At 70.7% G+C, this 54,044-nt stretch carries 57 protein-coding genes, 1 tRNA gene and 1 other RNA gene (1 of these 59 running past the window's edge); 30 read left to right on the forward strand and 29 right to left on the reverse strand.

What is annotated here, in order from left to right:
* Positions 1-87: 87 nt before the first annotated feature.
* The 12 genes from GWK16_RS22735 to GWK16_RS22790 form a co-directional block, all read right to left on the reverse strand.
* Entirely contained in the window at positions 88-306 is a 219-nt protein-coding gene (locus GWK16_RS22735) for a ribbon-helix-helix domain-containing protein (RefSeq protein ID WP_170056275.1), read from the reverse strand.
* Positions 303-1,715, reverse strand: coding sequence for a class II fumarate hydratase (locus GWK16_RS22740; RefSeq protein WP_170056276.1), 1,413 nt, complete (start codon positions 1,713-1,715; stop codon positions 303-305). The genes GWK16_RS22735 and GWK16_RS22740 overlap by 4 nt, the downstream gene beginning before the upstream one ends.
* Positions 1,716-1,733: 18 nt before the next feature.
* Complete coding sequence (locus GWK16_RS22745; protein ID WP_170056277.1) at positions 1,734-2,141, reverse strand: VOC family protein; 408 nt, start codon at positions 2,139-2,141, stop codon at positions 1,734-1,736.
* 67 nt (positions 2,142-2,208) lie between these two features.
* Positions 2,209-2,523 carry a YXWGXW repeat-containing protein gene (locus GWK16_RS22750; protein WP_170056278.1) on the reverse strand — a complete coding sequence of 105 codons (315 nt, stop codon included), beginning with the start codon at positions 2,521-2,523 and terminating at the stop codon, positions 2,209-2,211.
* 154 nt (positions 2,524-2,677) lie between these two features.
* Positions 2,678-3,070 (reverse strand): RidA family protein, encoded by a 393-nt coding sequence (locus GWK16_RS22755; RefSeq protein ID WP_170056279.1) that lies wholly within the window; start codon positions 3,068-3,070, stop codon positions 2,678-2,680.
* Between the two features lie 11 nt (positions 3,071-3,081).
* Positions 3,082-3,339, reverse strand: a complete 258-nt coding sequence (locus tag GWK16_RS22760; protein ID WP_170056280.1) for a DUF1272 domain-containing protein — start codon at positions 3,337-3,339, stop codon at positions 3,082-3,084.
* A 16-nt stretch (positions 3,340-3,355) separates the two neighbouring features.
* Entirely contained in the window at positions 3,356-3,838 is a 483-nt protein-coding gene (locus GWK16_RS22765) for an anthrone oxygenase family protein (RefSeq protein ID WP_170056281.1), read from the reverse strand.
* Positions 3,839-3,859: 21 nt separating this feature from the next.
* Positions 3,860-4,108 (reverse strand): DUF2798 domain-containing protein, encoded by a 249-nt coding sequence (locus GWK16_RS22770; protein ID WP_338144545.1) that lies wholly within the window; start codon positions 4,106-4,108, stop codon positions 3,860-3,862.
* Positions 4,105-5,766 (reverse strand): fumarate hydratase, encoded by a 1,662-nt coding sequence (locus GWK16_RS22775; protein WP_170056282.1) that lies wholly within the window; start codon positions 5,764-5,766, stop codon positions 4,105-4,107. Before GWK16_RS22775 ends, GWK16_RS22770 begins: the two co-directional genes overlap by 4 nt.
* 216 nt (positions 5,767-5,982) lie before the next feature.
* Complete coding sequence (locus GWK16_RS22780) at positions 5,983-6,507, reverse strand: SspB family protein (RefSeq protein WP_408903929.1); 525 nt, start codon at positions 6,505-6,507, stop codon at positions 5,983-5,985.
* Positions 6,508-6,547: 40 nt separating this feature from the next.
* Positions 6,548-6,866: a transfer-messenger RNA gene (ssrA, locus tag GWK16_RS22785) on the reverse strand.
* Positions 6,867-6,872: 6 nt separating this feature from the next.
* A complete protein-coding gene (locus GWK16_RS22790) occupies positions 6,873-8,030 on the reverse strand; it encodes a M20 aminoacylase family protein (RefSeq protein ID WP_170056284.1) in 1,158 nt (385 codons plus the stop codon).
* 222 nt (positions 8,031-8,252) lie between these two features.
* Between GWK16_RS22790 and thyX the strand changes: the two genes are divergently transcribed.
* The 4 genes from thyX (at position 8,253) to GWK16_RS22810 (ending at position 10,542) form a co-directional block, all read left to right on the forward strand.
* Positions 8,253-9,194, forward strand: a complete 942-nt coding sequence (gene thyX, locus GWK16_RS22795) for an FAD-dependent thymidylate synthase (protein ID WP_170056285.1) — start codon at positions 8,253-8,255, stop codon at positions 9,192-9,194.
* Positions 9,184-9,789: an HD domain-containing protein gene (locus GWK16_RS22800; protein WP_170056286.1), complete on the forward strand. Its 606-nt coding sequence runs from the start codon at positions 9,184-9,186 to the stop codon at positions 9,787-9,789. Before thyX ends, GWK16_RS22800 begins: the two co-directional genes overlap by 11 nt.
* A complete protein-coding gene (locus GWK16_RS22805) occupies positions 9,786-10,013 on the forward strand; it encodes a hypothetical protein (RefSeq protein ID WP_170056287.1) in 228 nt (75 codons plus the stop codon). Before GWK16_RS22800 ends, GWK16_RS22805 begins: the two co-directional genes overlap by 4 nt.
* 70 nt (positions 10,014-10,083) lie before the next feature.
* The gene (locus tag GWK16_RS22810; RefSeq protein WP_170056288.1) at positions 10,084-10,542 is read left to right on the forward strand and encodes a hypothetical protein; all 459 of its coding nucleotides are present in this window, start codon (positions 10,084-10,086) and stop codon (positions 10,540-10,542) included.
* Positions 10,543-10,588: 46 nt separating this feature from the next.
* Here the strand turns inward: GWK16_RS22810 and ilvD are convergent, their stop codons facing one another.
* Complete coding sequence (ilvD, locus tag GWK16_RS22815) at positions 10,589-12,445, reverse strand: dihydroxy-acid dehydratase (RefSeq protein WP_170056289.1); 1,857 nt, start codon at positions 12,443-12,445, stop codon at positions 10,589-10,591.
* A gap of 75 nt (positions 12,446-12,520) precedes the next feature.
* On the reverse strand, positions 12,521-13,600 hold the full coding sequence (locus tag GWK16_RS22820; protein ID WP_456306764.1) for an Mrp/NBP35 family ATP-binding protein: 1,080 nt from the start codon (positions 13,598-13,600) through the stop codon (positions 12,521-12,523).
* 341 nt (positions 13,601-13,941) lie between these two features.
* Between GWK16_RS22820 and hflK the strand changes: the two genes are divergently transcribed.
* From hflK to GWK16_RS22845, 5 genes are all read left to right on the forward strand, one after another.
* Positions 13,942-15,027: an FtsH protease activity modulator HflK gene (gene hflK, locus GWK16_RS22825; RefSeq protein WP_456306765.1), complete on the forward strand. Its 1,086-nt coding sequence runs from the start codon at positions 13,942-13,944 to the stop codon at positions 15,025-15,027.
* Positions 15,024-15,944: a protease modulator HflC gene (gene hflC, locus GWK16_RS22830; protein WP_170056292.1), complete on the forward strand. Its 921-nt coding sequence runs from the start codon at positions 15,024-15,026 to the stop codon at positions 15,942-15,944. Before hflK ends, hflC begins: the two co-directional genes overlap by 4 nt.
* Positions 15,941-16,132 (forward strand): DUF2065 domain-containing protein, encoded by a 192-nt coding sequence (locus tag GWK16_RS22835; protein WP_408903930.1) that lies wholly within the window; start codon positions 15,941-15,943, stop codon positions 16,130-16,132. The genes hflC and GWK16_RS22835 overlap by 4 nt, the downstream gene beginning before the upstream one ends.
* Before the next feature lie 94 nt (positions 16,133-16,226).
* Positions 16,227-17,735, forward strand: a complete 1,509-nt coding sequence (locus tag GWK16_RS22840) for a DegQ family serine endoprotease (RefSeq protein ID WP_248291572.1) — start codon at positions 16,227-16,229, stop codon at positions 17,733-17,735.
* Between the two features lie 119 nt (positions 17,736-17,854).
* Positions 17,855-19,441, forward strand: coding sequence for a DUF6311 domain-containing protein (locus tag GWK16_RS22845; protein WP_170056293.1), 1,587 nt, complete (start codon positions 17,855-17,857; stop codon positions 19,439-19,441).
* Positions 19,442-19,474: 33 nt separating this feature from the next.
* Here the strand turns inward: GWK16_RS22845 and serB are convergent, their stop codons facing one another.
* Positions 19,475-20,368, reverse strand: coding sequence for a phosphoserine phosphatase SerB (gene serB, locus GWK16_RS22850; RefSeq protein ID WP_170056294.1), 894 nt, complete (start codon positions 20,366-20,368; stop codon positions 19,475-19,477).
* A 23-nt stretch (positions 20,369-20,391) separates the two neighbouring features.
* Here serB and miaA point away from each other — a divergent pair, with 23 nt between their 5' ends.
* The 6 genes from miaA (at position 20,392) to GWK16_RS22880 (ending at position 26,899) form a co-directional block, all read left to right on the forward strand.
* Positions 20,392-21,378, forward strand: coding sequence for a tRNA (adenosine(37)-N6)-dimethylallyltransferase MiaA (miaA, locus tag GWK16_RS22855; RefSeq protein WP_170056295.1), 987 nt, complete (start codon positions 20,392-20,394; stop codon positions 21,376-21,378).
* Between the two features lie 64 nt (positions 21,379-21,442).
* A complete protein-coding gene (locus tag GWK16_RS22860) occupies positions 21,443-23,242 on the forward strand; it encodes an acetolactate synthase 3 large subunit (protein ID WP_170056296.1) in 1,800 nt (599 codons plus the stop codon).
* 12 nt (positions 23,243-23,254) lie between these two features.
* Positions 23,255-23,773: an acetolactate synthase small subunit gene (gene ilvN / locus GWK16_RS22865; protein ID WP_168040029.1), complete on the forward strand. Its 519-nt coding sequence runs from the start codon at positions 23,255-23,257 to the stop codon at positions 23,771-23,773.
* A gap of 41 nt (positions 23,774-23,814) precedes the next feature.
* Positions 23,815-24,831, forward strand: a complete 1,017-nt coding sequence (gene ilvC / locus GWK16_RS22870) for a ketol-acid reductoisomerase (RefSeq protein ID WP_170056297.1) — start codon at positions 23,815-23,817, stop codon at positions 24,829-24,831.
* 94 nt (positions 24,832-24,925) lie between these two features.
* Positions 24,926-25,867, forward strand: a complete 942-nt coding sequence (gene puuE, locus GWK16_RS22875) for an allantoinase PuuE (RefSeq protein ID WP_170056298.1) — start codon at positions 24,926-24,928, stop codon at positions 25,865-25,867.
* Between the two features lie 45 nt (positions 25,868-25,912).
* Positions 25,913-26,899 carry a Bug family tripartite tricarboxylate transporter substrate binding protein gene (locus GWK16_RS22880; RefSeq protein ID WP_170056299.1) on the forward strand — a complete coding sequence of 329 codons (987 nt, stop codon included), beginning with the start codon at positions 25,913-25,915 and terminating at the stop codon, positions 26,897-26,899.
* Between the two features lie 35 nt (positions 26,900-26,934).
* On the opposite strand, the gene GWK16_RS22885 is transcribed toward GWK16_RS22880, so the two are convergent.
* Positions 26,935-27,903 (reverse strand): Bug family tripartite tricarboxylate transporter substrate binding protein, encoded by a 969-nt coding sequence (locus GWK16_RS22885; protein ID WP_170056300.1) that lies wholly within the window; start codon positions 27,901-27,903, stop codon positions 26,935-26,937.
* Between the two features lie 306 nt (positions 27,904-28,209).
* Between GWK16_RS22885 and GWK16_RS22890 the strand changes: the two genes are divergently transcribed.
* Positions 28,210-29,790, forward strand: coding sequence for a 2-isopropylmalate synthase (locus GWK16_RS22890; protein WP_170056301.1), 1,581 nt, complete (start codon positions 28,210-28,212; stop codon positions 29,788-29,790).
* A gap of 170 nt (positions 29,791-29,960) precedes the next feature.
* Here GWK16_RS22890 and GWK16_RS22895 read toward each other — a convergent pair whose 3' ends face one another.
* Entirely contained in the window at positions 29,961-30,188 is a 228-nt protein-coding gene (locus GWK16_RS22895) for a YMGG-like glycine zipper-containing protein (protein WP_168040011.1), read from the reverse strand.
* A 200-nt stretch (positions 30,189-30,388) separates the two neighbouring features.
* On the opposite strand from GWK16_RS22895, the gene GWK16_RS22900 reads away from it, so the two are divergent.
* The 7 genes from GWK16_RS22900 (at position 30,389) to nhaA (ending at position 37,892) form a co-directional block, all read left to right on the forward strand.
* Positions 30,389-31,432: a rod shape-determining protein gene (locus GWK16_RS22900; protein WP_170056302.1), complete on the forward strand. Its 1,044-nt coding sequence runs from the start codon at positions 30,389-30,391 to the stop codon at positions 31,430-31,432.
* A 63-nt stretch (positions 31,433-31,495) separates the two neighbouring features.
* Positions 31,496-32,362, forward strand: a complete 867-nt coding sequence (mreC, locus tag GWK16_RS22905) for a rod shape-determining protein MreC (RefSeq protein ID WP_170056303.1) — start codon at positions 31,496-31,498, stop codon at positions 32,360-32,362.
* A gap of 12 nt (positions 32,363-32,374) precedes the next feature.
* Positions 32,375-32,932, forward strand: a complete 558-nt coding sequence (locus tag GWK16_RS22910; protein WP_170056304.1) for a rod shape-determining protein MreD — start codon at positions 32,375-32,377, stop codon at positions 32,930-32,932.
* A complete protein-coding gene (gene mrdA, locus GWK16_RS22915) occupies positions 32,929-34,830 on the forward strand; it encodes a penicillin-binding protein 2 (RefSeq protein WP_170056305.1) in 1,902 nt (633 codons plus the stop codon). The genes GWK16_RS22910 and mrdA overlap by 4 nt, the downstream gene beginning before the upstream one ends.
* On the forward strand, positions 34,827-35,972 hold the full coding sequence (rodA, locus tag GWK16_RS22920; RefSeq protein WP_170056306.1) for a rod shape-determining protein RodA: 1,146 nt from the start codon (positions 34,827-34,829) through the stop codon (positions 35,970-35,972). The genes mrdA and rodA overlap by 4 nt, the downstream gene beginning before the upstream one ends.
* 90 nt (positions 35,973-36,062) lie before the next feature.
* A tRNA-Lys gene (locus tag GWK16_RS22925) sits at positions 36,063-36,138 on the forward strand.
* Positions 36,139-36,689: 551 nt separating this feature from the next.
* Positions 36,690-37,892, forward strand: coding sequence for a Na+/H+ antiporter NhaA (gene nhaA / locus GWK16_RS22930; protein ID WP_170056307.1), 1,203 nt, complete (start codon positions 36,690-36,692; stop codon positions 37,890-37,892).
* Positions 37,893-37,943: 51 nt separating this feature from the next.
* On the opposite strand, the gene GWK16_RS22935 is transcribed toward nhaA, so the two are convergent.
* A complete protein-coding gene (locus GWK16_RS22935) occupies positions 37,944-39,371 on the reverse strand; it encodes a DUF1254 domain-containing protein (RefSeq protein ID WP_170056308.1) in 1,428 nt (475 codons plus the stop codon).
* Positions 39,372-39,545: 174 nt separating this feature from the next.
* On the opposite strand from GWK16_RS22935, the gene GWK16_RS22940 reads away from it, so the two are divergent.
* Together GWK16_RS22940 and GWK16_RS22945 are read left to right on the forward strand one after the other, a co-directional pair.
* Complete coding sequence (locus GWK16_RS22940; protein ID WP_170056309.1) at positions 39,546-40,559, forward strand: NAD-dependent epimerase/dehydratase family protein; 1,014 nt, start codon at positions 39,546-39,548, stop codon at positions 40,557-40,559.
* Entirely contained in the window at positions 40,556-41,527 is a 972-nt protein-coding gene (locus GWK16_RS22945) for a tripartite tricarboxylate transporter substrate binding protein (protein WP_170056310.1), read from the forward strand. Before GWK16_RS22940 ends, GWK16_RS22945 begins: the two co-directional genes overlap by 4 nt.
* An 18-nt stretch (positions 41,528-41,545) precedes the next feature.
* Here GWK16_RS22945 and GWK16_RS22950 read toward each other — a convergent pair whose 3' ends face one another.
* The gene (locus GWK16_RS22950; protein ID WP_170056311.1) at positions 41,546-42,163 is read right to left on the reverse strand and encodes a hypothetical protein; all 618 of its coding nucleotides are present in this window, start codon (positions 42,161-42,163) and stop codon (positions 41,546-41,548) included.
* A 148-nt stretch (positions 42,164-42,311) separates the two neighbouring features.
* On the opposite strand from GWK16_RS22950, the gene GWK16_RS22955 reads away from it, so the two are divergent.
* The 3 genes from GWK16_RS22955 to GWK16_RS22965 are packed head-to-tail and all read left to right on the forward strand — an operon-like array spanning position 42,312 to position 44,892.
* Positions 42,312-43,748, forward strand: coding sequence for a class I adenylate-forming enzyme family protein (locus GWK16_RS22955; protein WP_170056312.1), 1,437 nt, complete (start codon positions 42,312-42,314; stop codon positions 43,746-43,748).
* A complete protein-coding gene (locus tag GWK16_RS22960; protein ID WP_170056313.1) occupies positions 43,745-44,011 on the forward strand; it encodes an acyl carrier protein in 267 nt (88 codons plus the stop codon). Before GWK16_RS22955 ends, GWK16_RS22960 begins: the two co-directional genes overlap by 4 nt.
* Entirely contained in the window at positions 44,011-44,892 is an 882-nt protein-coding gene (locus GWK16_RS22965; protein ID WP_170056314.1) for a hypothetical protein, read from the forward strand. The genes GWK16_RS22960 and GWK16_RS22965 overlap by 1 nt, the downstream gene beginning before the upstream one ends.
* A gap of 4 nt (positions 44,893-44,896) precedes the next feature.
* Here the strand turns inward: GWK16_RS22965 and GWK16_RS22970 are convergent, their stop codons facing one another.
* From GWK16_RS22970 to GWK16_RS22990, 5 genes are all read right to left on the reverse strand, one after another.
* Positions 44,897-45,754, reverse strand: coding sequence for a LysR family transcriptional regulator (locus tag GWK16_RS22970; RefSeq protein WP_170056315.1), 858 nt, complete (start codon positions 45,752-45,754; stop codon positions 44,897-44,899).
* Positions 45,755-45,877: 123 nt separating this feature from the next.
* Positions 45,878-46,645, reverse strand: coding sequence for a DUF2076 domain-containing protein (locus GWK16_RS22975; RefSeq protein ID WP_170056316.1), 768 nt, complete (start codon positions 46,643-46,645; stop codon positions 45,878-45,880).
* A gap of 114 nt (positions 46,646-46,759) precedes the next feature.
* Entirely contained in the window at positions 46,760-47,188 is a 429-nt protein-coding gene (locus GWK16_RS22980; protein WP_170056317.1) for a CoA-binding protein, read from the reverse strand.
* On the reverse strand, positions 47,185-47,694 hold the full coding sequence (locus tag GWK16_RS22985) for a GNAT family N-acetyltransferase (RefSeq protein ID WP_170056318.1): 510 nt from the start codon (positions 47,692-47,694) through the stop codon (positions 47,185-47,187). Before GWK16_RS22985 ends, GWK16_RS22980 begins: the two co-directional genes overlap by 4 nt.
* Positions 47,694-48,443 carry a maleate cis-trans isomerase family protein gene (locus GWK16_RS22990; RefSeq protein WP_170056319.1) on the reverse strand — a complete coding sequence of 250 codons (750 nt, stop codon included), beginning with the start codon at positions 48,441-48,443 and terminating at the stop codon, positions 47,694-47,696. The genes GWK16_RS22985 and GWK16_RS22990 overlap by 1 nt, the downstream gene beginning before the upstream one ends.
* A gap of 120 nt (positions 48,444-48,563) precedes the next feature.
* Here GWK16_RS22990 and GWK16_RS22995 point away from each other — a divergent pair, with 120 nt between their 5' ends.
* Positions 48,564-49,538, forward strand: coding sequence for a Bug family tripartite tricarboxylate transporter substrate binding protein (locus tag GWK16_RS22995; RefSeq protein ID WP_170056320.1), 975 nt, complete (start codon positions 48,564-48,566; stop codon positions 49,536-49,538).
* 1 nt (position 49,539) lies between these two features.
* Here the strand turns inward: GWK16_RS22995 and GWK16_RS23000 are convergent, their stop codons facing one another.
* From GWK16_RS23000 to GWK16_RS23010, 3 genes are all read right to left on the reverse strand, one after another.
* On the reverse strand, positions 49,540-50,310 hold the full coding sequence (locus tag GWK16_RS23000) for a hypothetical protein (RefSeq protein ID WP_170056321.1): 771 nt from the start codon (positions 50,308-50,310) through the stop codon (positions 49,540-49,542).
* A complete protein-coding gene (locus GWK16_RS23005) occupies positions 50,307-50,939 on the reverse strand; it encodes an isochorismatase family protein (protein ID WP_170056322.1) in 633 nt (210 codons plus the stop codon). The genes GWK16_RS23000 and GWK16_RS23005 overlap by 4 nt, the downstream gene beginning before the upstream one ends.
* Positions 50,940-51,097: 158 nt before the next feature.
* Complete coding sequence (locus tag GWK16_RS23010) at positions 51,098-52,294, reverse strand: FAD-dependent oxidoreductase (protein ID WP_170056323.1); 1,197 nt, start codon at positions 52,292-52,294, stop codon at positions 51,098-51,100.
* A gap of 75 nt (positions 52,295-52,369) precedes the next feature.
* Here GWK16_RS23010 and GWK16_RS23015 point away from each other — a divergent pair, with 75 nt between their 5' ends.
* Positions 52,370-53,185 (forward strand): S49 family peptidase, encoded by an 816-nt coding sequence (locus tag GWK16_RS23015; RefSeq protein WP_170056324.1) that lies wholly within the window; start codon positions 52,370-52,372, stop codon positions 53,183-53,185.
* Here the strand turns inward: GWK16_RS23015 and GWK16_RS23020 are convergent.
* Together GWK16_RS23020 and GWK16_RS23025 are read right to left on the reverse strand one after the other, a co-directional pair.
* Positions 53,182-53,820 (reverse strand): sulfotransferase family protein, encoded by a 639-nt coding sequence (locus tag GWK16_RS23020; protein ID WP_170056325.1) that lies wholly within the window; start codon positions 53,818-53,820, stop codon positions 53,182-53,184. The genes GWK16_RS23015 and GWK16_RS23020 overlap by 4 nt on opposite strands.
* A 76-nt stretch (positions 53,821-53,896) precedes the next feature.
* A protein-coding gene (locus GWK16_RS23025) for a M20 family metallopeptidase (protein WP_170056326.1) crosses the window boundary here: on the reverse strand, positions 53,897-54,044 show its 3' portion. The gene runs 986 nt beyond the window's last position; only the last 148 of its 1,134 coding nucleotides appear in the window; its start codon lies beyond the right edge, outside the window — the gene reads right to left on this strand; the stop codon is at positions 53,897-53,899.

Consider the following 54,044-nt stretch of genomic DNA (forward strand, 5'->3'; position numbering starts at 1 on the left):
GGATCGCTCCTCCACTACTTCAGCCCAGATGAATGCTCAAACTATCTCCGTCACGCCGGATACGACCAAAACTGATCCGATCATGCTCTAGGCGTCGCGCGATGTCAGGGCGAAGACGCGCAGCGTGCTGGCGAGCGGCGCCCCATCCACCGCACGGGCGGCGTCGAGTTCGGAGACGAGCGCCGCCAGGCTGAGGCCGCGCTTCAGGGCGATGGATTCGAGCACCGCCCAGAAGGCGGGCTCGAGCGCGACGGAGGTGCGATGGCCGGCGAGGGTGAAGGACCGCTTCGCCAGGTGCGGCGTCACCCGCCGCCCTCCAGCCGGACCCCGGGACGGATCATCTCCTCCGCACGCACCCAGCGGTCGAAATCCTCCGGCGCCACATGGCCGAGACGGTGCGCGGCGTCCTTCAGGGTGAGATCCTCGGCCAGCGCCTTCTTCGCGATCGCGACCGCCTTGTCGTAGCCGATGCGCGGATTCAGCGCGGTGACGAGCATGAGCGACTTCGCCACCTGGTCGGCGATGCGCGCAAGGTTCGGCGTGAGCTTCGCGACCATGTGCGTCGCGAAGGACCGCGCGGCGTCGCCGAGCAGATGCGCGCTTTCCAGCACGGCCTCGATGATCACCGGCTTGAAGACGTTGAGCTCGAGATGCCCCTGCGCGCCGGCGAAGGTGACCGTCGTCTGGTTCCCCATGACGCGGGCGCAGACCATGGTCAGCGCCTCGGCCTGGGTCGGGTTGGTCTTGCCCGGCATGATGCTGCTGGACAGGCCGTCGGCCGGCACGACCAGCTCGCCGAAGCCGCCGCGCGGCCCGGAGCCGAGCAGGCGGATGTCGTTGGCGATCTTGGTGAGCGAGACCGCGACCGTGTTCATCGCGCCATGCAGTTCGACGAAGGCGTCGTGCGCGGCCATGCCTTCCGACTTGTCGGGGTTGGGAGCGTAGGCTTCCCCGGTCCGTTCGGCGACGATGGCGCAGAAGACCTCGTCGAACTCCGGATGGCGGTTGAGGCCCGTGCCGGCCGCGGTGCCGCCCTGCGGCAGCAGCAGCAGGCGGGGAATGGCGCCGGCGACGCGGGCGATGCCGTTCTCGACCTGGCGCGCCCAGGTGGCGAATTCGCCGCCCAGCGTGACCGGCACCGCATCCATCATGTGGGTGCGGCCGAGCTTCACGATGTCGGCGTATTCGGCGGCCTTGGCGGTGAGCGCGGCGTGCAGGGCGGCCAGGCCGGGCAGCAGGCGGTGGCGCACCGCCCGGACGGCGGCGAGGTGCATCACCGTCGGGAAGGAATCGTTGGACGACTGGCCGCGGTTGACGTGGTCGTTCGGATGGATCGGCGTCCGCGCGCCGAGCGGCTGGCCGAGCATCTCGTTGGCGCGGTTCGAGATGACCTCGTTCGCGTTCATGTTGGTCTGGGTGCCCGAGCCGGTCTGCCAGACGGGCAGGGGGAAGTCGGCGTCGCGGCGGCCGTCGATGATCTCCTCGGCCGCGGCCTTGATCGGTTCGGCGATCGCCTCGGGCAATTCGCCGAGGCGGCGGTTGGCCTCCGCCGCCGCCCATTTCTGCAGGCCCGTCGCGCGGATGACGCCGGGGTCGAGCCGGGCATCCCCGATGCGGAACAGCGCGCGGGCGCGTTCGGTCTGCGGGCCCCAGTAGCGATCCGCCGGGATCTCGATGGTGCCGAGGCTGTCGGTTTCGGTGCGCGTCGTGCTCATGACGCGCAATCTAGTCACTCAGGGCGCGGTTCCGTAGGTCGCGATCTCGATCAGGTTGCCATCCGGATCGCGGCAATAGACGGAGGTGATCGGCCCGAGCGCCCCGTCCTTCGCGACCGGGCCCTGTTCGACCGCGATGCCGCAGCGCTGCAGATGGGCGATCACCTGCTCGGCATCGACGGTGACGATGAAACACAGGTCCTCGGTGCCCGGGACGCCGCCGGCGGCGCCGGTCCACCATTCCTGCTGGGTGGATTCGACCGGGCGAAGATTGATCTTCTGGCCCCCGAACTTCAGGGCGGTGCGGCGATGGGGGCCGAATTCCTCGACCTCCATGCCGAGCACGCGCTGGTACCAGGATGCGGAGATGGTCACGTCCCGGCAGGTGACGACCAGGTGGTCCAGGCGGTCGACGGCAAAGCGCATGACAGGTTCCGATCGGATGGCGGACGGCGCCCTGTACCGAACGCCGCCGCCCCTGTCACCCGCGGGATCAGCGGTCCCAGCGGCCCGGGTAGTAGCCCCAGCGGCCGTCGCGTTCGACCCATTGCGGTTCGCGGTAGTGGCGGCCGCGGCGTTCGCGGATCCACTGGCCCTCGACCCAGACGTGCCGGCGGCCGTTCCAGCGGTAGTGGCCTGGCGCCCAGACATAGCCGCGACGGGGTGGCGGCACCGGCCGGGCGTAGGGCGGCGGGGGCGGCGGGCCGAAGCTGAGCGTGACGCTCTGCGCCTCGGCGGCCGAGGGCAGCGTCAGCGCCGCTGCGGCGAGCGCGGGAAGTGCGGCCAACAGGCCCCGGCGTGTCGACATCGTGGTCTCCTTCGCTCTGGGCGGGACTGTGAGGTCCTGCCCGCGGCACCGAGCCTCGGCGGCGCTTGGGGCGCCGGCGGGGCAGCAATGCTGCGAAGGGTAACGTCACGTTGCGGTGAGGGTTGCCTCACGGCACCCGGATGGATGACCGCGATCAGGCGGCGCTGCCGCGCCGGACCGTCACCTCGACCTCGATCTTCATATCGGGCGACATCAGCGCGGTGTGGATCAGGGTCGACGCGGGGCGCGCGCGGCCGAGATACGTCTTGATCACCGGCCAGCAGGGTTCCCAGTCCTTGGGGTCGGGCACGATGAAGAGCACGCGCACCACCTCGTCGAGCGAGGCGCCGGCCTGTTCGAGCGCCGCGGCGATGTTGCGGAACACCTGGTCACATTGCGACACCACGTCGGGGCGCATCGTCATGGTGGCGTAGTCGTAGCCGGTGGTGCCCGACACCCAGATGTCGTCGCCGACGACGACGGCGCGCGAATAGCCGATCTGTTCCTCGAACGTCGAGCCGGAGGAGATGAGGCGGCGTGGGGGCATGGCTTCGGTCCTCAGGCGGTGGTGGGGCCGCCGCAGCGTTCGGGGCGGTGGATGCGGTCCGTCGACGCGGGGAACTTTTCGAGCTTCGCTACGGGGCGGATCGGGCGCCGGACCAGCTCGCCGCCGCAATTGGGGCAAAGCCCGCCCGGCAGCTTCGTCCGCGCGCAGTCGACGCACCAGGTGCATTCGAAGGAACAGATCAGCGCGTCACGGCTGTCGGGGGGCAGGTCCCGGCCGCAGCATTCGCAGTTGGGGCGGAGCGCGAGCATGGGGACGATGCCTCCGTCAGGTTGGGCCCAGCGCCATCACCAGCAGGACGCAGGCGAGCAGTGACGCAAGGCTACGGACATGGTTCCACGCGGTCCAGGGCGCCGAATAGGCGCGCCAGGTCTCGGCCGATGCCGGCCCGTCCGGGTCTTCCTCCGCGAGGCGGAGGTTGAGCGGCACGTTCGCGACGATGGTGACGACAAAGGCGCCGAGCCCATAGGCCAGGAACGCCGCCCCGGCCCACACGGCGCGTAGCGCCTGCCCGTCGGCCCAGGCGGCGAGGGCGAGCAGCAGCGGCAGCGAAAGCGCCCCGAAAAAGGTGAAGTCGAAGAGCGGCGTGCGGATCCCTGCGTTGATCCGCTGCATCGCGCGCATCGCGGCCTGCGGGGCCGTGGCGTCCAGGCCGCGCATCACCACCATCGAGAAGGTGCAGAAGAGCCCCGCAGCGAGGACCGCGGCGAGCAGCGCCACTGCATGGAGGAGGACGACCAGGCTTGCCACGGTGCGCCTCCTGCCCCTTCCCTATTGGACCGCGACGACGCGTGAGACCAGTCGCCGGACGATCGGCAGCACCACCAGCACGGTGGGGAAGGCGACCGACCAGGAGGTGATCCAGGCAACCGGCCAGCGCGCCAGCATCTCGGCGCCCGGCCCGAGGGCCAGCAGCGTCGAGATGCCGGAGATGATGACCGTCATGACCCCCGACAGGATGAAGCCGGTCACCGGCAGGGTGTAGCGCGCCGGCAGGCGGCGTTCGCCGCCTCCGCTCACTCGAGCCCCTCGTAGAAGTCGTTCCCCTTGTCGTCGACGACGATGAAGGCGGGGAAGTCCTCGACCTCGATCCGCCAGACCGCTTCCATGCCGAGCTCGGGGTATTCGAGGACCTCGACCTTCTTGATGCAGTCGCGCGCGAGGCGCGCCGCCGGGCCGCCGACGGAGCCGAGGTAGAAGCCGCCGTACGTCTTGCAGGCGTTCAGCACGGCCTTGGAGCGGTTGCCCTTGGCGAGCATGACGAAGGACCCGCCGGCGGCCTGGAAGGCCTCGACATAGCTGTCCATGCGCCCCGCCGTGGTCGGGCCGAAGGAGCCGGTGGCATAGCCCGTCGGCGTCTTGGCCGGGCCCGCGTAATAGACCGGGTGGTCCTTGATGTACTGCGGCAGCCCCTGCCCGGCATCGAGCCGTTCCTGCAGCTTGGCGTGCGCGATGTCGCGCGCGACCACCATGGTTCCGGTCAGCGAGACGCGCGTCTTCACCGGATACTTCGACAGCGTGGCGCGGATCTGGTCCATCGGCTGGTTGAGGTCGATCTTCACCACCTCGCCGCCGAGGATCTCGTCGGTGTGCTCGGGCAGGTAGTGCGCGGGGTCGCGCTCCAGCTGCTCGAGGAAGACGCCGTCCGCGGTGATCTTCGCCTTGATCTGGCGGTCGGCGCTGCACGACACGCCGATGCCGATCGGCAGCGAGGCGCCGTGGCGCGCCAGGCGGATCACGCGGACGTCGTGGCAGAAGTACTTGCCGCCGAACTGCGCCCCGATGCCGAGGTTCTGCGTGAGCTTGTGGATCTCGGATTCGAGCTCGGTGTCGCGGATGGCGTGGCCGGCCTTGCTACCCTTCGTCGGCAGCCCGTCGAGGTAGCGCGTCGAGGCGAGCTTGACGGTCTTGAGGTTCATCTCGGCCGAGGTGCCGCCGATCACGATGGACAGGTGGTAGGGCGGGCAGGCGGAGGTGCCGAGCGTCTTGATCTTCTCCTCGAGGAAGGCGAGCAGCTTCGGCTTGTTCAGCACCGCGCGGGTCTGCTGGAACAGGAAGGTCTTGTTGGCCGATCCGCCGCCCTTGAGGATGAACATCAGGTGCATCTCGTCGGCGTGGTCCTCGCCGGGCTGCGCCAGGATGGAGAACTCGACCGGCATGTTGTTGCCGGTGTTCGTCTCCTCGAACATCGTGATCGGCGCCATCATCGAATAGCGCAGGTTGGTCTCGGTGTAGGTGCGCGCGACGCCGTAGGCGAGCGCTTCCTCCTCGTCGCCCTCGACCCAGACGCGCTGGCCCTTCTTGCCCGAGACGATGGCGTTGCCGGTGTCCTGGCACATCGGCAGCACGCCGCCGGCGGCGATGTTCGCGTTCTTCAGCAGGTCGAGCGCCACGAAGCGGTCGTTCGCCGACGCCTCGGGGTCCTTGAGGATGTTCGCGAGCTGCTGGAGATGCCCCGGGCGCAGCAGGTGGGAGACGTCCTTGCAGGCCTGGAAGGCGAGTTCGGTCAGCGCCTCGGGCTTCACCTTGAGCACGCGCTTGCCGTCGACCTCGACCGTGGAGACGCCACCGATGTCGAGCTTGCGGTAGGGCGTGGTGTCCTCGGCGAGCGGGAACATCGGGGCGTACTGGAAGCCGGCCGGGCGGGCGGGGGCGGCGGCGTCGAGCGGCGGGGTCATGCGCAATCTCCGGGCGCGCGAAAGGGCGCGGATGAGCGGGACTTAGCGCAGCCGGGGGCGGGGCGCCAACCTGGACCAACAGGGCGGCCCGAGGCGGAGCGTCGGGCCGGGAGCGCGAAGTGCGACCGCGCCCGGACCGACCGTGGCGCCCGGCGGTCCAGCCCACCGCGCGCAAGCCGAGCGCGCGAATGTGTGCGCCGGCGCTCGAGGCCTAGATCAGACTTCCTTCGCCGGCTTGCGGCGGAAGGCGTCCAGGCTGACGACCTGGCCCTGCGGCGGCGGCGCGGCTTCGGCCGGCGGGGCCTCCTCGGCGGCGGTTTCCTCGGCCGGGGCGGCATCGTCGAAGGTGGGCGGCTCGGCGCCCGTCACGGGGAAGCGCAGGCCGAACCGGACATGCGGGTCGTGGAACATGGTCAGCGCGCCGAAGGGCACCGAGAGCCGGGACGGCACGCCACCGAAATACAGCGTCACCTCGAAGCGGCGCGCCTCGCGGTCGATGCGAAGGTCCTCGAACTGGTGCTGCAGCACGATGGTGATTTCGTCCGGGTAGCGGGCCTTGAGGTGGCCCGGGACGGTCGTGCCCGGATGGTCGGTGCGGAAGGTCAGGTAGAAGTGATGCTCGCCGGGCAGGCCGTTCGCGGCAACGCTTTCCAGCGCGCGGATGGCCACATCGCGCAGGGCTTCCTCGGCCCAGACGTCGTAGGGCAGGAGGCTGTCGGGCGGGGCGGCATCGTCGCTCATGCGGGCCATCTAGGCCAGGAGGGGGCAGGCTGCCAAGGGAAGTGGGGGGCTTCTGTTGCCCGGTGCCCCCCGAACCGCGCTTACCTATTTAGGCAGCGAGCGCCACAGCCTCGCGGCTGTTGTCGTTGGCACTTGTGATTTGGTCCGATGACGGCGGTACCATGCCGGGCAAAAGACGGATCTTTACCGCGCGCGTCGAGCCTATTTCGCCCCCATCTGCCGCTGACAAGGCGGGGTTGATGGTGGAGGCGCCGGGTACCGCCCCCGGGTCCGCAACGCTTATTCCATACGCCGTTTATCGCCATAGTCACCGAGGTGACGGCGCTCATATAGGCGAGCGCGCGCCGGATTTCGAGGGGAATTGATCAGCGGTTCAGGCCGCGTTCCACGATCCGCGCATAGAGCGCCGCGCCGTAGGGGATCGCTTCGTCGTTGAACTGGTAGCGCGGGTGGTGGGGCATCTCGCCCGGCCCGTTGCCGACATGGAGGTAGGCGCCGGGGACCTTCTCCATCATGAAGGAGAAATCCTCGGACCCCATGCCGGGCGGGTTGTCGCGGGCGACATTCGCCGCGCCGACCAGGTCCGCGGCGGCCTCAGCGTAGGCGTCGGTTTCCTTGGGGTCGTTGATGGTGGGCGCGAAGATCAGCCGCCAGTCGACCTCGGCCGTGGCGCCGAAGCCGGCGGCGACACCCGCCGCAACCCGGCGCAGGCCCTCCTCGATCTGAGTGCCGACCTCGCGGGTGAAGAAGCGGGCGGTGCCGGAGATCGTCGCGGTCTGCGGAATGACGTTGTAGGCCTCCCCGCCCACCACCTTCGTCACGCTGACGACGGCCGGGTCGCGGGGCGAAAGGGTGCGGCTGACGATCGACTGCAGCGCGGTGGTGACGTGGCAGGCGGTCAGCACCGGGTCGATGCTCGCCTCGGGGCGCGCGCCATGGGCGCCCTTGCCACCGATCACGATGTCGAAGAAGGCGCCGCCGGCCGCCGTGGGGCCGCTGCGGATGCCGTATTCGCCCACCGGCATGCCCGGGCGGTTGTGCATGCCGTAGATGGCATCGCAGGGGAAGCGTTCGAACAGGCCGTCCTCGAGCATCGCCAGCGCGCCGCCGCAGCCTTCCTCGCCGGGCTGGAAGATGAAGTGGACGATGCCGTCGAAGTTGCGCGTCTCGGCCAGGTATTTCGCGGCGCCGAGCAGCATCGTGGTGTGCCCGTCATGGCCGCAGGCATGCATCACGCCCTTGGTCGTGCTGCGGTAGGCGACGTCGTTCAGTTCCTCGATCGGCAGGGCGTCCATGTCGGCGCGCAGGCCGATGGCGCGGTTGCCGGACCCGTTGCGCAGCACGCCGACGACGCCGGTGCGGCCGATGCCGCGATGCACCTCGATGCCCCAGGATTCGAGCTTGCGGGCGACGATCTCCGCGGTGCGATGCTCCTCCATGCCCAGTTCGGGATGGGTGTGGAAATCGCGGCGGATGGCGGTGAGCTCGGCATGGTCGCGGCGGATGGCGTCGAGGGGGGACATGGGCGGTTCCGTGTTTGACGGAGGGCATGGTGCGGCGGGGGGAGGCGCCCGTCGAGGGGGCGCCGCCCCCTCGAGCTCCCCCGCCAGGGGACTGCGGTCCCCTGGACCCGCGGGGACTTAGGGGATTGGTTTCCAAGGGTCTTTCGTCACCTGGGCCGGGGAGGCTGTGACGACTCGGCTCCGGCCCCCTATGAGGCAGGTTTAGACCTACAGGGGGCCGGCATGGCGCTGACCGCGGAACAGCAGCAGGAAATCGACGCCGCGCGCGCCGCCGAGGGCCGCACGCGCCGCCCCACCGTGCCGGCGCTCGAGGCGATGCTCTTCCAGGCGATCCCCGTGCTCGACCACGGCTTCGTGCGCGTCATCGACTACATGGGCGACGATGCCGCCATCGTGCAGGCGGCGCGCGTATCTTACGGGCGCGGCACCCGCGCGGCGAACGAGGATCGCGGGCTGATCCGCTACCTCATGCGGCACCGCCATTCGACGCCGTTCGAGATGTGCGAGATCAAGTACCACGTGAAGCTGCCGATCTTCGTGGCGCGGCAGTGGATCCGCCACCGCACCGCGAACGTGAACGAGTATTCCGCGCGCTACTCGATCCTCGACCGGGAGTTCTACATCCCGGGGCCGGATCACCTGGCGGCGCAGTCGGTGGTGAACCGGCAGGGGCGCGGCGATGTCCTGGAAGGCGAGGAAGCCGCGCGCGTACTCGACCTGCTGCGTGAGGACGCGACGCGCAACTACGACCATTACCTCGAGATGCTGAACGAGGACGATGACGGGCAGAAGCGCGACCCCGGCCGGCAGGGCCTGGCGCGCGAACTGGCGCGCATGAACCTCACGCTCAACGCCTATACCCAGTGGTACTGGAAGACCGACCTGCACAACCTGCTGCACTTCCTGTCGCTGCGCGCCGACGCCCATGCGCAGTACGAGATCCGCGTCTATGCCGAAGCGATGCTCGACACCGTGAAGGCCTGGGTGCCGATGGCCTACGACGCCTTCCGCGACTACCGGCTCGGCGCGGTCACGCTGTCCGCGCAGATGATGGGCATCGTGAAGCGGATGCTGGCCGGCGAGGCCGTCACGCAGGAGGGCTCGGGCCTGTCCAAGCGGGAATGGCGCGAGTTGATGGAGACCCTCGGCCGAGATGCAGCCTGAGCGCGCCGCGGCGATCCTCGACTTCCTCGCGCTCGCCGACCGGCTGAAGACGGTCGAGCGGCGCGGGCGGGTCGTTCTCCCGGACGGCGCGACGCGGCGCGAGAACAGCGCCGAGCATTGCTGGTCGCTCGCGCTGATCGGCACGCTCCTGCATGCCGAGGTGGCCGAGCCGGTCGATCTGGGCCGCGCGCTGATGATGGTCGCGATCCATGACCTGGTGGAGATCGAGGCCGGCGACACCTTCGCCTATGACGTCGCCGGCCGCGCCACCCAGGCAGCGCGCGAGGCCGCCGCAGCCGAGACGGTCTTCGGCCTGCTGCCAGGCGACCTCGGCGGGCGGCTGCGCGCGCTGTGGGAGGAGTTCGAGGCCGGCACGACGTCCGAGGCCCGCTTCGCCATGGCGTGCGACCGCATGCAGGGCTTCCTGCAGAACGTGATGACCGGCGGCATCGCCTGGAAGGAACACGGCGTCAGCCGCGCGGACACGCTGCCGCGCATGACGCCGGCGATGCAGGTCGACCCGGTCTTCGCCGCACTGATCGGGCGGCTCTATGACCGGGCGGAAGCGGAGGCCCTTCTCGGGCCGGAGGCATGAGCGGCGCGGCCAAGGGGCGGCGGGCCGCGGCGCCGGCGCGCAAGCCGAAGAAGGCGGCGGGATTGTCGCCGGTGGCGCGGCGCTGGATCTTCATCGCCGGCTTCACCCTCGCGCTGCTGGTCGGGTTGCCGCTGGCGCATGCCATGGTCGGGGATATCGGTGCCATCCTGCTCGGCACCTTCGCCTTCGGCTTTGTCGTCGGCCGCATGACCATCCGGCGCTGAGGCGCCCCGCGTAACCCATCGTCGCGCGCCGGCGAATCCCAGGGCACACCCGCCCAAAGGGAGCACGCCCATGTCGCGCACGGACCGCATCCTCCGCTGGCTCGCCTGGCCGGCGGCGATCTGGATCGCCTACGAATTCCTCTGGTACGAGCAGTACAAGCTCACCGGTCACCCGGGCTCGGTGAACTACATCTTCCAGCCGCTCGCCGACTGGTTCGGCATTCCGGCCTACGAGAAGCCGTTCCGCCTCGCGGTCGCGAGCCTGGAGATCCTCGCCTCGGTCCTCGTGCTGGTGCCGCTGACGCGGGCCTGGGGCGGGCTGCTGACGATCGGGCTGATGTCCGGCGCGATCTTCTTCCACACCATCGGGCCGATCGGCATCGACCCCTACGGCGATGGCGGGCAACTGTTCAAGGAGGCGATCTTCACCTGGTGCATGGGCGCGCTCGTCGCCTATGCGCACCGGCAGGAGATCTTCGCGGTCGCGTCACGCTTCGGCCTGCCGGTGCCGGCCCCCCGCATCGGATAGGGCCTCCGCCCCGGCCGCGTTTCCCCCCGCGGCCGGGGCGCCGTCGTCAGCGGCGGCGGACGCCCGAGACGTCACGCACCGCGCCGCGCGAGGCGCTGGTCGTCAGCGCCGCATAGGCCTTCAGCGCCGCGGTCACGTTGCGCTTGCGCGGGGCGGCCGGCTGCCAGGCATCCGCACCCTTCGCTTCCATCGCCGCACGACGCTGGGCCAGCACCTCGTCCGACACCGCGAGGTGCAGGCGCCGCGCCGGGATGTCGATCTCGATGATGTCGCCGTCCTCGACCAGGCCGATGGTGCCGCCCTCGGCCGCTTCCGGGGAGCAATGCCCGATCGACAGGCCCGAGGACCCGCCCGAGAAGCGGCCATCCGTCACCAGCGCGCAGGCCTTACCGAGGCCCTTCGACTTCAGGTAGCTCGTCGGATACAGCATCTCCTGCATCCCCGGGCCGCCGCGCGGGCCCTCGTAGCGGACCAGCACGACTTCGCCGGCCTTCACGGTGCCGCCGAGGATGCCCTCGACCGCCGCGTCCTGGCTTTCGAAGACGCGCGCTGGGCCGGTGAACTTGAGGATCGAGGCGTCCACGCCCGCCGTCTTCACGATGCAGCCTTCCTCGGCGATGTTGCCGAACAGCACGGCGAGGCCGCCATCCTTCGAGAAGGCGTGCTCCATGTCGCGGATCACGCCCGTCGCGCGGTCGAGGTCGAGCGTCTCGAAGCGCGCGGACTGGCTGAAGGCGACGGTGGTCGGGATGCCGCCGGGGGCGGCGCGGTAGAAGGTCTGCACCGCCTCGGACGGCGCGCGCTTCACGTCCCATTCGGTGAGTGCCTCGGCGAGGCTCGGCGCATCGACGCGGGAGACCGAGGTGTCGATCAGCCCGGCGCGGTCGAGCTCGCCCAGGATGCCCATGATGCCGCCGGCATGGTGGACGTCCTCGACATGGACGTTCTGCACCGAGGGCGCGACCTTGCAGAGCACCGGCACGCGGCGCGACAGCCGGTCGATGTCGGCCATGGTGAAGGGCACCTCGCCTTCCTGGGCGGCGGCGAGGAGGTGGAGCACCGTGTTGGTCGACCCGCCCATGGCGATGTCGAGCGTCATCGCGTTCTCGAAGGCGGTGAAGGTCGCGATCGAGCGCGGCAGGACCGAGAAATCGTCGGTCTCGTAGTGGCGGCGCGTGATCTCCACGATGCGGCGACCGGCTTCGAGGAAGAGCTGCTCGCGGTCGGCATGGGTCGCGACGACGGTGCCGTTGCCGGGGAGCGCCAGGCCCAGCGCTTCGGTCAGGCAGTTCATCGAGTTGGCGGTGAACATGCCCGAGCAGGACCCGCAGGTCGGGCAGGCGGAGCGCTCGATGACCTGGACTTCCTCGTCCGTCACGGTGCTGTCGGCGGCGACGATCATGGCGTCGATCAGGTCGACCGAGCGCTTCACGCCGCGATGAACGACCTTGCCGGCTTCCATCGGCCCGCCCGAGACGAAGATGGTCGGGATGTTGAGCCGCATCGCGGCCATCAGCATCCCCGGGGTGATCTTGTCGCAGTTGGAGATGCAGACCAGCGCATCGGCGCAATGCGCATTGACCATGTATTCGACGGCGTCGGCGATGAGCTCGCGCGACGGCAGGCTGTAGAGCATGCCGTCATGGCCCATGGCGATGCCGTCATCGACCGCGATGGTGTTGAATTCCTTGGCGACGCCGCCGGCCTTCTCGATCTCCCGCGCGACCAGCTGGCCGAGGTCCTTGAGGTGGACATGGCCGGGGACGAACTGGGTGAAGGAGTTGGCGATGGCGATGATCGGCTTGCCGAAGTCGCCGTCCTTCATCCCCGTCGCGCGCCAGAGGCCCCGCGCGCCGGCCATGTTGCGGCCATGGGTGGTGGTGCGGGAACGGTACTGCGGCATGCGGGGTTTCCTCGGTGGCGAACTCTGTCGGGGCGGGGGTTTAGCGCGGTTGGGGGGCCGCGCCAAAACGGTGGGTCAGTCGAGGACGATGGCCGGGCCGGCCTCGGCCTTGGCGCGCGCCTTCTCCCAGACGCGGGCGGCGATGCGGCGGTAGGTCGCGGCCTCCTCGGTCTCGGGCTTGGCCGTGACGATCGGCGTACCGGCATCGGCCAGTTCGCGGATTTCGAGCTTGAGCGGCAATTCGCCCAGGAACTCGACGCCGAGCCGCTCGGCCTCCCGCTTCGCCCCACCATGGCCGAACAGGTCGGTGCGGTGGTTGCAGTTCGGGCAGCAGAAATAGGACATGTTCTCGATCAGCCCGAGGACCGGAACGTTCACCTTCTCGAACATCCGCACGCCGCGGCGGGCATCGAGCAGGGCGACGTCCTGCGGCGTCGAGACGATCACCGCACCCGCGAGCGGCACGCGCTGGGACATGGTGAGCTGCGCGTCGCCCGTGCCCGGCGGCATGTCGACGATCATGATGTCGAGGGCGCCCCAGTCGACCTGGCCCATCATCTGCTCGAGCGCGCCCATCACCATCGGGCCGCGCCAGATCATCGGGGTCTCTTCCTCGACGAGGAAACCGATCGACATGGCCTTGAGGCCCCAGCGCGACAGCGGGGTGATGCGCTGGCCGGTCGCGCGCGGCTTCTCCCGCGTGCCGAGCATCTGCGGCAGCGACGGGCCGTAGATGTCGGCGTCGAGCAGCCCGACCTTCAGCCCCTGCGCGGCGAGCGCGACGGCCAGGTTCACCGCCGTGGTGGACTTGCCGACGCCGCCCTTGCCGGAGGCGACCGCGACGATGGCCCCGACCTCCGGCAGCAGCATCGGGCCCTGGCCCGACGGCGCGCGGGCGGCCTGGCGGGGGGTGGCAGGCTGCGGCGCGGCGTCGCGATGCGCCGTCAGCACGACGGTCGCGTTCAGCACGCCGGGCACCGCGGCCGCGGCCTTCTGCGCGGCGACGCGAAGGGGTTCGAGCTGGGCGGCGCGTTCGCGCGGAACCTGCAACGAAAACTGCACCATGCCGTCGCGGGCCGCCAGGCCCTGCACCATGCCCGCAGCCACCACGTCCTGGCCCGTCGCCGGGTCCTTCACGGCGCGGAGGGCGGACATCACCGCTTCCGCCAAAGTCTGAGCCATTGCTTGAAAAGCCCTCGTTCCTGGACAATATCGGCGCGGCGGGCGAGGGTGCCTCACATCTTCAGGCGGCTCCCCGGCACCCGGCCGGCGTCCATATGGTCGGGCGCCGGTTCGCTTGCACCCCTCATGGCAGGCGGCGGGTGAGACGTCACCACTGCTTCTGCTGGGAGGCCCTTTCTCGAATGCCCTGGAACAACAGCGGCGGCCAAAGTCCCTGGGGGAATCCGCGGCCCGGCGGGCCGTGGGGCTCGCCGCCCCCGCCCGGTGGCGGCGGAGGCCCCCCTGGCGGCGGCCGCGGCCCCGACCTCGACGACATGATCCGCCAGGCGCAGGACGCGGTTCGCCGCTATCTGCCGCGCGGTGGCGGCAAGGGCATTGCGCTGCTGGGCGTGCTGGTGGTGGCCGTCTGGGCGGCCTCGGGCTTCTATCGCGTGCAGCCGGACGAACAGGGCGTGGTCATGCGCTTCGGCGCCTTCGACCGCACGGCCCCACCCGGCCTGAACTACCATATCCCCTGGCCGGTCGAGACCGTGACGACGCCGCGCGTGACGCGCATCAACCGCGTCGACATCGGCTTCATCGGCGCCTCCGATGCCCCGGTGATGGGCGGGCGGGTGCAGCCGGCGCGCGATGTGCTCGCGGAATCGCTCATGCTGACGGGCGACGAGAACATCATCGACATCGACGTGGCGGTGTTCTGGCGTATTCGTGATGCCGGCGAGTTCCTGTTCAACACGCGCAACCCGGAAAGCACGGTGAAGTCCGCGGCGGAATCGGTGATGCGCGAGGTGATCGGCCGCACCCCGATCCAGCCCGCGCTGACCGAAGCGCGCGCCCAGATCGAACAGGAAGTGCGTCGCGGCACCCAGGCGATCATGGATCAGTACCGCGCGGGCATCGAGATCGTGCAGGTACAGCTGCAGAAGGTCGATCCGCCGGCGCAGGTGATCGACGCCTTCCGCGACGTGCAGCGCGCCAATGCCGACCGCGAACGCGCCCGCAACGAGGCGGAATCCTTCCGCAACGACATCATCCCCCGCGCGCGCGGCGAGGCGGAACGCCTCGTTCAGGAAGCCCAGGGCGTGCGCGAAAGCCAGATCGCCCGCGCCCGAGGCGAGGCGGCGCGCTTCAACAGCGTCTATTCGGCCTATCAGGCGGCGCCGGACGTGACGACGCGCCGGCTCTACCTCGAAACGATGGAGGACATCCTGCGGCGCAACCCGATGATCATCGTGGATGATCGCCTGCAGGGCGTCGTGCCGTTCCTGCCGCTCGGCGAAGGCGCGGCCGCGCCGCGGCCCGGCCAGGCGTCGATGCCGACCACCAGGCCGCAGCCGCTGCCGTCCGGGCCGCAGGGCCAGGGCACCGTGCCGAGCCGCAGCCCGGGGGCCACGCGATGAACCGCACCTTCATCCTGCTCGGGGTGCTGGCCGTGATCGTGGTCACGGCGGCGTCCTCGCTGTTCACCGTCCATCAGACCCAGCAGGTGCTGATCACGCAGTTCGGCCAGCCGATCCGCGTCATCCGCGAGCCCGGCCTGCACTACAAGCTGCCCTTCATCCAGTCGGTCATCACCTTCGACCGCCGGCTGCTCGACTTCGACGCGCCGGGTGAGGAAGTGATCCTGGGCGACCAGCGCCGGCTGATCGTGGACAGCTTCACCCGCTACCGGATCATCGATCCGCTGGTGTTCTACCAGACGGTCGGCGCGACGGAGCAGGGCATCCGCGCCCGGTTGAACTCGATCGTCTCCTCCTCGCTGCGCCGCGTGCTCGGCAACGAGCCGCTGCTGTCGGTGCTGTCGAACGACCGTCCGCGAATCATGACGGAGATCCGCCAGCAGGTGAACACCGAGGCGCGGCAGTTCGGCATCGAGGTGGTGGACGTCCGCATCCGTCGCGCCGACCTGCCGGAGGAGAACACCCAGGCCATCCTGTCGCGGATGCAGTCCGAACGTGAGCGCGTTGCGCGGGAAGCCCGCGCGGAAGGTGCCGAGGTCGCCCAGCGCGTCCGCGCCGGCGCCGAGCGCGAGCGGACGGTGCTGCTCGCCGAGGCGCAGGCCCAGGCCGACATCCTGCGCGGCCAGGGCGAGCAGGAGGCGATCCGCATCGTGGCGGAGGCCTTCAACAAGGACCTGGACTTCTTCCAGTTCTGGCGATCGATGCAGGCCTACCGGGATGCCTTCCAGGAAGGCAGCACGCGCATGGTCATGACCCCGGATTCGGAGTTCTTCCGCTACTTCCGGGACAGCAACGGCCGCGGCGCAGCGGTTCCGACGCCCGCACCCGCCGCGCCGACCCCTGCGCCCGCGCAGTGACGCTGGTCAATCTCCTCCAGGGCGTGGCCGTGGTCCTCGCCCTGGAGGGCCTTCTTTACGCCGTCGCCCCCGGCGCCATGCGCCGGGCGCTGCGGAGCCTGGCCGAGGCGCCGGAGCAGCGCCTGCGCATCGGCGGGCTGGTCGCGGCCATGCTCGGCGTCGGCCTCGCCTGGCTGCTGAAGGGCTGATGGTGCCCTCTGAAACGTTTCGATGCATGATGACCGCTTCCCCCGGCAGGGGATGGGCGGCACACGACTTGCTCACCCCGACCGGAGTCTTCGCATGAGGTTGCCCAGCATGCGCTTCGCCGTCTTTGCCCTCGCCGCCGCCATGGCCGCCGCGCCCCTGGCGCCGACCGCCCAGGCGCAGCGCGCGCCGGAAACCTTCGCGCCACTGGCGCGACAACTCCTGCCCGCGGTGGTGAACATCTCCTCCACCCAGGCGGTGCAGGCGCGCCCCGGCCGGCCGGACGCGCCGGACGTGCCCCAGGCCCCGCCGGGCAGCCCGTTCGAGGAATTCTTCCGCGACTTCTTCAACCGCAACCGCCCCGAGGGCGGGCCGCAGCAGCCGCAGCGCCCCCAGCGGCGCGGCCAGTCGCTCGGGTCGGGCTTCGTCATCGATGCCCAGGCCGGCATCGTCGTGACGAACAACCACGTCATCGACGGCGCGGACGAGATCAACGTCATCCTCGCCGACAACACCTCGATCCGCGCGGAGCTGCTCGGGACCGACCCGCGCACCGACATCGCGGTGCTGCGCATCCGCACCGACAAGCCGCTGACCGCGGTGACCTTCGGCAACTCGGATGAGGCGCAGGTCGGCGATTGGGTGCTCGCGATCGGCAACCCCTTCGGCCTTGGCGGGTCGGTGACCGCGGGCATCGTCTCGGCGCGCGGACGCGACATCCGCCAGGGGCTGTATGACGACTTCATCCAGACCGATGCCGCGATCAACCGCGGCAATTCGGGCGGCCCGCTGTTCAACATGGCCGGCCAGGTGATCGGCATCAACACGGCGATCTACTCGCCGTCCGGCGGGTCGATCGGCATCGGCTTCTCGATCCCGTCGAACCTTGCCCAGCGCATCGTCGCGCAGCTGCGCGACGGGGGGCGCGTGCGGCGCGGCTGGCTCGGCGTGAACATCCAGCAGGTGACGGACGAGATCGCCGAGGCGCTGCGCCTGCCCGGCGGGGCGCGCGGCGCGCTCGTGGCGCGCGCCCAGGATGACGGGCCTGCCGCCAAGGCGGGCATCCGGTCCGGCGACGTGATCCTGCGCTTCAACGGGGCCGATGTCCGGGAGATGCGCAACCTGCCGCGCATCGTCGCCGACAACACGGTCGGCACGCAGGTGCCGGTGGTCATCTGGCGCGACGGCAAGGAGGAGACGGTCACCGTCACGCTGGGCGAACTGCCGACCGAGCAGGCCCAGGCGGCCGGCGGCCAGCCCGCGCAGCCGGAGCCCGCACGGCCGGTCGAGCTCACGGGGCTCGGCCTGCTGGTCGCGCCGATCACCGACGAGCTGCGCCAGCGCTTCAGCCTGCGCGCCGAGCAGCGCGGCGTCGTGATCGTCGAGGTCGCGCCGAACAGCCCGGCGGCGGAGCGCGAGCTGCGCCCCGGCGACGTCATCGTCGAAGTGCAGCAGGAACGCGTGAGCACGCCGGCCGAGGTGCAGGAACGTATCGCCCGGCTGCGCCAGCAGAACCGTGGCGTCGCGCTGTTCGCCGTCGAAGGCCAGGGTGGACAGCGCTTCGTCCCGCTCCGCCTGCGCGGCGAGCGCGGCGCACCCGGCTGATGGTTCCGGACGGGGGCGGGCGCACCGCCCCCGTTCCGCCGCCGCCCGAACGGGACGGTGGCAGTCGTTTGGCGGAGTGGGTCGGGACCCTTGCCGCCGCCGCGTTGGGCTGCGTCATCGTGGCCGAAGCGTTCGGCACCAACATTCTCCCGCCGTCGCATACCGGATGGATGCTCTCGGGCCGGATCGGGCCCGATCCTGTGCAATACTGGCTCGGCTGGACGGCCTTTGCCCGGGACCACTGGCGTTGGCCGCCCGGCGCCAATCCGGGCTGGGGCCTGGAGCTCGCGTCCTCCGTATTCTACGCCGACGCCATCCCGATCCTTGCCTTCCTGTTCAAGCTCCTCCGGCCGGTGGTCGAGATGCCGCAGTATTGGGGGCTGTGGATCTACGCCTGCGGGGCGCTGCAGGCGGTCCTGGCCTGGAAGCTGATGGGGCTGGCGACCTCGTCCCCGCTCGCGCGCCTGTCCGTGGCGGGGCTGTTGGTGCTGCAGCCGGCCTTGCTCGGGCGGCTCGGGGGGCATTTCGCCCTGGGCGGACAGTTCCTCCTGCTGGCAGGCCTGTGGCTCTGCGTCACGCCGGGCGGCGGATGGCGCCGCATGGCGGCCTGGGCGGGGCTCGTCGGGGCGACCTGCCTCGTGCAGGCCTATCTGGTTCCGATGGTGCTGGCATTGTGGGCGGCCGATTGGCTGGCCCGCGCGACCGATCCCCTGCGCCGCACCGGTCTGGCGGTGCTGGAGGCCGGAGCCGTCCCTGCCGCCGGCGTGCTGGCGCTGTGGGCGGCCGGCTTCTTCCTGCTCGATGCCGGCTTCGGCGGGACCTGGGGTGGCTACGGGCAGATGCAGCTCGACCTTCTCGCGCCGCTGGACGGCGGCGATTGGAGCCTGTTCCTCCCCGATACCGTGACCGCCGACCACCTCGATGCCGGGAGCTCCTATCTCGGCCTCGGGGCCATTCTGGTGATCGGTGCCGGCCTGCTCGCCTGGCTGCTCGGTCCGCGCGGCCGCTTGCGGCGACGTTGGCCCCTGGTGGCGGCGCTGCTGGGCTTGCTGGTCTTGGCTGTATCGCATCGGGTGATGGTCGGCGGGCAGCACGTCGCGACGCTGCCGCTGCCTGCCTGGATCGTGGGCCATGCCGACGCCCTGCGCGCGTCCGAGCGTTTCGTCTGGCCGCTGTTCTATGCGGCGATCCTCGGCGCGGCCGCCGCGCTGGTGCGTCGGATCGGCGGGAGGGCCGCGGGTGTGGCGCTATGCGCGGCCGTCCTGGTGCAGGCGGCGGATCTGAGGCCGGGCTTCGCGCGGCTCCAGCACTTCTTCATCCCCCAGCCGGCGCAGCTTCCGCTGCGGCTCGCCGACCCCTTCTGGCAGCAGGCGGCCCGGCACTATGCCCGGGTGCGCGTCGTGCCGACCGGGATGCAAGCGCCGAACTGGGAGGAAGTGGCCGTCTACGCCATGACGCTGAGGCTCCAGACCGATGCCGTCTATCTTGCCAGGCTAGATCCGGAGGCGGTCGATGCGGTGAACGCCGCGGTCGGGCAACGCCTCGAGAGCGGCGACCATGAACCCCGCACCTTCTATGTCCTCGGCGACGAGACCGCGCTGGCGCGGGCCCGGGCGGGCATGGATCCGGCGCGCGACCTGCTCGACCGCTTCGACGGGCGCTGGGTGCTCGCGCCGGGATGGCGGGAGCAGGTCGGAGGCGGATGATCCTGTAGGGCCGAGGGCGGTCGCCGTCGGCCCTCAGTCGAGGACGATGTCCGCGGCGCGGTACCCTTGCGCGAAGAGCAGCCCGCGCAGGTCGCCGTGGTCGATCCGCACCCGCGCCGCCGCCGCGACCACCGGCTTGGCGCGGAACGCCACGCCGAGCCCCGCCGCCTGGATCATGTCGAGGTCGTTCGCCCCGTCGCCGACGGCGACGGTCGCGTCGAGCCCGATGCCCTCCTCGGCCGCCAGTCGTTTGAGCGTCGCGAGTTTCGCGTTGCGCCCGAGGATCGGGTCAGCGACATGGCCGGTGAGGCGCCCATCGGCCTCGAGGAGCATGTTCGAGTGATGTTCGTGGAAGCCCACCAGCGCGGCGACGCGGCCGGTGAAGAAGGTGAAGCCGCCGGAGACGAGCGCGCAGCGCGCGCCGTTCGCGCGCATGGTCGCGACCAGCTCGCGCGCGCCGGGCATCAGTTCGGTCTCTTCCCAGGTCCGCTGCAGCGCCTCGACGCCCAGGCCCTTCAGCATGCCGACGCGTTCGCGCAGCGCGCCCTCGAAGTCGAGCTCCCCGTTCATCGCCCGCTTCGTGATGGCGGCGATGCGGTCCTTGATGCCGGCCTGGCCGGCAAGCTCGTCCAGAGTCTCGGTCGTGACGATGGTGCTGTCCATGTCGGCGATCAGCAGGCGCTTGCGCCGGCCGGCCGATCCCTGGGCGATGATGTCGACCGCCTGGCCCTCGAGTGCCGCGCGCCCGGCGGCGTCGGCCTGCTGGGGCGCAAGGCCCGCGAAGGGCAGGTCCGCCGCTTCGTCGGGCGAAAGCCAGTCCGGCGTGCCGGTGGTGGCGCCGATCGCCGCGAGCGCATCGCGCGCGGCGTGCAGCGTCGCGGGGGAAAGGCCGCCGCGCGGGGCGACGAGGGTCAGAACATGGTCCATCGGCGCCGGGGTATGCCCGCGCGATGACGGCGGATCAACCACGGGCGCTGCTGGTCGCCGGCCCGACCGCGAGCGGCAAGTCCGCCCTGACCCTGGCGATCGCCGCGCGGTTCGGCGGGACGGTCATCAACGCCGACAGCATGCAGGTCTACCGGGAGCTGCGGATCATCACGGCGCGGCCGACGCCGGAGGAGGAGGCGCGGGTGCCGCACCGGCTCTATGGCGTGCGCCCGGCCGCGGAGGCGGCGAGCGTCGCCTGGTGGCGGGCGACGGCGCTGGCGGAGATGGAGGCCGCCCGGTCGGCCGGACGCCTGCCGATCCTGTGCGGCGGGACGGGGATGTATTTCGCCAGCCTGACCCAGGGCCTGTCCGACATCCCGCCCATTCCGGACGAGGCGCGGGAGGAGGCGCGGCGGCTGTTGGCCGAGGAGGGGCCGGCGGCGCTGCATGCGCGGCTGGCGGCGGTGGATCCGGGGACGGCGGCGCGGCTGCGTCCGTCCGACAGTCAGCGCATCGCCCGGGCCTTCGAGGTCTGGCGTGGGACGGGCAGGGGCCTCGCCGCCTGGCAGGCCGGGGGCGGGACGGGCCCGGCGCCCTGGCGCTTCGCCGCCATCCTGATCGATCCGCCGCGTGACGCGCTGCGCGCGGCGATCGCGGCACGGTGGGAGGCGATGATCGCCGGCGGGGCGATCGAGGAGGTCCGGGCGCTGGTGGCGCAAGGGCTGGACCCGGCCCTGCCGGCGATGCGCGCCCATGGGGTGCCCGAACTCGCCGCGCATCTGGCCGGGACGATGACGCTGACCGAGGCATCGCGGCGGGCGATCCTCAACACGGGGCAATACACCAAGCGCCAGGCGACCTGGTTCCGGCATCACGCGCTGGCCGATCTGTCGAGGCTGCATACGATCCATGCGCGCATCGCGGGTGACGCGCAATTTTCGGAAAGATTCAACGCCGACGTCTTCTCTTTTGTTGATCGCTGCGTTGACGCAGCGCAGCGAGGGGTCTAAGGAGCGCCCCTCGCTCGCCGGACCCCGGCGGGCGGGTCCCGCATTTTCAGGAGAGAGAGACCCGATGTCCGCCGCCACCAAGCCCGCCAGCACCGAAGCCGCCCTGACGATGTCGGGCGCCGAGGTCGTCCTGCGCGCGCTGAAGGACAACGGCGTCGAGGTTATCTTCGGCTATCCCGGCGGCGCGGTATTGCCGATCTACGACGCGCTGTTCCAGCAGAACGCCATCCGCCACATCCTGGTGCGCCACGAGCAGGCCGCCGTGCATGCGGCCGAGGGCTATGCGCGGTCGACCGGCAAGGTGGGCTGCGTGCTCGTCACCTCGGGCCCCGGCGCGACCAATGCCGTGACGGGCCTGGTGGACGCGCTGATGGATTCCATCCCGGTCGTGTGCCTCACCGGCCAGGTGCCGACGCACCTGATCGGCAACGACGCCTTCCAGGAAGCCGACACGACCGGCATCACCCGGCCGGCGACGAAGCACAACTACCTGGTCAAGAAGTCCGGCGACCTCGCGCGCGTGGTGCATGAGGCCTTCTACGTCGCGAAGTCCGGCCGCCCGGGCCCGGTCGTGATCGACCTGCCCAAGGACATCCTGATCAACAAGGCGCCCTACACCGAGCCGCCGATCGCCGCGCATCGGTCCTACCGCCCGCAGACGGAGCCGGACGCCGAGCAGATCCGCAAGGCGGTGCGCCTGCTGAAGGCCGCGAAGCGCCCGATCGTCTATGCCGGCGGCGGCGTCATCAATGCGGGGCCCGAGGCGTCGCGCCTGCTGACCGAATTCGTGCGCATGACGGGCTTCCCCTGCACGAACACGCTGATGGGCCTCGGCGCCTTCCCGTCCGAGGACCCGCATTTCGTCGGCATGCTCGGCATGCACGGGACCTACGAGGCGAACCTCGCCATGCATGGCTGCGACGTCATGCTGAACATCGGTGCGCGCTTCGACGATCGCGTGACGGGGCGGCTCAACGCCTTCGCGCCGAACTCGAAGAAGATCCACGCCGACATCGACCCGTCGTCGATCAACAAGAACGTCCCGGTGGACGTCGCGATCGTGGGCGATGCGGGCCGTGTGCTGGCCGCGCTGATCGAGTGCTGGAAGGCCGAGGACGCGCCGCAGGACAAGCATGTCCTGACCGCCTGGTGGCGCCAGATCGACGAATGGCGCGCCAAGGACTGCCTGCGCTACCGGCAGTCCGGCAAGATCATCAAGCCGCAGCACGCGGTGAAGCGGCTGTATGAGATCACGAAGGAACTCGGCCGCGAGACCTTCATCACCACCGAGGTCGGCCAGCATCAGATGTGGGCCGCGCAGTATTTCGGCTTCCAGAAGCCGAACCGCTGGATGACCTCGGGCGGCCTCGGGACGATGGGCTACGGCCTGCCGGCGGCGATGGGCGTGCAGATCGCACACCCGGATGCGCTGGTGATCGACATCGCCGGCGAGGCGTCGATCCTGATGAACATCCAGGAGATGGGCACGCTGGCGCAGTACCGCCTGCCGGTGAAGGTCTTCATCCTGAACAACGAGTATATGGGCATGGTCCGCCAGTGGCAGGAACTGCTGCATGGCGGGCGGTATTCGGAATCCTATTCCGCCGCGCTGCCCGACTTCGTGAAGCTCGCGGAATCCTTCCACGCCAAGGGCATCCGCGTGACCGACGCCGATGACCTCGACGCCGGCATCCGCGAGATGATCGCCTACCCCGGACCCGTCATCGCCGACATCGCGGTGGCCAAGGACGAGAACTGCTTCCCGATGATCCCCTCCGGCGCCGCGCACAACGAGATGATCCTCGGCGAGGATCAGGAGGGCGGCGTCGCCGGCGTCACCGACGAAGGCAAGGTCCTGGTCTGAGGGGCGCGGAACATGTCGGAAGCAGGAAACGCGCAGCGCGCGGCGACCATCGCCGTGCTGGTGGAAAACGAGGCGGGCGTGCTGGCCCGCGTCATCGGCCTGTTCTCGGGCCGCGGCTACAACATCGACAGCCTGACGGTGGCACCGGTGGACGAGACGGGGCGGATCAGCCGCATCACCGTCGTCACCTCGGGCACCGAGATGGTGATCGAGCAGATCAAGGCGCAGCTCGACCGCCTGGTGCCGGTGCACAAGGTGTCGGACCTGACGCTGGAAGGCCCGCACCTGGTCCGCGAGCTTGCGCTGATCAAGGTGGTGGGCCGCGGCGAGAACCGCGTCGAGGCGCTGCGCCTCGCGGACGCCTTCCGCGCCCGCGTGGTGGATGCGACGACGGAATCCTTCGTGTTCGAGATGACGGGCGCGGCGGAGAAGATCGACGCCTTCTGTGCGCTGATGCGGCCGATCGGGCTGGCGGAGGTGTCGCGCACCGGCGCGGTCGCCATCGCCCGCGGCCCGCGCGGCCTGAGCTGAGTTATTCGAGAGACCCGTAGGAAGAGAGGGAGAGCGCAGCCATGCGCGTTTACTACGACCGCGATGCGGATGTGAATCTGATCAAGGGCAAGAAGGTCGCGGTCATCGGCTTCGGCAGCCAGGGCCACGCGCATGCGATGAACATGCGCGATTCCGGCGTGAAGGACGTCGTGATCGGCCTGCGTCCGGGCGGGTCCTGGGCCAAGGCCGAAGCGGCCGGATTCAAGGTGATGTCGCCGGCCGATGCCGCGAAGTGGGCCGACGTCGTCATGGTGCTGACGCCGGACGAGCTGCAGGGCGACCTGTATCGCGACCACCTGCACGCCAACATGAAGGCGGGCGCGGCCATCGCCTTCGCCCACGGGCTCAACGTGCACTTCAACCTGATCGAGCCGCGTCCGGACATCGACGTGTTCATGATCGCGCCGAAGGGCCCCGGCCACACGGTGCGTTCGGAATACCAGAAGGGCGGCGGCGTGCCCTGCCTGGTCGCGGTGCACCAGAACCCGTCGGGCAATGCGCTCGAGATCGCGCTGTCCTACGCCTCCGCCGTCGGCGGTGGCCGCTCGGGCATCATCGAGACGACCTTCAAGGAAGAGTGCGAGACCGACCTGTTCGGCGAGCAGGCGGTGCTCTGCGGTGGCCTCGTGGAGCTCATCAAGGCGGGCTACGAGACGCTGGTCGAGGCCGGCTACGCCCCCGAGATGGCCTATTTCGAGTGCCTGCACGAGGTGAAGCTGATCGTCGACCTCATCTATGAGGGCGGCATCGCCAACATGAACTACTCGGTGTCCAACACCGCCGAGTATGGCGAGTACGTCACCGGCCCGCGCATCATCACCGCCGAGACCAAGGCGGAGATGAAGAAGGTCCTCGAGGACATCCAGACCGGCCGCTTCGCGCGCGACTGGATGCTCGAGAACAAGGTGAACCAGGCCTCCTTCAAGGCCATCCGCCGCCGCAACGCCGAGCATCCGATCGAGGAAGTCGGCGCGAAGCTGCGCGCGATGATGCCCTGGATCAGCAAGAACGCGCTGGTCGACAAGGCGAAGAACTGAGGCGCGGACAGCGCTTCTCGGAAGGGCCGGCGGGGCAACCTGCCGGCCCTTTTCCGTTCTTGTGGGGCCGGGCGGGGCGCGGCAGGCTTCGGCCATGACGACCAAGCCGCATCTCCTCGCCGCCGAGACCGACTATCCCCGCGACTTCCGCGGCTACGGGCCGAACCCGCCCGACCCGCAATGGCCGGGTGAGGCGAAGCTCGCGCTCTCCTTCGTGCTGAACTACGAGGAAGGCGGCGAGAACACGATCCTCAACGGCGATGCGGGCAGCGAGCTGTACCTGCACGAGGTGCCGGGCGGGTCGCCGATCCTCGGCGAACGCAACCGCACCGTGGAATCCCAATTCGACTACGGCGCCCGCGCGGGCGTCTGGCGCGTGCTGCGCGCCTTCGCCACGCATGGCTTCCCGCTGACGGTCTATGGCGTCGGCCGCGCGCTGGAACTGAACCCGGAGGCCGCGCGCGCCTTCACCGCGGCCGGGCATGAGGTCGCCTCCCACGCCTGGCGCTGGATCGACTACCACAAGGTCGACGAGGCGACCGAGCGCGCCGAGATCGCGCGCTGCGTCGAGACCATCGAGCGCCTGTGTGGCCAGCGCCCGGTCGGCTGGTACACGGGGCGGATCAGCCCGAACACGCGGCGGCTCGTCGCCGAATACGGCGGCTTCCTCTACGAGTCCGACGCCTATGACGACGACCTGCCGCACTACGTGACGGCGGCGGGCAAGCCGCTGCTGATCATCCCCTACACGCTCGACAACAACGACATGAAGTACGCGGTCCCGCCGGGCTTCGGGGATCCCGATGGCTGGGAACGGCACCTGACCGACGCCTTCGAGGTGTTGTTGGCCGAAGGCCGTGCCGGCGCGCCGAAGATGATGTCGGTCGGGCTGCATTGCCGCCTGGTGGGCCGCCCGGGACGGGCGGCGGCGCTGCAGCGCTTCCTCGCCCGCGTCGCGCGGGAGAAGGAAGTCTGGGTCTGCCGCCGCGCCGACATCGCGCGCCACTGGTGGGCGACGCATCCGCCGGCGGCATAGGGATTGCCGCATCGCCGGGGCCCGGATCCGCGCAGGAGAGCCATGATGACCGACCGCCGCACCGCCATTGCCCTCCATCGCCGCGCGCTGCTGGCCTTGCCGGGGCTGGCCTGGGCCGGCGGGGCGCGGGCGCAGGGCGCGCGGACCGTCGAACTCATCGTCCCCTATCCGCCGGGCGGGGGGAACGACATCGGGGCCCGCGCGCTGGCACCGCTGCTCGAACGCGAACTGGGCATGTCCGTCGTGGTGCAGAACCGGCCCGGCGCGGGCAGCCAGATCGGCATGGCGCAGGTCGCGCGCGCCCGGCCGGACGGGCTGACCATCGCCTACGGCCTCTGGCCGCAGACCATGACGCTCTACCTCGATCCCGGCCGCCAGGCGGGCTTCACGCGGGAGAGTTTCACGCCGCTCGCCCTGCATGTGACGGATCCGGGGGCGATCGTGGTGCGGACCGAAAGCCCCATCCGCAGCCTTGCGGAGATGATCGCGGCGGCGAAGGCGCGGCCGGACGATTTCCGCATGTCGGACAACGGCATCCTGGGGCATGAGCACCTGGCCTCCATCCGGCTGCAGCGGCTGGCGGGCGTGTCCTTCAACCAGGTCCATTTCAACGGGGCGGGGCCGGCGCTGACGGCGCTCCTCGGCGGGCAGACCGAGGCGGCGATCTTCGCCGTCGGCACGGCGAGCGCGCAGATGCGCCAGGGGGCAATGCGGGCGATCGCGGTGCTGTCGCCGCAGGAAAGCCCCTTCCTGCCCGGCGTGCCCACGGCGCGGTCGCAGGGCTACGACATCGTCGCGGGCTCGACGCGCGCCTTCGTCGGGCCGGCGGGGATGCCGCCCGATGTGCAGGCGCGCCTCGCCGGCGCGCTGGAACGTGCAATCAAGGCGCCCGAGCACGAGGAGCGGATGCGCCAGCTCAACATCCCGATCACCTTCCAGGGCCCCGACGGCTTCGCCGCCTACTGGGCGCAGGAGGAACGGGAGTTGCGCCCGCTGATCGAGGAGCTGGCGCGGGCGGGGCAGACGCAGTGATGCGCGCTGCCCGCGTCAGCGGCGGGTGAGGGCGGTCAGTTCAGCTTCTCGATGTTGTTGCGCTCGACGACTTCGCGCCAGCGTGCCACCTCGGTGCGGACGTGCTCGGCGAAGCGCTCGGGCGAGCCGCCTTCGGGGCGTGCGCCGAGGTCGCGCAGGCGCCGCTGCACGTCGGGGTCGGCATTCGCTTCGTTCAGGATGCGGTTGAGCCCGGCGACGACGTTCGCCGGCGTGCCGCGCGGCGCCATGTAGCCGAACCAGGGCTCGACCACGATGCCCTCGATGCCCGCCTCGGCGAAGGTCGGGACCTCGGGCAGGGCGGGGTCGCGCTCTCGCCCGGTCACCGCGATGGCGCGGATCTGGCCGGCTCGGATCGCCTGGATCTTGGTCGGCACGTTCTCGATCATGACCTGGACCTGGTTCGCGAGCAGTGCCTGCAGCGCCGGCGCGCCGCCGCGGAAGGGCACATGCACCATGCCGGTGCCGAGCCGCCCGTTCATCAGTTCCGGGATCAGGTGGTTGGAGGAGCCGAAGCCCGAGGAGCCGTAGTTGACGCGCCCCGGGTTCGCCCGCGCCCAGGCGACGAATTCCTGCAGCGTCCGGGCCGGGACCGCGGGGTTCACGGCGACCACGTTCATCACGCTGCCGCTCCAGAACACGGGCACCAGGTCGCGCTCGATGTCGTAGGGCATGCGCGCGTAGATCGCGGGGTTGATGGCGCAGTTGCCGATGGTGCAGGCGCCCAGCGTGTAGCCGTCGGGCGCGCTGCGCGCCGCGGCCTCCATCCCGATGTTGCCGTTCGCGCCGGACCGGTTCTCCACCACCCAGGGAAACGGCGCGGTGCGGCTGATCCGGTCGGCGAAGATGCGCGCCACGAGGTCGGTCGCCCCGCCCGGCGGAAAGGGCAGGATGATCCGCACCGGGCGATCCGGGGTCCAATCCTGGGCGAGGGCAGGCGAGGCGATGAGCCCCGCGACGAGCGCGAGGGCGATCCGGCGCAACATTGTTTCCTCCAGTTTTCGTTGCGGCCACCCTGCCCGCGCGGGGCGGTGGCGGCAACATCGGCGCTTGCGGCGGGTTCGTGCCGCCCGTAATCTCCCGCCTGCGATGACCCTGCGCGCAAACCCGGCTGGGCTGGACCTGGGGCTGATGGCCCCGGCTTCCGCGCGCGCGCCGCTCGGCCTCCTTCTGCTCCTTCGACTTACCCGCCCCTGGGCGTGACGCCCGGCTGAACTCGGCCGGACATCGCTCAGGGGAACCTGGGACCGAACGCGCACATCCACATCATCGCCACACAGGAAACGCCTGACATGGCCATCACCCATCCCTCCTTCGGCACCCTGGCCGACGACCGCATCATCATCTTCGACACGACCCTGCGCGACGGCGAGCAGTCGCCCGGCTTCTCGATGAACCTCGAGGAGAAGCTGCGCATGGCGGAAGCGCTGTGGGAGCTGGGCATCGACGTGATGGAGGCCGGCTTCCCCATCGCTTCCCCCGGCGACTTCGAGAGCGTGCTGTCGATCGCGCAGCATTTCGCCAAGGACGGCCCGGTGGTCTGCGGCCTGTCGCGCACCGCGCCGGCCGATATCCTGCGCGCCGCCGAGGCGGTGAAGCCCGCCGCACGCAAGCGCATCCACACCTTCGTCTCGACCAGCCCGCTCCACATGCGCGTGAAGCTGCGGCTCGAGCCCGAGCAGGTGCTGGACCTGGTCACCAGCAGCGTCTCCCTGGCGCGCCAGCACACCGACGACGTCGAATGGTCGGCCGAGGACGGCACCCGCACCGATCCGGACTTCCTCTGCCGTTGCGTCGAGGCCGCGATCAAGGCGGGTGCGACGACGATCAACATCCCCGACACGGTCGGCTACGCGCTGCCCGAGGACATGCACCGCATCTTCACCATGGTGCGCGAGCGCGTCCCCGGTGCGGACCGCGTCATCCTGTCCACGCACAACCATAACGACCTCGGCCTCGCGGTCGCGAACACGCTGGCGGCGATCCGCGCCGGCGCCCGCCAGGTGGAATCGACCATCAACGGTATCGGCGAGCGCGCGGGCAATGCGAGCCTCGAGGAGGTGGTGATGGCGCTGCGCACGCGGCATGACGCCATCGCGACGCAGAACAACATCGTCACCGAGCGGATCCTGAAGACGTCCAAGCTGCTGGCGACCATCACCAGCTTCGACGTACAGCCCAACAAGGCGATCGTCGGCCGCAACGCCTTCGCGCATGAATCGGGCATCCACCAGGACGGCGTGCTGAAGGACAAGTCGACCTACGAGATCATGACGCCCGAGAGCGTCGGCTGGTCCAACACCTCACTCGTCATGGGCAAGCATTCGGGGCGTGCCGCCTTCCGCGACAAGCTGAAGGGCATGGGCTACGAGATCGGCGACAACCAGCTGAACGATGCCTTCCGCCGCTTCAAGGACCTCGCGGACCGCAAGAAGGTCGTCTACGACGAGGACATCGCCGCGCTGGTCGATGACGAGATCGTCCGCGGCAATGACCGCATCAAGCTGACGGCGCTGACGGTCGCGACGGGCATGGCGACGAAGCCGACCGCCTCCATCACGCTCGAGGTCGACGGCGTTGCGCATGACGGCGTGGCCGCCGGCGACGGCGCGGTGGACGCGACCTTCAACGCGCTGCGCAACGCCTTCCCGCACGATGTGAACCTGAAGCTCTATGCCGTGCAGTCGGTCACCGGCGGCACCGACGCCCAGGCGCGCGTGACCGTGCGGCTCGAGGAAGGGGGCAAGCTCGTGGACGGGCAGGGGGCGGACACGGACACCATCGTCGCCTCCGCCCGCGCCTATGTGCACGCGCTGAACAAGCTGCTGGTGAAGCGCGAGCGGACCGAGCCGCCGGCTGTCCTGCGGGCATGACCGGCCTGGGCCGCCGCATCCTGCCGGCGGCCCTCCCTTGCGTACCGGGCGGCTGAACTATCCGCCTGGCCCGATGACGGCACCGGGCTGCGCCATCCGGGCGGGCTAGGGACGGGCGAAGGGAGCCCGTCCCGCCCTACCCGTGACGGAATCGCCCCGCGGGATCGGGGTCAGCGATAATAGCCCTGGTTCTGCGGGGCGGTGACCGCGCCACCCACGGCGCCCACGGCGCCACCGATCAGCGCACCGGCACCGGCATTGCCCGACAGGGAGCCGATCGCCGCGCCGCCGCCCGCGCCCAGAAGGCCGCCCGTCAGGGCGCGTTCGCCCGGCGTATTGCCGCAGGCCGCCAGGGCCAGGCCGGCAGAGGCGAGGATCGCGAGGGTCATCCGTTTCATTACCGATCTCCCATGAGGCTTCTGCCCGGAGAACGCAGGCACCCCGCTCCTGGTTTCATGCATTCGGCGCATCAGGAAACCGGCTTGAGAGTCCTCGCCCGGGGGGGTAAACGCCCCCGTCCTCTCTCGCCCCATCACGCGCCACGGCGGCCCTGGCCCCGGCGCGGGCTGCGCGGCCCCCGTCGGAAGGTCCGGTACGCATGTTCTCTCGCCTGTTCGGCTTCCTGTCCGCCGACATGGCCATCGATCTCGGCACCGCGAACACCCTGGTCTACGTGAAGGGCCGCGGGATCGTCCTGAACGAACCGAGCGTCGTCGCCATCTCCGACCTGCGCGGGCGCAAGCAGGTGTTGGCGGTGGGCGAGGAGGCCAAGCTGATGCTGGGCCGCACCCCGGGCAACATCGCCGCCATCCGCCCCCTCCGCGACGGCGTCATCGCCGACTTCGAGGTCGCGGAGGAGATGATCAAGCACTTCATCCGCAAGGTGCACAACCGGCGGTCCTTCGCCTCCCCCATGATCATCGTCTGCGTGCCCTCCGGCTCCACCGCCGTCGAGCGCCGCGCGATCCAGGAAAGCGCCGAATCCGCCGGCGCCCGCCGCGTGCTGCTGATCGAGGAGCCGATGGCCGCCGCGATCGGCGCCGGCCTGCCGGTGACCGAGCCCTCCGGGTCGATGATCGTCGATATCGGTGGCGGCACGACCGAGGTGGCGGTGATCTCCCTCGGCGGCATCGTCTATGCGCGGTCGGTCCGCGTCGGCGGCGACAAGCTGGACGAGGCGATCATTTCCTACATCCGCCGTCAGTTTAACCTGCTGATCGGTGAATCCACGGCCGAGCGCATCAAGCTCGAGATCGGCGCCGCCGCCTCGCCGGAGGATGGCGAGGAAGGCCCGCTCGCCGAGGTGAAGGGCCGGGACCTGATGAACGGCGTGCCGCGGGAGGTCGTGGTCAGCCAGCGTCAGGTCGCGGAATCCCTCTATGAGCCGGTCTCCCAGATCGTGGAGGCGGTGAAGGTCGCCCTCGAGAACACGCCGCCCGAACTCGCCGCGGACATCGTGGACAAGGGCATCGTGCTGACCGGCGGCGGGGCACTGCTCAACCGGCTGGACCAGGTGCTGCGGGATGCGACCGGACTGCCCGTCGTGGTGGCAGAGGATGCCCTGTCCTGCGTCGCCCTCGGCACCGGCCGGGCGCTCGAGGACATCAAGCGGCTTCGCCATGTCCTGAGTTCGATGTATTGATTCTGCCCCGGTCGGCGGACTGCGCCGTCCGGGTAACAGGGCTCGCAGGGGGACCTTGGGCGCGTGATCCGGCTGAGCATTCCGCTCCGTCAGGCGCTGGCGCGGCTGTCGCTGCCGCTGATGATCGCGGCTGCGTTCGGCGTGATGCTGCTCGGCAAGGCCGATGCCCTGCTCGCCGAACGGCTGCGCAGCCACCTGGCCGACGCCCTGTCCCCGATCTATGCCGCGCTGGCCGAGCCGATGAGCGCGGTGCGCGCCGCCGTCGAGGAAGTCCAGGCGCTGGCGCAGCTGCGCGAGGAGAACGCCGCGCTGCGCGAGGAGAATGACCGGCTCCGCCGCTGGCATTCGGCGGCCCTGGCTCTCGAATCCGAGAACGAGATGCTGCGCCGGCAGTTGAACTTCCTGCCGGAGGCGGCGCCTGCCTTCGTGACCGCGCGGGTCGTGGCCGACGGCGGCGGGACCTATGCGCGGGCCGTGCTGCTCGCCACCGGACCGCAGCATGCCATCCGCAAGGGCCAGGTCGCGCTGGACGATCGGGGCTTCGTGGGCCGGGTCACCGAGGTCGGCAGCCGCTCGGCCCGCGTGCTGCTGGCGACCGACATGAACAGCCGCATCCCCGTCACCCTGGAATCGAGCCGGGCCCGCGCGCTGATGGTCGGCAGCAACGCCGCCCGGCCGCGCCTGTCCCAATGGCCGGAAGGCGTGATGCCGGTGGATGGCGAGCGCGTGGTGACCAGCGCCGAGGCCGGCGCCTTCCCCGCCGGCCTGCCGGTCGGCGTGGTGCGCCTGTCGGATCACGGGGCACCCGAGGTCGAACTCTTCGCCCGGCTGGATCGGCTCGATGCCGTCCGCCTCTTTGACTACGGGCTGCGCGGGATCCTGCCGCCCGAGGCCGTCGCCCGGCCGGAACCGCGTCAGGGCCGTCGCTGACGGGTGCAGGCGATGGCCAGTCCCCCCTTTCGTCGGCCTGAGGGTCGGCCGGCGCCGGCCCCGGGGCTGCTGCGCCGGATCGACGCCTTTGCGCGGCTCGCCTTTCCGGGCGTGTCGACGGCGGTGCTGATGGTGCTGGCGGCGGCGCCGGTCAGCCTGCCTTCACCCGTGCTGGCGGCCGCCCTTCCCTGCGTGGCGTTCTGGACCGTGTTCCGGCCCGCCGCCATGTCCCCGCCGGTGACCTTCGCGCTCGGCCTGCTGCTGGATCTGCTGACCATGGCGCCGCTCGGCGCCGGGGTGCTGGTGCTGCTGGCCTTGCATGGCGTGGCGCTGCGGCTGCGGCGATTCCTCGCGCGGCAATCCTTCCTCGCGGTCTGGCTCGCCTTCTGCGCAGCGGCGGCGGGCGGCGCGGTGCTCTACTGGGCGCTGCAGGCGCTGCTGGCGCTCAGCCTGCCGCCCATTGCCCCGGCGATGCACGGGGCCCTTCTGGCGGCCGGGCTCTACCCGCTGATCGCCCTGGTGCTGACCCGCATCCACGAGGCGATGCGCATCGCGGAGAACACGCCATGAGCTGGCGTCCCTGGGGCGGCCAAGGTGCGCTGGGCGGCCAGCGCGGCGTGCGGAAGGAGGAAGAGCGCCGCCGCGGCATCTTCACCCGCCGCGCCGCCGTGTTGGGGGCGATCCAGCTCGGCGCCTTCGGCTTCCTCGGCAGCCGTCTGTACCGGCTCCAGATCGAGGAGGGCGCGCGCTACGCGACCCTCGCCGAGGAGAACCGCGTCAGCGCCCGGCTGTTCGCCCCGCCGCGCGGCCGTGTCCTCGATCGGAACGGGCGGGTCGTCGCCGGCAACCGGCTGAACTGGCGGGCCCTGCTGGTGGCCGAGCAGACCGCCGACGTCGCGGCCACCCTGCAGACCTTCTCCTCCATCGTGCCGCTGGCCGACCACGAGAAGGCGCGCATCGAGCGTGAGGTCCGCCGCAACCGGCGCTTCGTGCCGGTGATCATCCGCGAGTTCCTCTCCTGGGAGGACATGGCGCGGATCGAGGTGAACGCCCCCGACCTGCCGGGCGTCACGGTCGACATGGGCACGACCCGCATCTACCCCGAGACCGAGCACCTGGCCCATGTCGTGGGCTATGTCGCGGCGCCGGCCGAGGCGGATGCCGGGGAGGACCCGCTGCTGCAGCTGCCCGGCATCCGCGTCGGCCGCGCGGGGGTGGAGCGCCACCACGACCGGGTCCTGCGGGGGCGGGCGGGTGCCGTGCAGGTTGAGGTCAACGCCGTCGGCCGGGTCATCCGCGAGCTCGACCGCCGCGAGGGCATTCCCGGCCAGGACGTGCAGATCAGCGTCGATTCCGAGCTGCAGAAGGCGATCCGCGCCAAGATCGAGGAAGGCACCTCGGCCGTGCTGCTGGATGCGCGGAACGGGGAAGTGCTGGCCATGGCGACCAAGCCTTCCTTCGACCCCAACATCTTCAATGCGGGCGTCTCGGCGGCCCAGTGGCGGCAATGGACCGCGAGCCGCTCGACGCCCCTGATCAACAAGGCGACCAACGGGCTCTACGCGCCGGGGTCGACCTTCAAGATGATCGTGGGCCTCGCCGCGCTGGAAGCAAAGGTCTGCCGGCCGGGCGACATCGTGAGCTGCCCGGGGCATCTGGACTACGGCGACACCCGCTTCCATTGCCACCTGCGCAGCGGCCATGGCGGGATGAACCTGCGCAGCGCCATCATGGCGTCCTGCGACGTCTACTTCTACGAAATGGCGCGCCGCGTCGGCATGGACCGCATCGCTGCCATGGCCAACCGTTTCGGCCTGGGTGTGGATCTCGAGATCGAACTGCCGGGCACGCGGCGCGGGCTGGTGCCGACGCGCGGCTGGCGCCAGGCCCAGGGCAAGCCCTGGTCGATCGGCGATACCATCGTCCACGGGATCGGGCAGGGCTTCTACCAGATCACGCCGCTGGCGCTGGCGGTGATGACGGCGCGGCTGGCCACCGGCCGCGCGGTGCAGCCGCACCTGACCCGGGCGATCGGCGGGCGGCCGGTGCGCGGCGCCCGACCGGAGGATTGGCCGAGCCTCGGCATCGCGGATGCCGACATCCGCCTGATCCGCGAGGCGATGTGGGGCGTGGTCAATGGGGGCGGCACTGCCGGCGTCGCCCGCCTGCCGGGACAGTACGGGCAGATGGCGGGCAAGACCGGCACCACCCAGGTCCGCCGCGTGACGCGCGAACAGCGCGAACGGGGCTTCAACGTCTCCCAGGTGCCGCGGGAATGGCGGCCGCACGCGCTGTTCGTCTGCTACGCGCCGCACGACAACCCCCTCTATGCGCTGTCGGTGATCGTCGAACACGGGTCGAGCGGATCGGGGGCCGCGGCGCCTCTGGCGCGCGACATCATGGTCGAGGCCTTCCAGCGGCTCGGGTCCCAACGGCCCGGGCAGCGCGTGGCGGAGGCCGGGCGATGATCTTCGAACGCCGTCTGCTGACCCGCGACCGCGGGGCCGGGATCCTGGAGAAGTTGTGGCAGATCCCGTGGTCCTTCGTGCTGCTGCTCGGCGGCGTGGCGGCGATCGGCTATGTCGCGCTGCTGTCGGCCGGCAGCGGCAACGCGGACCTCTATGCGCAGAAGCATGCGATCCGCTTCGGCTTCGGCGTCGTCGTGATGCTCGGCCTGGCGCTGGTCGACATCCGGCTGATCGCCCGCTTCGCCTCGCTGGGCTACCTGGGCGGCATCGTGCTGCTGGTGCTGGTGCTCATGCACGGCAACGTGGGCAAGGGCGCGCAGCGCTGGATCGACATCGGCCCGGTGCAGCTGCAGCCCTCCGAGCTGATGAAGATCATGCTCGTCGTGGCGCTGGCGGCCTGGTTCCATCGGGCGTCGTGGGAGCGGATCGGCAACCCGTTGTTCCTCGTTCCGGCGGCGATCGCCGTGTTGCTGCCGGTGGGGCTGATCCTCAAGCAGCCGAACCTCGGCACGGCGCTGATCACGGGCATGGTCGGCGCGGCGGTGTTCTGGGCGGCGGGCGTGCGGTGGTGGAAGTTCGCCCTCGTCGGCGCGGCCGGCGCGGTGGCGGCGCCGATCGCCTATGAACGCCTGCACGACTACCAGCGCGCGCGGATCACGACCTTCCTGGACCCCGAGAGCGACCCGCTCGGCGCCGGGTACAACATCATCCAGTCCAAGATCGCGCTGGGGTCGGGCGGGCTGTGGGGGAAGGGGTTCCTGCAGGGCACCCAGGGCCACCTCAACTTCCTGCCCGAGAAGCAGACCGACTTCATCTTCACCATGATCGCCGAGGAGTTCGGCCTGGTCGGCGCCCTGACGACCCTCGGGATGCTGATGCTGGTGGTGGCCTTCTGTTACGTCGTTGCCTTCCGCAGCAAGCACCAGTTCGGCCGGCTGGTCGCGATCGGGCTGGGGACGAACTACTTCCTCTACATCTTCGTGAACGTGGCGATGGTGACCGGGTCGATCCCGGTGGGCGGCGTGCCGTTGCCGCTGATCAGCCATGGCGGCTCGGCGATGCTGACCGTGATGGTCGGCTTCGGGCTGTTGTTGTCGGCCTACGTCCATCGCGACGCCGAGATGGGACCCATGCGGGAATGATCCTCCGAGGGTGCTGAAAGGGGCTGGACAAAGCCGGGGCGGACGTTAAGAAGCGCGTCCTCGGCACCGGTGCTGGCACCGGTTCCCGGCGGGCGCATAGCTCAGTTGGTAGAGCAGCTGACTCTTAATCAGCGGGTCCAAGGTTCGAATCCTTGTGCGCCCACCACTCTTTCCGCCGGTTCCCGACAATCAGCCGCAAGTACCCATCTGCCGCCCCGCAGGGGCGCGGATCCGGCGCGAGCGTCAGGCACCCGGCGCATGCCGCGCGCCCAATCCGGGAAATCGGCGAGGCCGAAGCCGCTGCCGCTGACAGGGCCACCGTCGCCCGGTGAGGCGCCGGCGCGTCAGGCCCCCCGCTTGGCGATGGACGGGCAGGGAGCGCGTCGAGAAGGCGATCGTCGAGGAGGCGACCGGGGAGGGGTCGTCGTCGGGCCTCGGCCTCGCGGCCGGGTCCACGGTCCCGGCCCGCGCCTTGCTCCATGGGTTTCCTGTAGCATGGATACGCCCCCGGGTCGTCGGTCGTCCCCGACGGTCCCGCGGCACATTGCCCTTGGACCTGCGACGTGGGAGACAGGTTGCGGGTGTCGGGTGATGTCGCCGGGCAGGTCTTGTGTTGGTCGGGCCGCCAGCACGGAGAACCTGCGACCATGCCGATGATCCGACCTGTCCTCCATCCCATGTGCCGTGGTCCGGCCCCTGTCGCCGAGGGGCTTGCGCATGGTTGACCGGTTGGGGGCCATGGCGCGGCGGCCGGTATCGCTGCTGCGGGGATTCCTCGAAAGCGGGGCCGCTGGCGGCTTGCTGCTCATGGGGGCGGCCGCGCTGGCCCTGATCATCGCCAATTCGCCGCTCGCGGCCACCTATCGCGGGGTCCTCGGCACCTATCTCGGGCCGATGAATGTGGCCCACTGGATCAATGACGGGCTGATGGCGGTGTTCTTCCTGCTCGTCGGGCTCGAGATCAAGCGCGAGGTCCTGGATGGCCAGCTCGCCTCCTGGTCCAACCGCGCGCTGCCGGGCTTCGCGGCCGCCGGCGGCATGCTGGTGCCAGCGCTCATCTTCGTCGGGTTCAACGCCGGTTCGGCGGACACGCTGCGCGGCTGGGCGATCCCGACCGCGACCGACATCGCCTTCGCGCTCGGCGTGCTGTCGCTGCTCGGCCCGCGCGTGCCGGCGGCGCTCAAGGTGTTCCTGGCCGCCCTCGCGATCCTCGACGACCTTGGCGCCGTCGTCGTCATCGCCCTGTTCTACACGGGTGAGATCTCGCTGACCTACCTGGTCCTCGCGGCCGGGACTTTCGGCGTGATCATCGTCATGAACCGGTTGCGGGTGCCGGCACTCTGGCCCTTCCTGCTGGTGGGCCTGGTGCTGTGGTTCTTCGTCCTGCGATCGGGCGTCCACGCGACGATCGCGGGCGTGTTGCTGGCGCTCGCGATCCCTCTGCGGCCCGCGCCCGGCCGGCCGGACGATCTGTCGCAGTCGCTGCTGCACCAGCTCGAGCACGCGCTGCACAGGCCCGTCGCCTTCCTGGTGGTGCCGGTCTTCGGCTTCGCGAATGCCGGGGTGTCGCTCGCCGGCATCGGGTGGCAGGCGCTGAGCGAACCGCTGACCCTAGGCGTCGCGGTCGGGCTGCTGGTGGGCAAGCTGGCCGGTGTCCTGGGGGCCGCGGCGATCGCGATCCGCCTCGGCCTCGCCGTGTTGCCGTTCCGCGCCACCTGGACGCACCTGTTCGGCGTTGCGCTGCTCTGCGGCATCGGCTTCACGATGAGCCTGTTCATCGGCTTGCTCGCCTTCGAAGGCGCGCCCGACCTGCAGGAGAGGATGAAGATCGGCATCCTCGGCGGATCGCTTCTGGCGGGGCTGCTCGGCTACGCCGTGCTGCGGCTGGCGCCGCCGCCCACCGAGGTGCGCCGGGACTGACCGGCGCCCCGTCGTTCCGGGCGGGCCCTGGCGGGCCCGCCCGGCGGTGGTTCAGCCGGCCGCCTTCTGCACCGCGGGGATGACCCAGGACCCGTCGAGGATCGACGGGTCGGCTTCCCGCGGCCAGTAGAGCCGCATCATCAGGATGAACTTGCCCGAGGGTGCGGGCAGCCAGTTCGCCTCCCGATCCGCGCCGGGCGACGCGTTCTGGATGAGGATGTCCACCGATCCGTCCGCGTTGCGCTTGAGATCCTGCCGCGCGCTGATCGAGTACCGGTTGAGCGGGTTGGCGACGAAGAAGTAGTTCGCATCGTACATCGTGATGGACCAGAAGCCCTCCGCCGGCGGCAGCTGTCCGGGCGGGAAGCGGACCACGTAGCGGTTGGCGCCGGAATACTCGTCCCCGTTCGCGTCCTTCAGCGAGGTCGGATAGATCGCATCCTGCGGCCGGTTCGCACCGAGCCCGATGGCGGTGATCAGCGCGCGCATCAGGTAGTCCGTGCCGTAGATGCCGGTGCGCGTCGTGTAGGCCCAGCCGTTGATGTCCTTGACGGCCGGATTGATCTTGAACTGCAGCATGATGCGGTCGAAGCCGACCTGCGGGATGCGGCTGGCGAAGTCGGCGCGCAGCCTGGAGGCATCGAAGTCCTGGCCGGGCACGAGCCCGATGCGGGCGAAGCGGGCCAGCGCCGGCGCGTCTGCGGACACCGGCGGATTTCGCTTCATCAGCTGGGCCAGCAGCGTGAAATACTGGACGGCCGACATGGCGTTCACCTGGTCGCGCACCGCGGTGCGCATGTCGACCGAGGTATCCACCGTGGCTGCGGGCGGCGTGTAGGGACGGCCGTAGGAGCTCAGCGGCACTACCGAGATCTGGTCCTGCAGCGCATGCACCTCGGCATAGTCCTGCGGCGTCCCGGTGCAGTAGATGCGGCCGAGCAGCCAGACGATGCTGGTGCGGGATTTGTACTCCGTGACGCCGGGCGGCAGCGTGCCGGTCCAGCCGGGACCGGTGATGGCATAGGTCTGCGCGCCGGTGCCCGTGGTGCGCTTGCCGGGCACCTGGAACACCGTCGTCCAGCCATCGAGCATCGGGAACAGCGCGTAACGGCCCTTCATATCGGGAAGGCTGACGATCCAGGGCTCGTTGCCGACATCGAGCCACGTCGTCGTGTAGAGCGTGTCGGCATTGGGCGCCGTCACGTCGCGGAAGGTCGCATCCGGATAGGACCGCGCCTTGATGATCTGGCCCATCGGCGCGTGTAGACCACCGGCCGTGGCGACATTGGTCATGACGCGCCGCGTCATCTCCATCGTCACGAGCGGGTAGCCGAAGATGTAGGCGTCCGTCGCGATCCAGAAGTCCTCGACGCCTTCGAACAGGCGGAGGCCTTCGGCGAGCGCTCCGGTGGGCGGCACCGCGGCGCCGGCAAGCAACCCGAGGCCGCCGAGGGTGGCGGTGCGACGTGTGACGTTCATGCGAGATTCCTTGCGGCCGGGCCGCGATGATGGGTGTGCGAAGCCTAGGGCCGCGACCGGCGGCCCGCGAGACGATTTCGCATCCGGAAATGGCGGCGGCGGCGCCCCCTATCGCTCTCCGCTCACCCGGGCAATCATCCCCGCGGAAACATCTCCAAGAAGGAATGCAAGCGCATGTCTGCCGCTGTGCCTGTTGCCGGCAACAAGTTCATCATCGTGGGCGGGGCGAGCCTGGTGGGTTCCGCAACCGCGGCCGGGCTGCTCGACGCCGGCGCGTCGGAAGTCGTGCTGTTCGACAATTTCTCCATGGGGTCGGAAGGCGCGATCGCGCATATCCGCGACAATCCGCGCCTGAAGCTGGTGCGCGGCGACGTGATGCGCCTGCCGGACCTGCTGCGCGCCATGGAAGGCTGCCACGGCGCGCTGCTGCTCGCGGCCTACATGACGCTGAACATGGATCGCGATCCCTGGGGCGGGCTCGACGTCAACATCCGCGGCGTGCAGAACGCGCTCGAGGCGGCGCGTGCCAATGGCGTGAAGAAGGTCGTCTTCGCGTCGTCGAACGCCGTCTACGGCTACGGCCCGGGCGTGAAGGGCGACCTGGTCGAGACCACGCCCTTCCATTCGGTCGGCGCCCCGCCGGCGGCCATCCTGTATGGCGCGACCAAGATCATCGGCGAGCAGCTCTGCCGCGACTACAAGCGCCGCTTCGGCCTCGACTACGTCGTGCTGCGCTACTCCACGGTCTATGGCGAGCGCCAGCACTACCGCGCGGCGAATGCGCTCTACATCATCGAGACCTGGGACAAGGTGAAGAAGGGCGAACGCCCGCAGGTCTATGGCGACGGGTCCGAGACCAAGCACTTCGTCTATGTCGGCGACCTCGCGCGCGCCAACCGCATGGCCTTCGAGGCCGATGCGACCGATGTCGCGGTCAACACCTCCGGCCCCAAGCCGGTCACCACGCTCGAACTGGTGCGCATGGTCACCAAGCTCGCGGGCAAGGACATCGAGCCGGAATTCGTCGGCGACACGCCGGGCAAGGTGCGCTTGACCTCCGGCGGGGCCTTCCGCATCGCGCATGAGGAAGCCTTCAACGCCATCGGCTGGAAGCCGGAGGTACAGATGGAGGAAGGCCTCCGCCGCCTCATGGCCTGGATCGAGAGCAACGAGGGGAGGACGACATGACGACACGCAGACGGACGCTGCTCGCCGCGGCGGGCGCCTCGCTGGCTGCGCCGGGCTTCGCGCCGGCCCTGGCGCAGACCAACCGTTGGCCGGAACGCCCGGTCGAGATCGTCGTCGGCTTCGTGGCCGGCGGCGCCACCGATCTCGACGCGCGCGCCGTGGCGCCGCTGCTCGAAAAGCGCATCGGCGGATCGGTGGTGGTGGTGAACCGCCCCGGCGCGGGGGGCGAGGTCGCGCTCGCCTCGGTCGCGCGCGCGCGGCCGGACGGGCATGTGCTCGCGACGACGAACATGCCGGGGCTGCTGACCATCCCGATCGAGCGCCAGGCGCAGTTCAAGCTCGACGACTTCGCCGGCATCGCGAACATCGTCACCGACCCGACCGCGATCACGGTGCACGAGGACAGCCCGTACCGCACGCTCGCGGACTTCATCGCCGCGGCCAAGGCGCGGCCCGAGGCACTGACCTATGCCTCGCCGGGCGTCGGCACCGACGACCACCTGCAGCTGGTGCTGCTGCAGGCGGCGACCGACACGCGCTTCACCCATGTCGTCTTCCAGGGCGATCCGCAGCTGCTGGCGGCCGTGCTCGGGCGGCAGGTGGATTCGATGGGGCTGAACCTCGGTCCCGTCTCGGCCAACCGGGACAAGCTGCGCACGCTGGCGATGGCCGGCGCGGCGCGCAGCCCCTTCCGCCCGGACGTGCCGACGCTCAAGGAACTGGGCTTCGACATCGAGATGGCCTCCGAGCGCGGCCTGGTCGCGCCGGCCGCGACGCCGCCCGCGGTGCTGGCGAAGCTGCGCGAGGCGATGGGCGAGGTGGTGCAGGACCCGGACTTCGTCCGCATCATGCGCAGCCGCTACACCGAGCCGCGCTACGAGGAAGGCAGCGCCTGGTTCACCCGCCTGCGCGGGCTGCAGGACAGCTACCGCACGCTGTGGCAGCGCACGCCCTGGAACCAGCGCTGAGCGCAAGCGGGGTACAGGTCAGGCCGGCATCCCGCCCGCATATTGCTTGACCCCGCCGGTGCGGCGGGTGAGTCCGCCGGCGATCACCTCGTTGTCGACCGAGTTCGGCGCGTCGGTGCCTGACAGTGGCGAGGAATCCGTCTCGCGGCAGATCACGCCCTTCTGGACCTTGTGGATGTCCTTCACGATGGGCGTCGTCGCGTCGCAGAGGTTGTGCGCGAGCTCGTGCAGGATGCAGTTCGCGACCAGCGTCTCGCGGTTCGTCGTCGCGTTGCCGCGCGGGTCGCCGCCCTGCACGATCTGGCGCATGTAGACCTCGGACACCACGGCCTTGTCGGCGCTGCCGAGCATCGTCGATCCCGAGGCGCCGAGCGTGATGTCGGTCGTCGCGCGGGTCGCGACGATGCTGTCCGACGGCGTGGTCAGCAGGTAGCAGACCAGGTCGCCGCCCTTCACGTCGCCCTGCTTCGAATCGCTGCGCACCGACACCGCGTTGTAGGTCGCGACGGGCTTGATGGCGTCCTCGAAGTATTTCTGCAGCGTGCTGCAGCAGGTCTTGAGGTGGTTCGCATCGAACCGCCCGCTGAGGTCGCCCGCCTTGTTCACGACGTGCACGGTCAGGGTGGTCGCCGCCATGGCGTGTCCCTCCTTCGCCTTGGGCCCGGCGCGGCAATCTGCACCCGGAACGGCACCCGAAGCGAGTGATGCGGCGCACCCCGCGACTTGAACGCAGCGGTTGAATCCCGCAGGGTCCGGCCGCAACGACAACGGAACCGGGACCCCGATGGACGATCGGACGGCGCCGCCCATCGTCGGGGTCATCGAGCAGGTCGCGGGCCAGGCCCCCCACCGGCCGGCGCTGATCCACGAGCACGGGGCGGTTGGCTATGGGCGGCTCGTCGCCGAGGTGCGCGGCCTCGCGGCGCAGTTCGCGCGCGCGGGGTTGCGGCCGGGCGATGCCGTGGGCGTCGCGCTGGGCGAGGAGCGCGCGGCGATTCCGGTGAGCCTCGCGCTGCTGCGCCTCGGCTGCCGCCAGGTGGCACTGCCGCCGCGGGATCCGGCGCCGGTGCGCGAGGATCTCGCGACGCGGCTGGCGCTCGTCGCAGTGGTCGGGCTTTCGCCGTCGGACGCCGCCGGCAGCGCGGCGCTCATCGTCCCGGATATCGAGGCGGCCGCGCGCGATGACGGACCGGTCGCGGCGCCGTCCTTGGCGGGCGACGTCGTCGTCGGCACCTCGGGCACCACCGGCCGGCCCAAGCTGATGCTCGCGGACCAGGGGCAGCTGGTGCACCACGCGGCGACGCTCGCGGGCTATGGCACGGTCTTCCATCGCCAGGTGCCCTTCGACAGCAACTACGGCAAGCGCCTGACCCTGCGCAGCCTCGTGACCGGTGGGACGGAGGTGCTCGGCACCGACCTTACGCCTGATGCGTTGGCCGAGCTTTGCGCCCGCCACGGCGTCACACGGGTGCACATGCCGCCCCAGGTGGCGGAGGCCCTGTTCGCCGCCGGCGCGCGGATCGGCGCGACCTGGCCCGATGCGACGCGCATCTTCACCACCGGCGCGCGCATCCCGCAGGCGTTGCGGCTCGGGCTGCAGGAACGCCTCGGCTGCGGGGTTCATGTCCAGTACGGCGCGACCGAGGCCGGCATGGTCACCATCGCCGGGCCCGAGGAACACGCCGCGCATCCCGACACGGTGGGATACGTGCTGCCCGGCGTCGAGGTGATGCTGGTGGACGAGCATGGCCGGCCTGTCCCGCAGGGTGAGGAAGGCCTGGTGCGCATCCGCTCGGCCGGCGCGATCGATCGCTACCTCGACGATCCGGCGGCGACGGCGCGGCACTGCATCGACGGCTGGTATCAGCCGGGCGATGTCGGCCGCTTCGCCCCCTGGGGCGCGCTGCTGGTGGCGGGGCGGCGGGACGACATGATGACCCTCGGTACCATCAAGATCCTGCCCGCCGAGATCGAGGCGGTGGCCGAGGGCTTCCCCGGCCTGCGCGACTGCGCCGCCTTTCCGGTGCGCGCGCCGGCACTGGGCGACATCCCCGTGCTGGCGGTGGTGGGCGATGCCGGCTTCGACGCGGCGGGGCTGCTCGCGCATTGCCGCGCGCGGCTCGGGCTGCGCGCGCCGCGCAAGGTGGTCGCGGTGGAGGCGATCCCGCGCAACGCCATGGGCAAGGTGCTGCGACAGCAGTTGGCGGAGATGGCGCGATGAGCCGCGATCCCGCCGCGATGCGCGCGTTGGTCGTGCGGGCCGTGCTCGCCAACCCCGTCACGCTGTTTCCCGACGAGGCCACGCGGGCGCGGCTCGAGGATCCCGCCGCCGACTGCGCCTTCGAGGAACTCGGCTTCGATTCCCTCGCACGCATGGAGTTCTGCATCTGGATGCAGCTCGAGGCCGGGATCGAGATCGCCGAGGCGGCGCTGCTCGACCATCCGTCCGTCGCCGCGCTCGCGGCCCATCTGGCGGGACGCTGATGGATCTCGCCGCGGCCTTCGCCGCCTGCCGTACGGAGGCCGATTTCTACCGCGTGCAGATCGAGGCGGAGACGCTGCTCGCCCCGGCCGAGATCGCAGCGCAGGCGCCGGAGGCGCTGGCCGACCCGGCGCGCGGCTGGCTCGAACGCCTGCATGGTTCGCTGAGCCGGATCGGTTCGTCGGTCGCGCCCTTTCGGCGTCGTGCGCTGGCCGATGCGGTGACGCTGTTCGAAGGCCCGGCGACGCCGGGGGTGGCGCGGACGCTCGTCATTGCCTTCGCTGGCATCGCGCAGCGGATGAACATCCCGACGGCGGTCTTCCTGCAGGCCCTGCCGGCGGAGCGATGCGACGTCGTCATGCTGCGCGACCCGGCGCGCGCAGCCTTCCTGACCGGCGTGCCGGGCTATGCGGCGGACCTCCGCGCACTGGCGGCACGGCTCGCAGAGGATGTGCCGCTCGCGGCCTATGCGGACGGGATGCGCTGCATCGGCACCAGCGCGGGCGGCGCGGCGGCGCTGTGCTTCGGGCTGCTGGCCGGGGCACGGCGGGCGGTCAGCGTGGATGGCGCGCATCCGGCCGCGCTGCGCCTGCGCTTTGCCGAGGGGGCGGATCGCGGCGCGCTCGATGCCGCGATCGCCGGGGTGGAGCCACGCGGCACGGCGCTGCTGTCGGCCTACGGCGCCTTCCATCCGCAGGACGGGCTGCGGGCGCGGCTTCTGGCGCTGGGTCTGCCGGGCGCGCGCAGCATCGGCATCGCGGTGCAGGGTGGGCATGGGCTGCTCGCGCCGCTGCTCGCCGCCGGCGCGCTGTCGCGTTTCCTGACCGAGTTCCTCCTCGCCGACACGCCGGCCGAGGCCATGCCCGATCCCTGGCAGGCGTGACGCCTCAGGTCGCGGGGGCCTCGAGGCTGTCGCGGATGAAGCCGATCAGCGGATCGACCAGCGCCGAGCGGCCCTCGGCGTCGCCGAACAGGCACATCTCGGCCGTGCCGCACTCCGGCAGGCCGTGGAGTTCCGCGAGCCCCGCCGGCAGGCCGGTCCGACCGAGAACAGTCGCCGCGAAGCCCGCCTGCGCTGCCGCCGCGACGCCGAGCAGCGAGGCCGAGGTGTAGAGCACCTCGAAGGCGATCCCCGCGCGCGCCAGGGCGGTCAGCGCGCGGTCGCGGAACATGCAGCCCTGCGGCAGCATCGCGATCGGCAGCGGTCGGCCCTCGGGCGGCACCCAGCCGGGGGATGCGACCCAGACGATGGTCTCGGTGAAGACCGGACGGCCCTCGGTCTCGCCGTCGCGACGCTTGCCCAGCACCAGGTCGAGCGCGCCATCGGCCATGGCCGCGCGCAGCTCGTGGCTGCGACCCACCTCCACCTCCAGGCGGACCTCCGGATAGGTCTGGGTGAAGCGGGCCAGCACCGGGGCCAGGTTGCGCGGGATGAAATGATCCGCGACGCCCAGGCGCAGGCGGCCCGCGACCGGGGGGGCGACCATGCGGCGCACCGCCTCGTCGTTCAGGGCCAGCATGCGCCGCGCATAGGCGAGCAGCGTCTCGCCCTCCCGCGTCAGCGCCACGCCGCGGCCGCCGCGGTCCAGCACGCGCTTGCCGAGGATGTCCTCGAGCCGCTTCACCTTCAGGCTGATCGCCGATTGCGTCAGGCCGAGCGCCACGCCGGCGGCGGTGAAGCCGCCGCGCTCGGCCACCGTGACGAAGCCGCGCAGCAGGTCGAGGTCGAGGTCGGGAACGCGCATGGTGGGATGAGGAATCATCATGCCGCGATTGGAGTCAATGAGGGGCGCAAATGAGAACGGGGAGGGCGCCGCCCTCCCCGAACCCCACCCGCCAAAGGCCGAAGGGCCTTTGGAAACCAATACTCAGATTTCCTCGTCGCCGCCCGCGTCGCCGCCATCGTCCTGGGCGCCCCAGGCGTCCTGCTCGACGGGCGCGGCATCCTGCTGGCCCCAGCCGGTGTCGGCGGGCGCCTTCGCGCCGCCGTCGAAGCCCGCGGTGCCAGCGGGGTCCGTCCAGGGGGAGGAGACGGGGGCCGCATCGGCGCCACCGGTGCCGAAGGGGCTCGCCGCCTGGGCGGCGCCGCCATGCCCGCCGAAGGCGCTGGACAGCATGTTGCCGATCAGCATGCCGCCGGCCACGCCCGCGGCAGCGGCCGCGGCGGTACCGAGGAAGCCCATGCCTCCGCGGCCCTGCGGCTGCAGCGCCTGCGGGTTGTAGCCCTGCGGATACTGCGGCTGCGGGCGGGGCGGCATCGGCGGGGGCATCTGCGCGTTCGACCGTCCGCCGAACAGGCCGCCGAGCATCCCGCTGCCACCGGCCTGCGCCGCGGCGGCCTGGCCCTGCCGCCGGGCGTTCTCCACCTCCCATTCCAGTTGCTGGATGCGGTTGTTTGCCTCGATCAGCGCGGCTTCCTGCACGAAGGCCGTCTGCGTGATGCGGTAACGTGCCTCGGGATAGCGGGCGAAGAGGTCGGCGATCAGCCGGTCCGCCTCGGGGTCCACGGGCGGCAGGGATGGGCGCTGCGGCGCCGCGGCGGCGCCCCAGGGGCTGGTCGATGGCTGCGGCACGGGGGCCGCGCCGCTGATCCGTTCAACGAAGGCGGAGATGATCCGCCGTTCTTCTTCCGTCATCCTCAGAATCCTCTCCCGGGCTGGGTCAGGGGCGGCCCTCCATCGGGCGCACTCTCCCGCCGCGCGGCGAAGTGGCCCGGCGCAGCGTCGCTTTCAAGCGGATTCGGTGCGCTGTTACCGGCCTGTAGCAATCCGCGGGGGCAGGCCGAGCCGGCCCCATTCGATCGCCGGGCAGCGATCCATCACCACCACGAGGCCCGCGGCCCGCGCGCGTTCCGCCGCCGTTTCGTCGATCACGCCGAGTTGGAGCCAGACGGCGTTGGCGCCGAGGCGGATCGCCTCATCCACGACGGCCCCCGCATCGACGCTGCGGCGGAAGATGTCGACCATGTCGAGCGGGCCGGCCTGGGCCAGGGTGGCGACCGAGGGCACGCCGTGGACCGCCCGGCCGTCCAACGCGGGGTTCACCGGCACCGCGTCGTAGCCGCGGTCGAGCAGGAAGCGGAACACGCCATGGCTCGGCCGGCCCGGCCGATCCGAGGCACCGACCACGGCGATGCGCCGCGTGCGCAGCAGAAGGTCCCGGACCTGGTCGTCGGTCATCGTGCGGCTCCCGGTGCGTCGAGGATCTTTTCCATGAAAAGCAGGTCCAGCCAGCGGCCGAACTTCCGCCCCACCTCGTGCAGCACCGCGCCGCGCACGAAGCCGAGGCGTTCATGCATGCGGATCGAGCCCTCGTTCGAGGCATCGATGCCCGCGATCATCACATGCTTCCCGAGGGCGACCGCGGGGTCGAACAGCGCGCCGACCAGTGACGTGCCCAGGCCCTTGCCGCGCGCATCGGCGCGGATATGCACGGAATGCTCGACGGTGTGGCGGTAGCCGGGGAAGGCCCGGAAATCCCCGAAGGTCGCAAGGCCGAGCACCCCGTTCCCGTCATCCGCCACCAGCACGGGATACCCAGCCGATTGCCGCGCAGCGAACCAGGCGCGGCGGTCCTCGAGCGACACGGGATCGTCCATGTAGATCGCGGTCGAGGTTGCGATCACCTCGTTGTAGATCGCCGTGATCGCGGGCAGGTCGGCCTCGGTGGCGGGACGGATGGGCATCAGAATTCCTCGAGCAGCCGCCCGCAGCCCTCGACCTTGTCCATGATCCCGTTGGCGCGCAGGGCATGCCAGTAGGTGGCGGCGTTGATGGCGATAACCGGCTTGCCGAGCCAGAGTTCCGCCATGGCGGCGAGCTTCACCATCGAAAGGTTGGTGCCGACCTGGATGATCGCATCGACGTCGTCGCCGTCGATCTGCTTGATCGCCGCGACGCATTGACGCGGCGTGACCTGGGCGATGCCGGTCCAGGACCGGCACTGCAGGGCGATGTCGCGCACCACGCTGAAGCCCATGTCGCCGAAGTAGCGCGCGACCTCGGTGTTCATGGCCGGCCAATAGGGCGACAGCACGGCGAGCCGCTTCACGCCGCCATAGGCGTTCAGCGCCGCGGTGCAGGCATGGCTGCCGACCGAGATGTCGAGGCCCGAGACCTCCTTCACCTGGCTGATGAAGCGGTCCGCGCCCTTCGCACCGTCGAAGAAGGTGACGGCCGACATGCCCATGACCAGGTAGTCCGGGTTGCAGGTCATCACCGAGCGCACCGCGTCGAGCGTGTTCGCCCCGATCAGTTCCGCGCCGGCGCGGAAGGTCTCGTTGGACACGGCGTCGGCGTTCGGCGTGAAGATGCGCGAATAGTGGTTGGTCACGCCGGCCGGGCGCATCATGTCGAAATCGGGCTGCACGACCGTGTTGGTGGACGGCCCCATCACGCCGAACAGCTTGCGCCAGCCAAGGATGTCGCGGCCCATCGCCTTCTCCCGCTTTCGTCAGGGCGTGCAGCCTGCCACAGGCGCGCGAACGCGCCAGCCCTTGCCGGCACGCCGCATGCAAGCATCATGTCTGTTGCTTCCCGCCGGAGACCGACACCGATGGCCGCCATCCGACGCCGCGCCCTGATGCTTGCCGCGCCGGGCCTCGCACTGCCCTTCGCCGCGCGCGGCCAGGGCGCCTGGCCCGACCGCCCGATCCGCTGGATCAATCCGGGGCCGGCGGGCGGCGCGGGCGACGTGATGTCGCGCCTGGCCGGGGACCGGCTGTCGGCGAAGCTCGGCCAGCCGGTGGTGGTCGAGAACCGGCCGGGGGCGGGGACCAATATCGGCATGACCGCGGTCGCGCGCAGCGCGCCGGACGGATACACGCTGGGGCTTGCCTCCATCGCCTCCCACGCGGCGAATAAGTGGCTCTATCCGAACATGCCCTTCGATCCGGAGAAGGACTTCGCCGCGGTCGGCATGATCGCGCTGGTGCCGAACATCGTCGTGGTGCCGCCGTCCATTCCGCCGAAGACGCTGCAGGAATTCGTGGCCTGGGCGAAGGGGCTGGGCCGGCCGCTGAATTTCGGCTCGGTCGGGATCGGGTCGTCCCAGCATCTGGCGGCGGCGCAGTTCGGCCAGATCACGGGCATCGAGATCATCCACGCGCCCTACAACCAGGCAGGGCAGATGAACACGGACCTGATCGAGGCGCGGCTCGACGTGCTGTTCCAGTCGATCTCGGCGGTGGCGTCGATGGCGCAGGCGGGGCGCATGCGGCCGATCGCGGTCTCGGGCCCCGACCGCGTGCCGGCCTTCCCCGACCTGCCGACGATGCGCGAGCAGGGCGTCGACGTGACGACGACGGGCTGGTTCGGACTCGCCACCCCGGCGGGCGTGCCGGAACCGATCCTCGCACGGCTGGACGAGACGCTGGCCGCCTCGCTCGGGGAGGAGGACCTGCGCCAGCGCATCGCCGCCGGCGGCTCGGTGCCGACCATCATGCGGCGCGCGGAATTCGCGCGCTTCATGGCCGAGCAGAGCGAGAAGATGGGCGCGATCATCCGCGCCTCGGGCGCCCGGCTCCAGTAGCTCAGGCGAGGGCGCTGCGCAGCGCGAGGCCGACGGGCACCATCCCGGGGATCACCTCCCGCGTGAACAGCCCGAGGGTCGCGAGGAAGCCGGGTAGGGCGGCAGGTGCGGCGGGCGCCGGGCCCAACGTGGCGATCAGCCCTGGCGCCGCGGCCGCGGCGGCCGCGACGGCGGCGTCCCGCGCGTCGCGCAGCGCCGCGCCGGCGAAGAGTGGCGCGAGCAGTCCCGGAAGCCGTGGCAGCACCTCAGGCCAGTGGGCGAGGTGCAGGTACAGGCTCGGGACCACCGCCGGGTCCGACAGGCCATGCGCGGCGGCGAGCGCGCGCACCGTGGCGGCCTCGGCCGGCGGCAGCGCGTCGAGGCGCGGCAGGGGCGGTGGCGCCGGCAGCGCGGGGCCGGCAAGGGCCGTGGCGCCAGGCTGCCCGGGCGCCACGCCCTCGGTGCGCATCCGTACCGCCGTCAGCACCGCGAGATTCGTCAGGTTGCCGCGATTGTAGGTTTCGATCAGGGCAGCGACGCCTTCGGGCGCGGTGCTGTGCGCCAGGGCCGGCACGCGCACAGCGGCCGCGATGCGGTCCCGCGCGCCTGCGGCGGCGCCACTGTCCAACGCCGGCCGCGCCTGTGCCCAGAGCCAGTCCAGCACGCCCGGGAGTGCTGCCGCATGGCGCCAGATCAGGTTGACCTGCGGCACGCCCATCGTCGCGCGCAGCGCCGCGTAGACCGTGGCGATGTCGGGCGAGGCCTCGCCATCGCGGATCTCGATCAGGCTCATCGCGGTGCCGTCCAGTCGGCTTCGAGTTCCGCGCGCGTCATCAGGTCCGCGTATTTCTGACCCATGTCGAACAGGTTCGCCTCATGCGGCGCGATCGCCCGGTCGCCGACGCAATCCACCACGCAGACGGTGCGGAAATTGTGCTGCATGGCGTCGACCACCGTCGCGCGCACGCAGCCCGATGTGGTGCAGCCCGCGACCGCTACCGTGTCGACGCGCCGGAACGCCAGCCAGCCCGCCAGGTTGGTGTCGAAGAAGCCCGAGGCGCCCTGCTTGCGCACGATCAGTTCGCCCGGCAGCGGCGTGAGTTCCGGCACGATCTGCGACAGCGGGCTGGTTTCCGTCAGCTTGCGCAGAGACGGCGCCTTCAGCGTGAAGACGCCGGCATCCGACCCGTCCTCGGCATAGACCACGCGGGTATGCGCGACCGGCCAGCCCTGCCGGCGCGCGAAGGCGAGCAACTGCACCGTCTGTTCGATCGCGGGGCCGATGTTGCCGCCGCCGAAATGCGCGGGGTCGGAGAAACCCACCACGAAATCGACGATGACGAGCGCGGGCGCTGCGCCCAGGCCCGAGCGGTTGCCCATGCCCTGCCGGTGGTAGATGTCCGCTTCCGGATGTCCGCTCATTTTTCTTGTCCCTCAGACGGCGGGCGCCGCACATCCGTGCGGCTTGCCTTCGCGCCAAGCACTGGCGCGTCGGCGGCGGCGGGTGGTCTGGGCGCGGTCGCGCTGTGCGCTCCCGGCCCGAGGCGACGCCTCGGGCCGCCTTCCGCCCCCTGGCACGGTCACGCGACGGCCTCCAGGTCGCGCAGCGACTGGATCATCGAGCTGCGCAGCAGGAAGGCACGGTGCTTCGCCGGGTCGGCGGCGGTGGCGCGAAGGTCGTCGTGATAGGCGCGCCGCACCTCAGGGTCGCGCTGGTTCAGGATCTGGCGGTTGCGCAGCGCCGTCGCCTGCACCGTCTCGAGCGCCACCTTCCGCCGCTGGCGCGAATAGCGCTCCATCAGCGCAAGGTCGGCGCCGCGCCACACCTCGATCAGCTTGCCTGCCAGGTTGAAGGCGTCGTGCACGCCCCCGTTCATCCCCATCCCGCCGAGCGGGTTGTTGATGTGCGCCGCATCGCCCGCGATGAAGCAGCGGCCCTTCGCATAGGTGTCCGCCACGCGTTCGTGCACGCGGTAGGCGGTGCGGTGGCGCAGCTCGTAGCCCGCGGGGTTCGGGATCATCGCCTGCAGCCGTTCCTCGATGCGCGCGGGGTCGAGCATGCGCTCCTCGCTCTCCCCCGGATCGGTCGGGAAGAGCACCCGCCACAGCGAGGCCGTGCGCAGCAGGACGAACCATTCCTCGGGGTCGGAGATGTAGGCGATGTTCGTGAGGTCCCCGATCGCCTCGTGGAAGGGGAAGGTGGTCGAAAGGGTGAGGAAGATCTCCGGGATCGTCATCCCCTCGAAGCCGATGCCGAGCGACTTGCGCACCGCCGAGGACGCCCCGTCCGCGCCCACCAGGTAGCGCCCGCGCAGCGGTTCGCGCGACCCGTCCGGGCGCTCGACCGTCAGCGTCACGCCATCCGCGTCCTGCGCCACCTCCACCGCCTTCGCGTCATAGACGAACGTCACGTCCGGATTGGTCGCGAGACGGTCGCGCAGCATCCGCGTCAGCCGCCACTGCTCGCATTGCAGCCGGTAGGGATGCCGCGTGTCGTCCTTCAGGTGGCCAAGATCGAAGGTGGCGATCACGCCTGTGTGCCGGTCGCGGAACTGCCAGGTCGGGCAGATCAGCCCCTGTTCGATCATCGCCCCCGTCACGCCGAAGCGGTCGAGCATGTCGAGCGTCGGCGGGTGGAAGGTCGAGGCACGGAGGTCGTCGGGCAGGTCGCGCGCCTGCTCGACGATCAGGACGGGAATGCCCTCATCCGCCAGCAGGGCGGCGGCAACGAGGCCGGCGGGGCCGGCGCCGGCAACGATCACGCGGTTCTCGGTCATGGCGGCATGACAGCGCGGGGGAGGCGAACCGGCAAGGCGGCTTGATGCGGGGCGCGGCGTCGGCATCTATGGGACATGCGTATTCCCTTCCTCGACCGCGCGCCGCGTGTGGCGCTGGTGCGCCTGGCCGGGCTGATCGCCGCGCGGCCCGATCCGCTCTCCGGCGGGCTCAATGCCGCCGGGGTGCAGGCGCTGCTCGACCGCGCCTTCTCCGTCAAGCGTATCGCCGCCGTGATGCTGGTGATCAACTCGCCGGGCGGATCGCCGGTGCAGTCCTCGCTGATCGCGCGCCAGATCCGGCGCCTGGCCGAGGAGAAGAAGGTCCCGGCCATCGCGGTGGTGGAGGATGCGGCGGCCTCGGGCGGCTACTGGATCGCCTGCGCGGCGGACGAGATCGTCGCCGACCCGGCTTCGATCCTCGGGTCCATCGGCGTCATCAGCGCCGGATTCGGCTTCGGCGAGGCGATGGCGCGGCTCGGTGTGGAACGCCGCCTCCGCACGGCGGGGGAGGAGAAATCCTTCCTCGACCCCTTCCGGCCGGAACGCGCGGAGGATGTCGCGCGGCTCGAAGACCTGCTCGCCAAGCTGCACGAGGAATTCAAGTCCTGGGTGCGCGAACGGCGCGGCGCGAAACTCAAGGCGCCGGACGACACGCTCTTCACCGGCCGCTTCTGGACCGGGCGCGATGCGGTGGGGCTCGGCCTCGCCGACGCGCTGGGCGATGCCGAGAGCGAGGCGAAGCGCCGCTTCGGGGAGAAAGTGAAGATCATCCGGCTGGGCCAGCGCAAGCGCGGCTTCCCCTGGCGGCTGATCCCCGGCGCGCGGGAAGGCGCCGAGGCCGTGGCCCATGCGGTCGAGGAACGCGCCGCCTGGGCGCGGCTTGGCCTCTAGATCGGTGTGCCGCCGAGGGGTTCCCAGAACTCCTCGCTGGAATTGACCTTCGGGAAGGGCTCCTCGGGCGCCGGCACGCCGAGGAAGCGGCACAGCGGCTCCCAGCCCTCGGCGACGTCGAAGACGAGCAGGCGGCCCGGCGGGATCGCGTCGCGCACCTCGGCTTCCCGCTTGCGGTATGCGGCGAGCACGCCCTCGCGGTCATCGGCGGGGCAGCCGAAGGTCTGTTCCTGCACCATCGAGATCCCGGCCTGGAGCATGTCATGGACATGCGGGGGCAGGGGCGGCAGGGCGTCCCGCTTCACCGCGAGCCGCCCGATCGTCGAGGAGAAGCTGCGCCACCACGACTCCTCGGGCCGGACCGAGTGGATCACCTTGGCGTCCGGGTAATGCGCGGCGAGTTCCCGCCAGACATGGGCGCCGGGCCAGTCCACCTGGGACCTGTAGCCGGCGAAGATCGTGTCCCAGTCGACTGCCTTGCCCGCCGCGACGGCCTGCCAGTGCGGCACCTGGGGCGGGTTCGCGAAGACCTCGTGCATGTGGTGGCAGGGCCCGAAGCCAAGCCGTTCGAGGGCCAGTTTCAGCGATGCCGTGCCGGTGCGTCCGAAGCCGCTGCCGATGATCTCCAACGCCATGGATGATTCCTCTCGCAGGCCCGGCCTGCGGAGGATGGACCGGCCCCGTGACGATGTCACGGAGCCGTGTGTTCTCTCAGAGCCCCGCGGTGCCGGGCCCCAGCGTCTCGAACAGCCGCGCCAGCAGCCGGGTGCGGGGGACCAGGCAGCGCAGTTCGACGAACTCCTCCCGCGTATGCGGCCCGCCACCGATGACGCCGAGGCCATCGAGCGTCGGCACGCCG

Origin of the sequence: Neoroseomonas marina (assembly GCF_012927745.1) — a bacterium.
Lineage (GTDB): Bacteria > Pseudomonadota > Alphaproteobacteria > Acetobacterales > Acetobacteraceae > Neoroseomonas > Neoroseomonas marina.

Bases quoted from the DNA above. Each gene is read 5' to 3' on its own strand.
- GWK16_RS22910 (WP_170056304.1), top strand. From the start codon at position 32,375: ATGGCCAGTCCCCCCTTTCGTCGGCCTGAGGGTCGGCCGGCGCCGGCC.
- GWK16_RS22955 (WP_170056312.1), top strand. From the start codon at position 42,312: ATGGACGATCGGACGGCGCCGCCCATCGTCGGGGTCATCGAGCAGGTC.
- GWK16_RS22970 (WP_170056315.1), bottom strand. From the start codon at position 45,754: ATGCGCGTTCCCGACCTCGACCTCGACCTGCTGCGCGGCTTCGTCACG.
- GWK16_RS23020 (WP_170056325.1), bottom strand. From the start codon at position 53,820: ATGGCGTTGGAGATCATCGGCAGCGGCTTCGGACGCACCGGCACGGCA.
- GWK16_RS22965 (WP_170056314.1), top strand. From the start codon at position 44,011: ATGGATCTCGCCGCGGCCTTCGCCGCCTGCCGTACGGAGGCCGATTTC.
- ilvN (WP_168040029.1), top strand. From the start codon at position 23,255: ATGTCGGAAGCAGGAAACGCGCAGCGCGCGGCGACCATCGCCGTGCTG.
- GWK16_RS22780 (WP_408903929.1), bottom strand. From the start codon at position 6,507: ATGAGCGACGATGCCGCCCCGCCCGACAGCCTCCTGCCCTACGACGTC.
- GWK16_RS22960 (WP_170056313.1), top strand. From the start codon at position 43,745: ATGAGCCGCGATCCCGCCGCGATGCGCGCGTTGGTCGTGCGGGCCGTG.
- ilvC (WP_170056297.1), top strand. From the start codon at position 23,815: ATGCGCGTTTACTACGACCGCGATGCGGATGTGAATCTGATCAAGGGC.
- GWK16_RS22800 (WP_170056286.1), top strand. From the start codon at position 9,184: ATGCAGCCTGAGCGCGCCGCGGCGATCCTCGACTTCCTCGCGCTCGCC.
- GWK16_RS22990 (WP_170056319.1), bottom strand. From the start codon at position 48,443: ATGGGCCGCGACATCCTTGGCTGGCGCAAGCTGTTCGGCGTGATGGGG.
- GWK16_RS22775 (WP_170056282.1), bottom strand. From the start codon at position 5,766: ATGACCCCGCCGCTCGACGCCGCCGCCCCCGCCCGCCCGGCCGGCTTC.
- GWK16_RS22880 (WP_170056299.1), top strand. From the start codon at position 25,913: ATGACCGACCGCCGCACCGCCATTGCCCTCCATCGCCGCGCGCTGCTG.
- GWK16_RS22890 (WP_170056301.1), top strand. From the start codon at position 28,210: ATGGCCATCACCCATCCCTCCTTCGGCACCCTGGCCGACGACCGCATC.
- nhaA (WP_170056307.1), top strand. From the start codon at position 36,690: ATGGTTGACCGGTTGGGGGCCATGGCGCGGCGGCCGGTATCGCTGCTG.
- ilvD (WP_170056289.1), bottom strand. From the start codon at position 12,445: ATGCCGCAGTACCGTTCCCGCACCACCACCCATGGCCGCAACATGGCC.
- mrdA (WP_170056305.1), top strand. From the start codon at position 32,929: ATGAGCTGGCGTCCCTGGGGCGGCCAAGGTGCGCTGGGCGGCCAGCGC.
- GWK16_RS22975 (WP_170056316.1), bottom strand. From the start codon at position 46,645: ATGACGGAAGAAGAACGGCGGATCATCTCCGCCTTCGTTGAACGGATC.
- GWK16_RS22840 (WP_248291572.1), top strand. From the start codon at position 16,227: ATGAGGTTGCCCAGCATGCGCTTCGCCGTCTTTGCCCTCGCCGCCGCC.
- GWK16_RS22755 (WP_170056279.1), bottom strand. From the start codon at position 3,070: ATGCCCCCACGCCGCCTCATCTCCTCCGGCTCGACGTTCGAGGAACAG.
- rodA (WP_170056306.1), top strand. From the start codon at position 34,827: ATGATCTTCGAACGCCGTCTGCTGACCCGCGACCGCGGGGCCGGGATC.
- GWK16_RS23015 (WP_170056324.1), top strand. From the start codon at position 52,370: ATGCGTATTCCCTTCCTCGACCGCGCGCCGCGTGTGGCGCTGGTGCGC.
- GWK16_RS22980 (WP_170056317.1), bottom strand. From the start codon at position 47,188: ATGACCGACGACCAGGTCCGGGACCTTCTGCTGCGCACGCGGCGCATC.
- GWK16_RS22945 (WP_170056310.1), top strand. From the start codon at position 40,556: ATGACGACACGCAGACGGACGCTGCTCGCCGCGGCGGGCGCCTCGCTG.
- GWK16_RS23000 (WP_170056321.1), bottom strand. From the start codon at position 50,310: ATGAGCCTGATCGAGATCCGCGATGGCGAGGCCTCGCCCGACATCGCC.
- GWK16_RS22740 (WP_170056276.1), bottom strand. From the start codon at position 1,715: ATGAGCACGACGCGCACCGAAACCGACAGCCTCGGCACCATCGAGATC.
- GWK16_RS22985 (WP_170056318.1), bottom strand. From the start codon at position 47,694: ATGCCCATCCGTCCCGCCACCGAGGCCGACCTGCCCGCGATCACGGCG.
- miaA (WP_170056295.1), top strand. From the start codon at position 20,392: ATGACGGCGGATCAACCACGGGCGCTGCTGGTCGCCGGCCCGACCGCG.
- GWK16_RS22935 (WP_170056308.1), bottom strand. From the start codon at position 39,371: ATGAACGTCACACGTCGCACCGCCACCCTCGGCGGCCTCGGGTTGCTT.
- GWK16_RS22995 (WP_170056320.1), top strand. From the start codon at position 48,564: ATGGCCGCCATCCGACGCCGCGCCCTGATGCTTGCCGCGCCGGGCCTC.
- puuE (WP_170056298.1), top strand. From the start codon at position 24,926: ATGACGACCAAGCCGCATCTCCTCGCCGCCGAGACCGACTATCCCCGC.
- GWK16_RS22900 (WP_170056302.1), top strand. From the start codon at position 30,389: ATGTTCTCTCGCCTGTTCGGCTTCCTGTCCGCCGACATGGCCATCGAT.
- serB (WP_170056294.1), bottom strand. From the start codon at position 20,368: ATGGACCATGTTCTGACCCTCGTCGCCCCGCGCGGCGGCCTTTCCCCC.
- thyX (WP_170056285.1), top strand. From the start codon at position 8,253: ATGGCGCTGACCGCGGAACAGCAGCAGGAAATCGACGCCGCGCGCGCC.
- GWK16_RS22895 (WP_168040011.1), bottom strand. From the start codon at position 30,188: ATGAAACGGATGACCCTCGCGATCCTCGCCTCTGCCGGCCTGGCCCTG.
- GWK16_RS22860 (WP_170056296.1), top strand. From the start codon at position 21,443: ATGTCCGCCGCCACCAAGCCCGCCAGCACCGAAGCCGCCCTGACGATG.
- GWK16_RS22745 (WP_170056277.1), bottom strand. From the start codon at position 2,141: ATGCGCTTTGCCGTCGACCGCCTGGACCACCTGGTCGTCACCTGCCGG.
- hflK (WP_456306765.1), top strand. From the start codon at position 13,942: ATGATCCGCCAGGCGCAGGACGCGGTTCGCCGCTATCTGCCGCGCGGT.
- GWK16_RS22810 (WP_170056288.1), top strand. From the start codon at position 10,084: ATGTCGCGCACGGACCGCATCCTCCGCTGGCTCGCCTGGCCGGCGGCG.
- GWK16_RS23005 (WP_170056322.1), bottom strand. From the start codon at position 50,939: ATGAGCGGACATCCGGAAGCGGACATCTACCACCGGCAGGGCATGGGC.
- GWK16_RS22885 (WP_170056300.1), bottom strand. From the start codon at position 27,903: ATGTTGCGCCGGATCGCCCTCGCGCTCGTCGCGGGGCTCATCGCCTCG.
- GWK16_RS22940 (WP_170056309.1), top strand. From the start codon at position 39,546: ATGTCTGCCGCTGTGCCTGTTGCCGGCAACAAGTTCATCATCGTGGGC.
- hflC (WP_170056292.1), top strand. From the start codon at position 15,024: ATGAACCGCACCTTCATCCTGCTCGGGGTGCTGGCCGTGATCGTGGTC.
- GWK16_RS22790 (WP_170056284.1), bottom strand. From the start codon at position 8,030: ATGTCCCCCCTCGACGCCATCCGCCGCGACCATGCCGAGCTCACCGCC.
- GWK16_RS22805 (WP_170056287.1), top strand. From the start codon at position 9,786: ATGAGCGGCGCGGCCAAGGGGCGGCGGGCCGCGGCGCCGGCGCGCAAG.
- GWK16_RS22750 (WP_170056278.1), bottom strand. From the start codon at position 2,523: ATGTCGACACGCCGGGGCCTGTTGGCCGCACTTCCCGCGCTCGCCGCA.
- GWK16_RS22950 (WP_170056311.1), bottom strand. From the start codon at position 42,163: ATGGCGGCGACCACCCTGACCGTGCACGTCGTGAACAAGGCGGGCGAC.
- GWK16_RS22760 (WP_170056280.1), bottom strand. From the start codon at position 3,339: ATGCTCGCGCTCCGCCCCAACTGCGAATGCTGCGGCCGGGACCTGCCC.
- GWK16_RS23010 (WP_170056323.1), bottom strand. From the start codon at position 52,294: ATGACCGAGAACCGCGTGATCGTTGCCGGCGCCGGCCCCGCCGGCCTC.
- GWK16_RS22820 (WP_456306764.1), bottom strand. From the start codon at position 13,600: ATGTCCGCCCTCCGCGCCGTGAAGGACCCGGCGACGGGCCAGGACGTG.